Below are 52,198 nucleotides of genomic sequence, written 5' to 3' on the forward strand. Positions count from 1 at the left end.
CTGCACGGCACGCCGGCGACGACGGCTTCGATGCAGCCGCCCGCGATCACTTCGGCAGGTTGGCGATCTGGCCCAGGAAGGGGTTGGCGGTGGCGAACCACAGCGCGATGCCGGTGCCGATGATGAACGCCGCGTCGATCAGGCCGGCCAGCAGGAACATCTTGGTCTGCAGCTCACCCATCAGCTCGGGCTGGCGCGCGGCCGACTCGAGGTACTTGCTGCCCATGATGCCGATGCCGATGCAGGCACCGATAGCGCCCAGACCGATGATCAGGCCGGCGGCGAGGGCAACAAAGCTGATGACTTCCATGGTGACTCCTAGTCGAAAAGGTTGTGTTGTGGAGGAAAAAAGGAAACGGGAGACGGCGGAAAGCGTGGCTGGCGCGCTCAGTGCGAGTCGTGCGCCTGGCCGATGTAGACCAGCGTGAGCATCATGAACACGAAGGCCTGCAGGGTGATGATCAGGATGTGGAAGATCGCCCAGGCGGAGCCGGCCACGATATGGCCGATGGCCAGGCCCAGGCCGGTGCCGAAGCCCACCGAGCCGAGTGCCCCGCCCATCAGGGCGATCAGCAGGAAGATCAGCTCGCCCGCATACATGTTGCCGAACAGACGCATGCCGTGCGAGACCGTCTTGGCGACGAACTCGATGATCTGCATCAGGAAGTTGAAGGGCGCCAGGGCCCAATGGTTGCCGAATGGCGCGGCAAAGAGCTCATGCACCCAGCCGCCGAAGCCCTTGATCTTGACGTTGTAGATCAGGCAGGTGATCAACACGCCGACCGACAGGCCCATGGTCACCGACAGGTCGGCCGTGGGCACCGAGCGCAGGTAGGCGTGGTGCGGGTCGCCGCCGGTGGCGCCGACGATCTTCTCCCAGATGAAGGGCAGCAGATCCACCGGCAGCAGGTCCATCGCATTCATCAGGAAGATCCAGAGGAAGACGGTCAACGCGAGCGGCGCGACGAGCTTGCGGCTCTGGGCGTTGTGGACGATGCCCTTGGCCTGCGACTCGACCATCTCGACCAGGATCTCCACCGCGGCCTGGAACCGACCCGGCACGCCGGAGGTGGCACTGCGTGCCGCGCGCCACAGGAAGAAGCAGCCGACGACACCCAGCAAGATGGCAAAGAACATCGAGTCCCAGGCGACCACGGACAGGTCGAACGGGCCGTGCAGCTCCTTGTTGCGAGCGTGCGTCAGGTGGTGAACGATGTACTCACCCGCGGTGGGTGCGTGTTCTGCGGCTTCTGCGGCGTGACCTTCGGCTGCCATGAATTGCTCGTCCGTTCTAACTGTTCAAGGCGCTCGACTTGTCGTCTTGCGCCCGCGCCAAGCAAGCGCGACCCAATACACCTTGATGCACAGCACCAGCGCCACCAGCAGGGCCGGCCAGCTCAGATGCGGCACCAGCTTCGGCGCACCGACCAGCAGCGCGACCGAAACCCCGATCTTGACCAACTCCCACAACATGAAGCTGACGGCGGAGACGCCGGGCGCCATGCTGCTGAGTCGGCTGGTCATGCCGCGAGCCATCAGGGCCCCCGGCAGCACCACCGTGGCGGCGCCATACAGCGCCGACCAGAAATACGACGGCTCACCCATCAGCAGCCACGCGAGCGCAGCCACGATGCCCCCGACCGCAGCCTGGGCCGCGACCACCCGCCACGGTGACACGGCGGGGTTTTCCGCCGCCAGGGCCTGAGCCTCTTCCCGGGTCAGGGCCTTGAACGGCGGCTTGGCGACCTCATCATCCCAATCGTTCCATCCGGCCCAGGGATCGTCTTGATCGGATCGGCCCGGTCGCGGCGTGCCTGTTGGGGCGGGCGGCGGGGCAGAGTGGGGGCGTTTGGGGGATGCGGTCGGCAAAGCCGCGGGATTATACGGGCAAACCCCTGCCCGACTCCAATCGCCTAGCCCGGGGCGCGTAGGGATCGCATAAGGACGTGCCGAAGAGGCGCGTGCAGTTACGGCGCGGTTACGGCGCCGACCGCCATCAGCCGAGGGCGAAGTTGACCGGCAGGCCGGGCACGTCGACCCGCATGCGCAACACCAGCCCGGCCCACGGCTGGGCCGCCAGCTCGTCTGCCGGCCGCTTCTCGCGTGCCGTGGTGATGTAGAGCGTCTTCAGGTCGGCGTCGCCGAAGCAGGCCATGGTCGCGCAGCGCACCGGCAGGCGCACCTCGCGCAGCACGCGGCCGTCCGGCGCGATGCGCAGCAGGCGCTGGCCCTCGAACATCGCGCTCCAGTAAGCGCCTTCGCTGTCGACGGCCGCGCCGTCGGGCCGGCCACCGTAGGCCTCGAGCGGCAGGCCCGGCTGCTTGACCGGGAACTGCAGGAACGGCCGACGGTTCGACACCGAGCCCTCCGCGGGATCGAAATCCAGCAGATCGATCCGATGGGTCTTGGTGTCGCTCCAGTACATCGTGCGCCCATCCGAGCTCCAGGCCAGGCCGTTGCTGACCGTGACGTCGCCAGCCATGCGCTGCAGCTGGCTGCCCGACCACCGGTACAGCGCGGCCAGCGCGGGCTCGCGCGGCTCGTAGATGGTGCCGACCCAGAAGCGCCCCTGTGGGTCGGCCTTGCCGTCGTTGAAGCGCTCGTGCGCCGGGTCGTAGGGCGGCTTGGCCAGCAGCCGGCGCTCACCGGTGGCGGGATCGAAGTGCCAGAGCCCGTCGCGCATCGCCAGCAGCAGGCCGCCGCCAAGCACCGGCGCCGCGCTGCCCGGCTCGCAGTCGAAGGCCCACTCCCGGTGGGCACCGCTGGCCGGGTGCCAGCGGTGCAGGCGCTTGCCCGGGATGTCGCACCAGTACAGCGCCGCCTCGATCGGGTGCCAGAACGGCGACTCGCCGAGCAGCGACGGCGGCACCGGCAGCGGCCGGGCTTCGAACAGGGGCTCCAGCTCGGTCACGCTCATACGTGCGCGACCTCCAGCGTCATCCAGGCCTCGAAGGCCTCGCCGGGTGCGAGCTTGCGCAGGCCGTGGGCCATCGGGTCGGCCATGTGGATCGCGTTGCTGACGTGGCTGACCGGCTCGACGCAGTAGTAGGGCTTGTTCTGCGGCGTGAAGACGACCAGGTAGGGCAGCGACGAGCGCAGGTTCATGCGCAGCTTCTCGTCGCGGATCTTCGCGTCGCCCTGCCAGCCTTCGAAGCAGTGATCGAAATCAAGATGGGCGATGTCGCCGTCGATGCCGGCTTGCGGGTGCTTGCGCGTCGGCAGGCCGCTGGCGTCGGGCTCCCAGCGCTCGGTCAGTTCGATGTGCAGCCGGCTGCGCGTGCGCTTGGGAAAGTACGGGTGCCACCCCAGCCCCACCGGCTGCGGCAGCGCGGCGCGGTTGGTCAGGTGCAGCCGCACCGTCAGCGACTCGGGCGTCAGCTCGAAGCGCTGGCGCAGCGCGAAGTCGAACGGCCAATGCGCATCGCCCACGTGCTCGTAGGCCAGTTCGGCGTTCACGCCGTCGCTCGACACCACCGACCACGGGCGCTGCCAGGCCACGCCATGCACCGAATGCGGGTTGTCGTCGAAGTTTTGCTGCGTGGTGTAGTCCTGCCCCTGCCAGCGGAAGCGGCGAAAGCCCAGCCGGTTCGAATACGGCGCGAGCGGGTAGCAACCCGAGGCACGCGACGAGTCGAGCGCCGCCGGCTCGGTGCTGCGCAGCACCGGCAGGTCGCCGAGCCACAAGCCGGCCATGCAGCCGCCAAGGTCCGGCCGCAGCGCGAGGCGAAGCTCACCGGCGGTGAGTTCGAGGGAAGTCGGGTTCGAAGCGATGGCGGGGCCCTCCGCAAGGTCGATGGGCGCGCCAGCGCGTGGCGCGTGATGGGTGGCGCCATCGAGTGGCGCGTACGGCGAATGCTACGCCGCCGGCCGACCCGCGCGGCTCACTCGCGCGCAAACAGGCGCTCGACGGCGATGTCGATCACCATGCCGCAGGCGCTGTAGATCAGCGAGCCGATCAGCGCGGCGGCGAAGCCGGCGACCTCGAAGCCCTCGAGCAGCGAGGCGGCCGACCAGAACATCAGCGCGTTGATGACGAACAGGAACAGGCCCAGGGTCAGCAGCGTGACCGGCAGCGTCAGCAGCACCAGCAGCGGCCGCACCAGCGTGTTCAGCAGGCCCAGCACCAGTGCCGCAATCAGCGCCGAGGCGAAGCTCGCCACCGTCACGCCGGGGTAGATGTTGGCCACCAGCAGCAGCGCCGCCGCAAGCAGCAACCAACGAACGATCAGCTTCATCGCAGGCGACTTCCTTTCTTGGGTGATGGCCACGCGCCGTGATGACGTGGCACGACGAGCGGCATTGTGCGGCGCCGATGCCCTCGTGAAAATACGGGTCACCGTATCGATTCGCTCCCAGGTGATGCCCAGGAGCGACAAATGCGGGTCACTTCGAGGGTGCAAAGCGTGTTTTACGAGGGAAAACGGCTTCTCAGCCCCTCGTACACGCAGTACCATTCGGGGCGCTGAGGAACCTGCGAGAAATGGAAGTCCATGCGGCTTCCACCCGGGCCCGGCACATCAACACCTCACTTGATGGAGAGAATCGACATGGCAACTGCGAAGAAGGCCGCTCCGGCCAAGAAGGCCGCTCCGGCGAAGAAGGCGGCGCCTGCCAAGAAGGCAGCGCCCGCGAAGAAGGCCGCCGCTCCGGCCAAGAAGGCCGCTCCGGCGAAGAAGGCGGCGGCCAAGAAGGCGGCTCCGGCGAAGAAGGCCGCTCCGGCCAAGAAGCGCACCCCGAACGCTGCGTTCATGAAGGCGATGACGCCCAGCGCTGCGCTGGCCGCGATCATCGGCGACAAGGCCGTGCCGCGCACCGAGGTGACGAAGAAGGTCTGGGAGTACATCAAGAAGAACGGCCTGCAGGACAAGGCCAAGAAGACGATGATCAATGCCGACGCCAAGCTGAAGGAAATCTTCAAGAAGGCGCAGGTCTCGATGTTCGAGATGACCAAGCTGATCAACAGCCATCTGAGCTGATCGCGCGGCGGCCGGCGGCCGCCTGCGCATGGAGAAGCCGGCATCACGCCGGCTTTTTTCTTTCTTGGGCTTCGGGCCTGCCGGGGCCGATCAGCCCGTGCCGCGGTGGCCGTCGATCACGCGGCGCACGTTGTCGAGCAGGTGCGTGAGGTCGATCGGCTTGGTCCAGTAGTCGTCGAAACCGGCGGCCCGGGCGGCGGCGATCTGCTCGCTCATCGCATCGGCCGACAGCGCCACGCACAGCAGGTCGGCGGTGGCCGGGTCGGCACGCACGCGGCGCAGCACCTCCAGGCCGTTCATGTCGGGCAGGTTCATGTCGATCAGCGCCAGGTCGGGCCGCAGCCGCGCGGCGAGCTCGACGCCGCTGGCACCATCGTGCGCGACATGCAGCGTCCACCCGGGCTGGGTGCGGAAGACCTCTTCCATCAGCAGCACGTTCAGCGGCTCGTCTTCGATGTAGAGCACGACCCGCCCATCGGTGCCCGCGGCCTCGGCCGTGCCGGCATCGCTGCCGGGGCGGGACGCGGCACCGCCATCGCCCGGCGCCGCGGCGCCGAGAAGCAGGCTGAAGCGGCTGCCGCGGCCGGGCTCGCTCGCGGCCCGGATATCGCCGCCCATCGCGCGCGCCAGACCGCGCGCAATCACCAGGCCGAGGCCGGTGCCGCCGACGCGCCGGCGCTCTGCACCCAGCCGATTGAAGGGCTGGAACAGTTGCGCCAGCTGGTCGGGCCGCAGGCCCTCGCCGTCGTCTTGAACATGGATTGCCAGCATCGTGTCGTCGACCGCCTCGACATCGACGGCCACACGGCCGCCGACGCGGTTGTACTTGATCGCGTTGGACAACAGGTTGACCAGGGCCTGCTCGAGCGCGGCCGCGTCGCCGCGCACGCACAGGCCCGCCGGGGCCGCCAGCGCGATCTGCACCGCACGGGCCGCCGCCAGGGGCTGGACCGCGTCGATGCCGGCCCGCAGCAGTGGCGCGAGCTCGATCGCCTCGTCACACAAGGTCAGCGCTCCCTGCTCGATGCGCGACAGGTCCAGCACGTCGTCGACCAAGGCCAGCAGCGCCTGACCGGCCTGGCGCATGCCGTCCAGCCGGTGGCGCTGCGCGCCGAGCAGCGGCTGCTCGCGGTCCAGCCCCATCAGCTGCGCAAAACCGAGGATCGCGTTCAGCGGCGTGCGCAGTTCATGGCTGACGCGCGACAGGAACTCGCTCTTCGCGCGGCTGGCGCGCTCGGCGCTGTCGTGCGCCAGGCGCAGCGCCTCGTGTGCGCGCAGCGCGTCCTGGGCCTGGTGGCGTTCGGTCACGTCCCAGGTGAAACCGTGGAACACGACCCGGCCATCGGGCTGGCATTCGGGCGTCGCCCGCGTCTCGAGCCAGCGGACGACGCCGTCACCCCGCCTGAAACGGTATTCGATGCGCGTCGGCTGCAGGTTCCGCATCGCGGCGCGGACGGCCCGGACCACGGCGGCGCGGTCCTGTGGCAGCACCCTGCGCAGCGCAGGCACGCTGGCGTCCTCGCCAGCGCCCGGGCCCCCGAACAGCCCGCGCAGACCCTCGTTCACATACAGATAGTGCGGCTGCGTGCCGTCGGCCTGCAGCCGCATCTGGAACGCCGCGCCTGGCAGTTGGGCCAGCAGCTTGTGCATGCGCTGGTCGCGCTCGCGCGTCTCGCGGGCGGCGAGCACCTGGCCGGTCACGTCGCGCGCGCTGCCGCGCCAGCCGCGCAGTGCGCCGTGCTCGTCGAGCACCGGCACCGCACTGCGCGAGACATAGAGACAACCGCGCCGCGGCGTGTCCAGGCGCGTGACCACGCGCGCGAGCGCCGCGCCCTGGGCCAGTCGGCCGTGCAGCGTGGCGCCCGAGCGCAGCGGCTCGCCGACGGCGTCGACACAAGGTTCGTCGGCCAACGGCAGGCCGATCAGTGCCGACGCCGGCACGCCGGTCAGGCGCTCCGCATCGTCGGACAGCCAGCGATGGCGCAGCTGTTCGTCGAGCTCCCACAGCCAGTCGCCGGAAGCGCGGGCCAGGTCCGCCAGACGGCGGCGTTCCTGGGCCAGGGCCTGGTTCGCATGCCGGGTGGCGAGCAGTGCCTCGGCCGCATGCGCGAGCTGGCCGAGCTGCTGGCGCTGGGCCGCGTCCAGCCGGTGCGGCCGCGGGCCGGCGACGCACAGTGTGCCGACCGCGTGGCCTTGCAGGCGCAGCGGCGCGGCCGCGTAGTAACGCCAGCCCTCGCTCGACGGGTGGCGGATGGCGCCGGCAAAGCGCGCATCGAGCAGGATGTCGGGGACCTCGAGGAAGGCGTTGTCAGCCACCGCGTGAGCGCAGATCAGCTGGGCGCGCGGCGCCATGCGCAGGCGGCTCGATGCACCGTCGGCCGCGTCGTCGCCATCGAACCCATCGACGCCGACCTGGCAGCCTTGCTCCGCGCCGAGCAGCGTGACGAGGCCGACCGGGCAGCCGCACAGCCGCCTCGCCGCGTCGGCCAGCGCGCGCAGCGCACCGACCGGCGCGGCGTCGCTCAGGCCGTCGGCCTGGGGGCTGAACCAGCCCAGGTCGCGAAGCGCCGCCTGGCGCTGGGGCTCGTCAACCGGCAGAGGCGCGGGTCGCCATGCCATGGTCCTGCTCCGAGAAGTTCGAGAGAGTCCGTGTGGTCTGGCGAATACCCGCCTGCGGCAAGCGGCGGCCACGCCAGCGAAAACCCTGGATTGTGGCGCAGACGTGGGCGGGCCGAACCGCGGCAAGCGCCAGACATTGACGGATTTGCCGGAACGCGCGCCCGACCTCCGTCAGGCGACGTCGAGCAGCGCTCTGAGGAAGTGGCCGGTGTGGCTGGCCGGGCAGGCGGCCACCCGCTCCGGCGTGCCTTCGGCCACCACGGTGCCGCCGCCGGCGCCGCCTTCCGGCCCCATGTCGATCAGCCAGTCGGCGGTCTTGATCACGTCGAGGTTGTGCTCGATCACGACGATGGTGTTGCCGGCGTCGCGCAGCTGGTGCAGCACCTGCAGCAACTGCGCGGTGTCGTGGAAGTGCAGGCCGGTGGTCGGCTCGTCGAGGATGTAGAGCGTGCGGCCGGTGTCGCGCTTGCTGAGTTCCAGCGCCAGCTTCACGCGCTGCGCCTCGCCGCCCGACAGCGTGGTCGCGCTCTGGCCGAGCGTGATGTAGCCCAGGCCCACGTCGAGCAGGGTCTGCAGCTTGCGGGCGATCGTCGGCACGGCGCTGAAGAAGGTGTTGGCTTCCTCGACCGTCATGTCCAGCACCTGCGCGATGTTGCGGCCCTTGTAGAGAATCTCCAGCGTCTCGCGGTTGTAGCGCTTGCCGTGGCAGATGTCGCAAGGCACGTAGACATCGGGCAGGAAGTGCATCTCGACCTTCAGCACCCCATCGCCCTGGCAGGCCTCGCAGCGGCCGCCCGAGACATTGAACGAGAAGCGCCCGGCACCGTAGCCGCGCTCGCGTGCCGTCGGCACTTCGGCGAACAGCTCGCGGATCGGCGTGAACAAGCCCGTGTAGGTGGCCGGGTTCGAGCGCGGCGTGCGGCCGATCGGGCTCTGGTCGACGTTGATGACCTTGTCGAAGGCCTCGAGCCCCTCGATCGCGTCGTGCGGCGCGGCCTCGGCGTGGCTGTTGTAGAGCTTGCGCGCGACCGCGGCGTACAGCGTGTCGTTGACCAGCGTGCTCTTGCCCGAACCCGACACGCCGGTGACGCAGGTGAACAGCCCGACCGGGATCTCCACCGTCACGCCCTTCAGGTTGTTGCCGCGGGCGTTGACGATCTGCAGCTTGGGCGCGGCCTCGCCCGCCGGCCGCGGCGCGCGCGGCGGCGCCGCGATCTTCAGCAGGTGGCCGAGGTACTGGCCCGTCAGCGACTCGGGCGTCGCCGCCACCGCATCGGGCGTGCCGGCAGCGATGACCCGGCCGCCGTGCACGCCGGCGCCGGGGCCCATGTCGATGCACCAGTCGGCGGCACGGATCATGTCCTCGTCGTGCTCGACGACGAGCACCGAATTGCCGAGGTCGCGCAAGTGCTTCAGCGTGCCGATCAGGCGCTCGTTGTCACGCTGGTGCAGGCCGATGCTGGGCTCGTCGAGCACGTACATCACCCCCGTCAGGCCCGAGCCGATCTGGCTGGCCAGCCGGATGCGCTGGGCCTCGCCGCCGGACAGCGTGTCGGCACTGCGATCCAGGCTCAGGTAGTTCAGGCCGACGTCGTTGAGGAATTTGAGCCGCGAGCGGATCTCGCGCACGACCTTGTCGGCGATCTCGGCCTTGGCGCCTTGCAGCCGCAGGCCTTCGAACCAGGCCAGGGCGTCGGCCAGCGTCAGGTGCTCGGCCTCGTAGATCGGCTTGCCGCGCTGCGCCTCGGTGCCGGGCAGGAAGACGTGGCGCGCCTCGCTCTTCAGCCGCGTACCGTGGCAGTGCGCGCAGGGCTTGGCGCTCTGGTAGCGCGCGAGGTCCTCTCGCACCGCGACCGAATCGGTCTCGCGGTAGCGGCGCTCGAAGTTCGGCAGGATCCCCTCGAACGGGTGCGAGCGCTTGACGACCCGCGTGCGGCCGCCCTTGCCCTCGGCCTCGTAGAGGAACTCGATGTCCTCGTCGCCCGAGCCGAACAGCAGCACCCGCTGCGCCGTCTCGGGCAGCGCTTCGAAAGGCTGCTCGATGTCGAAGCCGTAGTGCGAAGCGACACTCTCCAGCAGCGAGAAGGTGTAGGCGTTGCGACGGTCCCAGCCCTTGACCGCGCCGGCGGCCATCGACAGCGTCGGGAAGGCGACGACCCGCTCGGGGTCGAACACCGTCTGCACGCCCAGCCCGTCGCAGTGCGGGCAGGCGCCAACCGGCGAGTTGAACGAGAACAGCCGCGGCTCGAGCTCGGGCAGCGAGTAGCTGCACACCGGGCAGCCGAAGCGCGACGAGAACAGGTGCTCGCGTCCGACGCCCCCAAGGCGCTCCGCGCCGGCCCCCCGCGGGGGCGCGCCCCCGTCTAGGGGCGGCCCGTCGACGGGGGCATCCATCTCGAGGGCGATCGCGCGGCCGTCGGCCACGCGCAGTGCGGCCTCGAAGCTCTCGGCCAGGCGCTGCTTGATGTCGGGCCGGGTCTTGAGCCGGTCGATCACGACGTCGATGTCGTGCTTCTCGGTCTTCTTCAGTTTCGGCAGTTCGGTCGCCTCGACGATCTGGCCGTCGACCCGGAAGCGCACGTAGCCCTGGGCTTGCCAGTCGGCGAAGGCCTCGACGAACTCGCCCTTGCGGTCGCGCACGACCGGCGCCAGCACCATCAGCCGCGTTTCCTCGGGCAGCGCGAGCACCGCGTCGACCATCTGGCTGACACTCTGCGCAGCCAGCGGCAGGTCGTGCTCGGGGCAGAACGGTGTGCCGGCGCGCGCGTACAGCAGGCGCAGGTAATCGTGGATCTCGGTCACCGTGCCGACCGTCGAGCGCGGGTTGTGGCTGGTCGCCTTCTGCTCGATGCTGATGGCCGGCGACAGGCCCTCGATCACGTCGACATCGGGCTTGTCCATCAACTGCAGGAACTGCCGCGCGTAGGCCGACAGGCTCTCGACATAGCGCCGCTGGCCTTCGGCATACAGCGTGTCAAAGGCCAGGCTGGACTTGCCCGAGCCCGACAGGCCGGTGATCACCACCAGTGCGTGCTTCGGGATGTCGAGGTCGATGTTCTTGAGGTTGTGCGTGCGGGCCCCACGCACGCGGATCGCGGGCGTGCCTTCCGGGAACGGAATGTGAATCGCGGGGCCATCTGGCCCGTGAGGGCCTTCACGGCGGTCAATGAGGCGGTTGTCGGTGTCGGGCATGGGGTGGCGAAGGGCAACCGGTCATGATACCCAGCCCGCCCCTGGCCGCGCCAGGGCGCGGATTCGCCCCCGCCCAGGCGACGGCCCGCCCGAGATTCCGCGGCTCCACGGAAGTTCACAATTTATTGCGCCCGTGCCATTTGCTTGTCATCCATGACAACCGGACGGGCGTTGACCGAGCATGCTTCAGCCCTTCCTGGGAGCTTTCCCGGCTCACATGGTCAGAACCATGCAAAAGTCAGCACTCACTAATCGACATCCGCACACGCCCGATACCAAGCGGCTGTTGCCGCCGCCGGACAAGGGGCAGAAGTTCGAGCCCTTCTGGACCGCCGCGTTCGGCAGCGACCGGCAAAGCCTCGAGCGCCAACAGAAGTCCGACCAGAAGCGCTGAGCCGCTTACGCGCTCGGGGCACCGGCACGCGCCGGCACCGGGCGGGCGCGCCAGCGCGGCGGCGGCGTCAGGCCAGCCCGTCGGAGGCGCGCATCGCCGGCATCCACGGCCGCACGGCCACCCGCAGCAGCCCGGATCGCACGGCCGGGTCATTCTCCGCAAACGCCACCAGGTCCTCCAGCAGCATGCCGGGGCGCGCGATCATCATGCCGCCACCGTCGCTGTCGAGAAACGGCCCGCCGGCGCCGAGCTGCCCGCTTTGCAGCAGCCCGCGGTAATGGTCGATGTGGCCCTGCAGTCCGGCTTGTTCGAACATCGGCCGCCCCGGCTCCCAGGCCGGCCCGGGGTGGTGGAAGACGACCAGACAGGTGGGCGGCGGGGGCATGGCGCGCTTCCTTTCGGGCAAGGCGGGATATCAGGCTTCCAGCGCTTCGAGCACGCGCAGGATCTGGCGGCCGTAGGCCTCCAGCTTCTTCGCACCGACGCCGCTGATGCCGGCCAGCGACGACATCGAATCGGGCGATTCGGCGGCCATCTGCGCCAGCGTGGCGTCATTGAACACGATGTAGGCCGGCAGGTTGTGCTCGCGCGCAACCTCGCTGCGCCAGGTCTTCAAGGCAGCGAAGCGCGCTTGGCCGGCCGCGTCCAGCGTCGCCGCGGCGCGCGGCACCTTGGGCGCGGCACCCGACTTGGCGCGTGAGCCGCGCGTGCGCGGGGTCGGCTCGCGGGGCTCGCGCAACTCGATCCGGACCTCGCCGCGCAGCACCGCGCGGGCGCTCTCGGTCAGCGCCAGCGTGTTGTACTCGCCCTCGCTGGCCAGGTGGCCGAGCGCGATCAGCTGGCGGACCACGCCGCGCCACTGGGCCTCGGACAGATCGGCGCCGATGCCGAAGGTCGTGAGTTGCTCGTGCCCGCGCTCGCGGGTCTTGTCGGTCGATTTGCCGCGCAGCACGTCGATCAGGTGGCCGGCGCCGTAGCCGATGCCCGAGTGCTGCCGGAAGCGGTAGATGCACGACAGGGCCTTGCGCGCCGCCTCGGTCGCATCCCAGCGCTGCGGCGGGTTCAGGCAGTTGTCGCAGTTGCCGCAACGGTAGCCGGCGGCCTGGTTCTCGCCGAAGTAGGCCAGCAGCCGCTGGCGCCGGCAGTCCAGGCTCTCGGCCAGCGCCAGCAGCGCATCGAGCTTGCCGACCTGCAGGCGCTTGAAATCCTCGCCGGCGGTGCTCTCGTCGATCATGCGGCGCTGGTTGACGACGTCGGCCAGGCCGTAGGCCATCCAGGCGTCCGCCGGCTCGCCGTCGCGCCCGGCGCGGCCGGTCTCCTGGTAGTAGCCCTCGATGTTCTTCGGCAGGTCCAGGTGGGCGACGAAACGCACGTCGGGCTTGTCGATGCCCATGCCGAAGGCCACCGTCGCGACCATCACGATGCCGTCCTCGCGCAGGAAGCGGTCCTGGTGGCGGCGCCGCACATCAGCTTCCAGCCCCGCGTGGTAGGGCAAGGCGGTCAGGCCTTCGGCGTTCAGCCATTCGGCCGTCTCCTCGACCTTGCGCCGGCTCTGGCAGTAGACGATGCCGGCGTCGCCCTCGTGCTCGTCGCGCAGGAAGCGCAACAGCTGGGTGCGCGCGTTGTCCTTCTCGACGATGGTGTAGCGGATGTTCGGCCGGTCGAAGCTGGCGACGAAGGCGCGCGCGCCGCCCAGCTGCAGCCGCTCGACGATGTCGGCGCGGGTGTGCTCGTCGGCCGTGGCCGTGAGCGCGATGCGCGGCACGCCCGCGAAGCGCTCGGCCAGCATGTCAAGCTGCAGGTATTCCTCGCGGAAATCGTGGCCCCACTGGCTGACGCAGTGCGCCTCGTCGATCGCGAACAGGCTCAGCCGGCCACGTTCGTGCAGCGAATCGAGCATCGCCAGGAAGCGGGGGTTCGTGATCCGTTCCGGCGCGGCATAGAGCATCACCAGCCGGCCGGACAGCAGCTCGCGCTCCACCGCCTGCGCGCCGGCGCTGTCGAGGGTCGAGTTGAGGAAGGCAGCGTGCACGCCGGCCTCCTCCAGCGCACCAACCTGGTCATGCATCAGCGCGATCAAGGGGCTGACGACGATCGTCACGCCCTTCCCCGCGCGGTGGCGCGCGATCGCCGGCACCTGGTAGCACAGGCTCTTGCCGCCGCCGGTGGGCATCAGCACCAGGGCGTCGCCGCCGGCGATCACGTGGTCGACGATGTCGCCCTGGTGCCCCCGGAAGCGGGCATAACCGAAGACCTCGTGCAGCAGCTCGGCGGGGTCGGCGACGGGTGGATTCGACAGCATGGGCCACGATGGTACCGGGCCGGCCGCGGGCGGCGCCCGGCCGGCCTGCCTAGACAAGCCGGGCAAGTAGGGGGGTCGGTGTGGCGAAAGCGCCAACTCCCGGGTTGGTCCCGACAGCTTGGCGCTTGACGGCCCCGAACAATGGCCGCCACTCGGCGCAGCGTGCCGGTGGCAGGCTTCTTGCAGCGGCCGCCGCCGTCGCCCAGCGACGTAAGGGGCGGCGGCGGCCCACGAGGCCCCGCCGTGAGAGTGAAGTTCCTTAGGAGGAAGCATGTTCCAGCGCACCAGGCTCTGTACACACTTGTTGCTGGCATTCGGCGCCATTCCGGCGTTCGCGCAGGATGCCCCGGCCCCCGTTCAGCGGGTCGAGATCACCGGCTCGTCGATCAAGCGCGTCGATTCCGAAACCGCGCTGCCGGTGACCGTGATCACGCGCGAGCAGATCGAGAAGAGCGGCGCCGTCACGGTCCAGGACCTGATCCACCACGTGGCCGCCAGCGGCGCGATGTTCGCCGACACGACGCAAGGGGCCGGCTACGCCACCGCCAACGCCAACCTGCGCGGCCTGGGCTCCAGCTCGACGCTGGTGCTGTTGAATGGCCGGCGCCTGGCCAACTTCGCATTCGGCTCGGTCGGCGGCAACGTCGCGGTCGACCTGAACAGCATCCCCTTCGCCGCGCTGGAGCGCATCGAGGTGCTGCGTGACGGCGCTTCGGCCGTGTACGGCTCCGATGCCGTCGGCGGTGTGATCAACTTCATCACGCGGAAGAACTTCAAGGGCGGCGAGATCAGCATCCGCTACGGCGACACCGAGGCCGGCATCGGCGGCACCGAATCCGGCGGCAGCATCGCCTTCGGCCTGGGCGACCCGGCGGTCGACAAGTTCAACCTGCTGATCACCGCCAACATCCAGAAGCAGACCCGCGTCAAGGCCGTCGACCAGCAGTGGTACATGCGCGGCCTGACCGAGATCCCCGGCTCGTCGCCGCCGACATCCGGCCGCGCGTTTCCGGGCCGCTTCTGGGACATGTTCGACACGATCAGCCCGGGCGCCTATGTCAACGACGGCACCACGACCAACCCGAACCTGGCCGGCTGCGACCCGACCTACACCGTGGTGCAGGAGTTCTCCAACGACGACGGCACGCCCTACCTGACGCCGGGCGGCCAGCAGGCCAAGGCCTGCCGCTTCATCTACGCCGCGGCGCTGGACAACTTCCCCGATTCGGAGCGCGGCGACATCTTCGCCCGCTTCAGCTACGACCTCGGCAACGACACCGAGCTGTACGCCGAAGGCTCGTACGCGCGCAACCACAACATCGGGCGCGTGGCGCCGGTGCCGATCTCGAACGACGCCGGCCACATCAACGCCGAGACCGGCGAGTACCCGCACTTCGCGATGCCGGTCACCAGCCCGTACTTCCCGCGCGAGCTGCTCGAGACGCTGGGCTACACCATCCCGGCCGACGGCACGATGGTCGACGTGATGCTGCGCTCGGTGCCGGTGGGCAACCGCATCAACGACAACCTCAACGAGCAGACCCGCTTCGTCGGCGGCCTGCGCGGCGTGGCCGGTGGTTGGGACTACGACACCGGCGTCGTCTGGGCCCAATCCAGCGGCCACCTCGAGTACCGCGGCTACATCAACGAGCCGAGGTTCCTGGCGGCGCTGGCCACCGGCAACATCAACCCCTTCGGCCCGATGGACGCCGCTGGGGATGCACTGCTGCGCTCGACGCTGATGGAAGGCCCGATGCGCGAGTCGACCAGCACCGTCACCAGCGTCGATGCCAAGGCTTCGCGCGACCTGATGGCGATGGCCGGCGGCCAGATGGCCGTGGCCGTCGGCGTCGACCTGCGCCGCGAGGAGGCCGACGACAAGCCGGTCAACGACGACTACCGCCAGGGCCTGCACATCGGCGGCGAAGGCTCGGTGCCGGCCACGAAGGCCTCGCGCAACGTCTACGCGGCCTACAGCGAACTGGTGATGCCTTTTGCCAAGGGCGTCGAGGCGACCGTGGCCGCGCGCTACGACCACTACTCCGATTTCGGCAACACCTTCAACCCGCGCGCCTCGATCCGCTGGCAGCCGAGCCGGGAGGTGGTGCTGCGTGCCTCGGCCGGCACGGGCTTCCGTGCACCGACGCTGTGGGACGTGCACGCGCCGCCGGCCTTCACCAACACCGCCAACTCGCTGAACGACCCCGACTGCCCCCTGGTCACGACGCCGCCGCAGGCGCGCTGCGCAACCCAGTTCACGGTGCGCAACTCGTCGTCGCTCGATCTGAAGCCCGAGAAATCGCGCCAGTGGGCCATCGGCGCGGTGCTCGACCCGATGCCCTGGCTGTCGACCACGATCGACTACTGGCACATCGAGAAGAAGGACCAGATCGGCCAGGTCACCGGCGACTCGATCATGTCCGACCCGTCGCTGTATACCCAGTACAACGACCGCATCCACCGCGGGACCGATGGCTACATCACCTTCATTGACCAGCCGGTGGAGAACCTCGGCGGGCTGCGCACCTCGGGCGTCGACCTGTCGGTGCGCACGCGCTGGAATTTCGGCGAGTGGGGCAAGTTCGGCGTCGAGTTCGACGGCACCTACCTGACCCAGTGGGAGCAGCAAAGCGGCAAGGGCCTGCCCTTTGTCAACTACCTCGACACGGCCGGCGACGGCGGCGCCGTCCAGCCCGTGCCGCGCTGGCAGCACACGCTGGCCGGCGAGTGGCAGTGGGGCACCTGGGGCGTGCGGCTGGAGAACGTGTTCGTCAAGGGCTGGACGGAATCGGCCGGCCTGGTCGAGGCCAACGTGGGCGTGGCGGTCGACCACAAGGTCGCCGATACCAGCCGCTTCAACCTGGCGGTCACCTACACCGGCTTCGACCACCTGACGCTGCGCGCCGGCGCACGCAACCTGTTCGACGCCGACCCGCCGTTCACCGCGGTCTCGTCCTACGGCTCGCACGCCGCGGGCTTCGCCGGCTCGTTCGCCGACCCGCGCGGCCGCATCTGGTACGCCGCCGCGACCTACAAGTTCTGAGACCGGCCTGCACGGCCGGCTCGCCGGCCCCGCGACCCGCGCCATGTGCGAGTTGCCCGAACGCCCCGCCCCGCGGGGCGTTTTTTCTTTGGCGCGCGCTCGCCGGTGCCGTTGCGGTTTCTCAAGTGGCGGCGCAGCGCCCGCCAGTATGTTGACCGGGTCGACTTCCTCCGGTCAATTGCATACCCTACTGGGTATGTGATAGCATACCGCCATGGGTATACAAGAAAACTCCTCTGCGCGCATCCGGCCGGCCGTGCTCGGGCGCGGCGTCGCCTGGCTGCTCGCTGCCAGCACCGCCTTCGGTGCGATGGCGGCCGCCCCGATCAACGTTCCGACCGTGGCCGTGGGGCCGGCTGCCACCGGCGGCAGCGTCGAATTCGACGCCACGCTGCAGGCGGTCCGCCAGGCGACCGTGGCGGCCCAGTCGGGCGGCAACGTGCTGGCGCTGCTCGTCAAGGCGGGCGATTCGGTGCGCGCCGGCCAGGTGCTGGCCCGGCTGGACGACCGCGATACCGCGGCCGGCCTCGCACGCAGCGACGCCGGCGTGACCCAGGCCGAGGCCGAGGCGCGCAACGCCCGCCTGGCCGCGGAGCGCTCGCGCGAGCTGCGCACGCAGGGATTCATCAGCCAGGCCGCGCTCGACAGCGCCGAGACCCAGGCCCGCGCCGCCCAGGCCGGCCTGCAGCAGGCCCAGGGCGCGCGGCGCCAGGCCGCGCTGGCCCACGGCTTCACCACCGTCACCGCGCCGTTCGACGGCATCGTGCTGGCGACCCACCTCGAAGCCGGCGACCTCGCCAGCCCGGGCCGCCCGATCCTCACGCTGTACGCCCCCGGCGCCTTGCGCGCCGTGGTGCAGGTGCCGGCCTCGCGCGCCGGCGTGCTGCGCGGCGCCAAGGCGACGCCCCAGGTCGAGTTGCCGGCCGCCGGCGAGCAGGCCGCGCGCTGGGTCGCGCCGCTGCGCAGCACCGAGTTGCCTGGCGCGGACCCGGTGGCACAGACCGTCGAGTGGCGGCTGGACCTGCCGGCCGATGCCGCCGGCCGGCCCGGCCAGAGCGTGCGGGTGCGCGCCACCGGCGCCGCACCCACTGCCGCCGCCGCGGCGGGCGGCCCGCTGACCGTGCCGGCGGGCGCACTGCTGCGCCGCGGCGAGCTGACCGCCGTCTACGTGGCGCGTGAAGGCGGCTTCACGCTGCGGGCGGTGCGTGCCGGCACGCCGACCGCCGATGGGCGCGTCGCGGTCCTGGCCGGCCTGAAGCCCGGCGAGGCGGTGGCCGCCGATGCCGAGCGTGCCGGCCTTGCCGGTGCCGTGCCGGCTCGTTGAGGCGCGCGTGATGCACGACACCGCTTCGCCCGCTCCCGCCCTCGGTATCTCGGGCCGCTTGGCCCGCGCCTTCCAGACGAATGCGCTGACGCCGCTGCTCGCGCTGGTGCTGATGCTGCTCGGCCTGTTCGCCGTGCTGGTCACGCCGCGCGAGGAAGAGCCGCAGATCAACGTCACGATGGCCAACGTGCTGATCCCCTTCCCTGGGGCCAGCAGCGCCGATGTACAGGCCATGGTCGCCCGCCCGGCCGAGCAGGTGCTCGGCCAGATCGCCGGCATCGAGCACACCTTCTCGGTCTCCCGCCCCGGGCTGGCGGTGATCACGGTGCAGTTCCAGGTCGGCGTGCCGCGCACCGAGGCGCTGGTGCGCCTGTACGACGTGCTGAACGCCAACCAGGACTGGCTGCCGCGTGACCTCGGCACGCTGACGCCGATCGTCAAGCCGACCGGGATCGACGACGTGCCCGTCGTCGCCGTCACGCTGTGGGCGAAGGACGGGCGCCCGGCGCTCGAGCTGCAGTCGGTCTCGGCCACGCTGGAGGCCGAGCTCAAGCGCGTGGCCGGCACGCGCGAGGTCAAGACCATCGGCGCGCCGGGCCGCGCGGTGCAGGTGCAGCTCGACCCGTCGCGGCTGCGCGAGCGCGGTGTCGATGTGCTGCGCCTGAAGCAGACGCTGGCCGCGGCCAACCTCGGCATGCCGGCCGGCACGGTGCTGCAGGCCGGTGGCGACCAGGCGCTGGCGGTCGAGACCGGCGAGTTCCTGCGCTCGGTCGACGAAGTCGGCGACCTCGTCGTCGGCTCCAGCAACGGCAAGCCGGTCTACCTGCGCGAGGTGGCGCGCCTCGAGGCCGGCAGCGCCCAGACCAGTCACTACGTCTGGTTCACGCCGGGCGCCGCCGCATCCGCGCCGGGCACCAGCGCCGGCGCCGCGCTGCCAGCCGTCACGCTGCAGGTCACGAAGAAGCCCGGCGTCAATGCCGTCGACGTCGCGCAGGCGGTGCGTGCGCGGCTGGCCGAGTTGCACGGCACGGTGATTCCCGACGGCATCGAGGCCACCGTCACGCGCGACTACGGCGAGACCGCGGCCGAGAAGGCCAACAAGCTGATCCAGAAGCTGGCGTTCGCCACGGGCTCGGTGATCCTGCTGGTCGGCCTGGCGCTGGGCCGGCGCGAGGCGGTGATCGTCGGCGCCGCGGTGATCCTGACGCTGACCGCCACGCTGTTCGCGTCCTGGGCCTGGGGCTTCACGCTGAACCGCGTGTCGCTGTTCGCGCTGATCTTCTCGATCGGCATCCTGGTCGACGACGCGATCGTGGTGGTCGAGAACATCCACCGCCACCAGCAGCTCGAGCCGCACAGGACCCTGGCCGAGATCATCCCGGCCGCGGTCGACGAGGTCGGCGGGCCGACGATCCTGGCCACGCTGACCGTCATCGCCGCGCTGCTGCCGATGGCCTTCGTGTCCGGCCTGATGGGGCCGTACATGAGCCCGATCCCGATCAACTCGAGCCTGGGCATGGCGCTGTCGCTGGCGATCGCGTTCACCGTCACGCCCTGGCTCGCACTGAAGCTGATGAAGCCACACGGGGCTGGGCACGGCGGCGCCGCGGCGGCACCGCGCGGCCTGGCCGCACGCCTGCCGGGCTTCTTCACCCGCGTGCTGGGCCCGCTGCTGGCCAGCGCCCGCAAGCGCTGGCTGCTGCTGGGCGGCATCTTCGCGGCGCTCGCGCTGTCGGTCGGCCTGGCGGTGGTGCAGTGGGTCGTGCTGAAGATGCTGCCCTTCGACAACAAGTCGGAGTTCCAGCTCGTCGTCGACATGCCCGCCGGCACGCCGCTGGAGGACACCGCCGCCGCGCTGCAGGCCCTGGGCTCGCACCTGGCGGCGCAGCCCGAGGTGCTGCACCTTCAGGGCTACGCCGGCACCGCCAGCCCGATCACCTTCAACGGCCTGGTGCGCCAGTACAACAACCGCGCCGATGCCGAGCAGGGCGACCTGCAGGTCAACCTGGTCGACAAGCACCACCGCGACGAGAAGAGCCACGCGATCGCGCTGCGCCTGCTGCCCGCACTGGAGAAGATCGCCGCCGCCCACCACGCCCGCATCAAGCTGGTCGAGGTGCCGCCCGGCCCGCCGGTGATGAGCCCGCTGGTGGCCGAGGTCTACGGCCCCGACGAAGCCGGCCGCCAGCAGCTCGCCGAGCGCCTGCGCCAGGCCTTCGCGGCCACGCCCGGCATCGTCGCGATCGACACCTCGCTGAAGGCCGATGCGCCGCGGGCCTTCCTGCGCGTGAACCGACAGCGTGCCGACAGCCTGGGCATCCCGGTGGCGACGATCGCACAGACCGTGCAGGGCGCGCTGTCGGGCGCCGACGCCGCCTATCTGCACGACGGCCACAGCAAGTACCCCGTGCCGCTGCGGCTGCAGCTGCCGCGCGAATCGCAGGTCGGCCTGGACGCGCTGCTCGCGCTGCCGCTGCGCGCCGCGAACGGGCAGCTGGTGCCGCTGTCGGAGCTGGTGCGCGTCGAGCGCGGCGTGATCGACAAGCCGCTCTACACCAAGGACCTGCAGGGCGTGAGTTACGTGTTCGGCGACATGGCCGGCGGCACCGACTCGCCGCTGTACGGCCTGTTCGCGATCCGCAGCCAGCTCGCAAAGGCCGCGCTGCCCGGCGCCGGCGAGATCGGCGAGTACTGGATCCGCCAGCCGAGCGACCCCTATCGCCAGTACGCGATCAAGTGGGACGGCGAATGGCAGGTCACCTACGAGACCTTCCGCGACATGGGGGCGGCCTATGCCGTGGGCCTGGTGCTGATCTACCTGCTGGTCGTCGCGCAGTTCAAGAGCTACCTGACGCCGCTGATCATCATGGCGCCCATTCCGCTGACGATGATCGGCGTGATGCCCGGCCACGCGCTGCTCGGCGCGCAGTTCACCGCGACCTCGATGATCGGGATGATCGCGCTGGCCGGCATCATCGTGCGCAACTCGATCCTGCTGGTCGACTTCATCGAGCTGCAGACCGCGCGCGGCATGGACTTCGCGCAGGCCGTGACGAGCGCTGCCGCGGTGCGCGCGCAGCCGATCGCGCTGACCGCCGTCGCGGCAATGACCGGCGGCTTCTTCATCCTCGACGACCCGATCTTCAACGGGCTCGCGGTGTCGCTGATCTTCGGCATCGGCGTGTCCACGGTGCTGACGCTCGTCGTGATCCCGGTCCTGTATTTCGCGGTGTACCGGCACCGCCACGCTTCCCCCATTGTGAACAGGCCTTAGAGCCGAGAAGGAGACAGCCATGGCCCACATCGTCATCCTCGGCGCCGGCATCGGCGGCATGCCCGCGGCCTATGAAATGCGCGACAAGCTGCCCAAGGCGCACCGCATCACGGTCGTCAGCGCGGTCGACTACTTCCAGTTCGTGCCCTCGAACCCGTGGATCGCCGTGGGCTGGCGCCAGCGCGACGACATCGTGCTGAAGGTCGGCCCGCTGCTGGCCAAGAAGGGCATCGATTTCGTCGCCCAACCAGTGACGAAGATCGACGCCCCGGCCAACCGGCTGACACTCGCCAACGGCGACGCGCTGGACTACGACATCCTCGTCATCACCACCGGCCCGAAGCTGGCCTTCGACGAGGTGCCCGGCGCCGGCCCCGCCGCGCACGGCGGCGGCGGCCACACCCACTCGGTGTGCACGGTCGACCATGCCGAGGCCTTCTGGCGCGACTACCAGGAGTTCCTGAAGTGCCCCGGCCCGATCGTGATCGGCGCGATGCCGGGCGCGAGCTGCTTCGGCCCGGCCTACGAGTTCGCCTTCATCGTCGATGCCGACCTGCGCAAGCGCAAGCTGCGCCACCAGGTGCCGATGACCTTCGTCACCAGCGAGCCCTACATCGGCCACCTCGGCCTGGGCGGCGTGGGCGACTCGAAGTCGATGATGGAGTCCGAGCTGCGCAGCCACGACATCAAGTGGATCACCAACGCCAAGACCAGCAAGGTCGAGGCCGGCAAGCTGTTCACCACCGAGCTCGACGACCAGGGCCAGCCGCGCAAGGAGCACGAGGTCGGCTTCAAGCTTGCGATGATGCTGCCGGCCTTCAAGGGCGTGGACCCGGTCGCCGCGGTGCCCGGCCTGTGCAACCCGCGCGGCTTCGTGCTGATCGACGAGCACCAGCGCAGCAAGGCCTTCCGCAACATCTACGCGGCCGGCGTCTGCGTCGCGATCCCGCCGGTCGAAGCGACCCCCGTGCCCACCGGCGCGCCCAAGACCGGCTACATGATCGAGACCATGGTCAGCGCGATCGTGCACAACATCGCGGCCGACCTGGCCGGCCAGCCGGCCGACACCAAGGCCACCTGGAACGCGATCTGTCTGGCCGACATGGGCGACACCGGGGCGGCCTTCGTCGCCCTGCCGCAGATCCCGCCGCGCAACGTGAACTGGTTCAAGAAGGGCAAGTGGGTCCACCTGGCCAAGATCGCCTTCGAGAAGTACTTCCTGTCGAAGATGAAGTCAGGCACCTCCGAGCCCGTGTACGAGAAGTACGTGCTGAAGGCGCTGGGCATCGTCCGGCTCGTCGACCACCGCTGATTCCCCCACCTATCCCGAGGATTTCATTCCATGACCATCGATCGCCTGATCCACATCTTCGCCGGCAGCTTCATCCTGCTGTCGCTCGCGCTGGGCATTCCCGGCAGCCCGCTGTTCGTCAGCCCCTGGTGGCTCGCGTTCACGGCCTTCGTCGGCGCGAACCTGCTGCAGTACGGCTTCACCGAGGTCTGCCCGCTGGGCTGGATCCTCGGCAAGCTCGGCGTGCCACGCACCTGTTCACGCTGAGTCGCTCAACCCGATTCCCCACTGCCACGCTGCGAGCAACGACAATGGCCCCTCCGATACCCCCGACGGCACCCCCTGCGACGGAGTCCTGCGCCATGGCCATGCTCACAGATGACAAGACCCGCACCGACCTGCTCAACCGACTCAAGCGCGCCGAAGGCCAGCTGCGCGGCGTGCAGCGCATGATCGAGGAGGGCCAGCCCTGCCTCGACATCGCGAGCCAGATGGCCGCCGTGCGCAAGGCGCTGGACAGCACCTACGTGCGCATGACGGTGTGTTTCATGCAGCAGGAGCTCGGCTCGCGTCTGGGCACCAGCGACAAGAACCAGAAGCAGCTCGCCGAAGTGCTCGACGAGGTCCAGGCCTTGCTTGGCAAAGTGCGCTGAGACTCCGAAAGAACCCGACCCGATGACCGCCCCGATCGAGACCGTCCGCCTGACCCAGCGCCAGGATTACCAGTTCGACGTCCATTTCGCCGACGCGCTGCCCCCGCTGCGCGCCGACGAGCCACCGCCGCTCGGCCAGGGCCAGGGCCCGTCGCCGGTGCAGCTGCTCGCGGCGGCCATCGGCAACTGCCTGTCGGATTCGCTGCTGTTCGCGCTGCGCAAGTTCAAGCAGGTGCCTGAGCCGATCACCGCCGAGGTGCGCGCCGAAGTCGGCCGCAATGCCGAAGGGCGGCTGCGGGTGCTGGCCATCCAGGCCGACCTGAAGCTCGGCGTGCCCGCCGCGTCGCTGGAGCACCTGGACCGCGTGCTCGCCACCTTCGAGGCCTACTGCACCGTGACGCAGAGCGTGCACAGCGCCATCCCGGTGACGACCCGCGTCTTCGACGCCGATGGCGTCGCGCTGAAGTAGGCCCGGGGTCGCAGCATGGCCGGCCCCTCCAGCGGCAAGCTCAGGTACCTCTACCCCGGCTGGTATGCCCCGGTGATGGGGCTGGCCGGCCTGGCGCTGGCCTGGCACCGCGCGACGCCGCTGATGGGCGAGCTGGCCACCGGCGTCGCGCTGGTCGTCGCGGCGTTGGCCGGCCTGGTCTTCGTCGCGCTGGCGGCCGCCACGCTGTGGCGCTGGCGCGCCCACCCCGAGGCCTGGGCCGAGGACCGGCGCCACCCGGTGCGCCACACCTTCGTCGCGACGCTGCCGATCTCGATGATCGTGCTGGCCACCGCCGCGGTTGCGCTGTTCGGCCCCAGCCGGCCTGCCGAGGCGCTGTGGTGGTGCGGCTCGCTGTCGCAGCTGCTGCTCACCTGGTGGGTGCTGTCGCGCTGGTGGCGCCCCGGCACCGGCGGCCTGGCCTGGGCCAGCGTGACGCCGGCGCTGCTGATGCCGGTGGTGGGCAACGTGCTGGCGCCGCTGGCCGGCGTCCCGCTCGGCCACGCCGACTGGGCCGCGGCGCAATTCGGCATCGGGCTGATGTTCTGGCCGGTGGTCGTGGTGCTGCTGGCGGTGCGCGTCGCCACGCACGGCACGCTGCCCGAGCGGCTGCTGCCGACGCTGTTCATCCTGATCGCGCCGCCGGCCGTCATCGGCCTGGCGGCATTGCAGCTCGGCGCGCCGCTGGGCATCGCCTGGGCTTGCTGGGGCATCGCGGCCTTCAGCTTCGCCTGGGTGGCCGGCACCGCGCCGCGGCTGCGCGAGCTGCCCTTCGCACTGCCGCACTGGGGCATGAGCTTTCCGCTGGCCGCGTTCGCGGCGCTGACGCTGCGGCTGGCCACGCCAGGCAGCGTGCTGGCCGTGCTCGGGCCGGCGCTGCTGGCGCTGGCGTCGCTGGTGATCCTGGGCCTGCTGGCCGGCACGCTGCGCGGCTTGCGCGACGGCACGCTGCTGGCGCCCGAGCCCGTGGCCGCGATCACGTCGGTGGCGCCCACCCCCAGCGCGAAGCCGGTGGCCGGCGGCAACTCGCAGCCCGCCTGATCAGATCGCCTGGTCAGCCGCCAGGGGCCGGCGCGCCACCGCACCGTCCGGCGCGCGGCGCGCCATCGCCCAGGCCTCGAACTGCTCGGCCGGCATCGGGCGGCCGATGTGCCAGCCCTGCGCCTCGTCGCAGCCGAGCAGCGCGAGCTGCTGGCGGATCGCCTCGTTCTCGACGCCTTCGGCCACCACGCTCAGATCCAGGTTGTGAGCCACGTCGATGATCGAGCGCACGATCATCGCGTCCTTGGGCACCTTCTCCATCGCGCGGACGAAGGACATGTCGATCTTCAGCTCGTCGACCGGCAGGTTGCGCAGCGTCGCGTACGAGCTGTAGCCGGTTCCGAAGTCGTCGATCGACAGGCGGCAGCCGAGCGCCTTGAGGGCCCGAAGCGTCTGCAGCGCGCGCTCGGGGTCGTTCATGATCGCGCTCTCGGTGATCTCCAGGCACAGCGAGGGCGGCGGCACGCCGTGGTGCTGCAGCCGCCACTGCAGGCGCTCGACCAGGTCGGCCTTCATCAGGTCGTGCACCGACAGGTTCACCGACAGCCGCGGCAGCAGCCCGCCGGCCCGCCAGTGCGCGAGCAGCCGCGCCGCCTCGTCGACCACCCACAGGCTGAGCTCGTGGATGAAGCCGGTCTCCTCGGCGAACGGAATGAACTCCAGTGGCGGCACCAGCCCGCGCTCGGGGTGCTGCCAGCGCACCAGCGCCTCGGCGCCGACCAGGGTGCCGTCGAGCAGGTGCAGCTTGGGCTGGATGAACAGGCGCAGCTCGTGCTGCTGCAGCGCACGCCGCATCTCGCCCAGCAGCGTCAGCGTGGCCGCGCTGCCGTGGTCGAAGGCCGGGTCGTAGACCAGCTGCCCGGCGCGCCGGTGCTTGGCTTCGTACATCGCGACCTCGGCACGGCTCAGCAGCGCCTCGGCGGTCGCCGCATGCTCGGGGCCGCAGGCGATGCCGATGCCGCCGGCCACGTCGACCACGCTGTCGTCCAGCCGCACCGGCAGCTCCAGCGCCGCGGTCATGGCCTGCGCGGCGGCTTCGGCCTCGGCGCGGCCGGCGCCGGGCAGCATCAGCGCGAACTCGTCGCCCGACAGCCGCGCGACCACCGCGCCGGCGCCGGCCGGCAGCGCCGCGAGCCGCTCGCCCACGCGCACCAGCAGCCGGTTGCCCATCTGGTAGCCGAGCTTGTCGTTGACCTGCTTGACGCGGTCCAGGTCGAGCATCAGCACCGCCGCCGGGCCGGCCCGCAGGGCCTGGGCGAGGCGGCGCGCGAACTGGCCGCGGTTGGGCAGGCCGGTCAGGTCGTCGAAATACAGGCGCCGGCGCGTGACTTCGCGCATGCCGTCGAAGGCCAGCGCCAGTTCGGCCAGTTCGTCGGCACGCGCAGGCGGGTCGACCGGCGTGTCGAAGTCACCCTGGCCGAGGCGGCGGCTGGCATCGACCAGCGTCTGCAGCGGCCGCGTCACACGGCGTGCGGTGACCACGCTGCCGACCGCGAACACGGCGGCGCCGACCAGCGTGATCGCCAGCAGCACGGCCCGCAGGTGGCGGTACGGCGCCACCGCCTCGTCGACCGAGCGGGCCAGCACGGCGCGCAGCTCGCCGCCGGGGGTGCGGGCCAGCGTGCTGACCTGGGCTTCCATGACCTCGTCGCCGGCCTGGAACGTGGCCAGGCCCAGCGGCGGCAGTTGCGCCGCGGCGTCGACCAGGCCGTCGGCCAGCGTGCTCTGGACGATGCGCGGCGCGGCGCCGACCGGCTGCACCAGCAGCGCCAGGTGCAGGCCCGACAGCGCGCGCAGGTCGTCGCCCAGCGTGCGGTCGACCGCGAAGCCCATCACGACCCAGCCGATCTCGCGCGGCGCCTTCATCGGCACGACGACGAACTGGTAGGGGCGATCGCCGACCAGCGCCAGCTGGCCGTGGGCCGGCTGGCGCCCGCCGGCGCCGGTGGCCAGCAGGCCGCGGCGCAGGGCCTCGAGCGCCTCGCCGCCGCGGCTGCCGGCGGCGCGCAGCGTGAAATCCAGGTCGAGCAGCGCAGTCACGCTGGCGCCGATGCGCGCGCCGTGGTTGTCGAGCACCGAGCGGATCGTCTCGGCATCGCCCGACAGCACCGCCTCGCGAAAACCGTAGTCCGCTGCCAGCAGCGTCGCGCCCTGGGCCAGCGCCAGGGCGTTCTGCTCGATCAGGCGGCCGAGCAGCCGCTCGCCCACGGCGAGCTGGTCGGCGAGCTGGGCGCGGGCATTGGCATCGATGCCGCGGCCGATTGCAAAGAAGCCGGCCAGCTGCACCGCCAGCAGCAGGCCGAGGAACAGCGTGACGATGCGCCCGGCGAGGCTGGCCCGGAAGGCGCGCGGCTTCATTTCACCGGCACCGTGGCGACGAGCTCGAGATCGGCACTGCCGACCGTCACCGCCTGCTCGCTGCCGGGCGAGCCGGCCGGCAGATCGGGGTGCCAGGTGCGCAGCAGGTAGGGGCCGGGTGGCACCTCGGCCAGCGTCGCACGGCCGCCGGCCGGCGTGGTCGCGGTCCAGGGCGTGTCGGCGACGATGACCCAGCCGACCATCGTGTCGTGGATGTTGCAGCCGAGCACGACGACGCCGGGGCGGTCGAACTCGACCGGGTTCTCCGGCCGCCCGGCATAGAGCTTCAGCTCGAACTTCTTGGCCGGCGAGAACGAGTAGACGTGGTGGCGCACCGTGTCCTGGTTCGGGAACTGCACCTTGGTGCCGACCGGCACCACCGTGACGGTCGGCACGAACCGGCGGCCCTTCTGCGCGATCTCGACGTTCGCGGCGGGCTTGAGCGCCGGCTTCGTGCCGCCCTGCGGCTCGAGCAGCAGGACCGCGTCGGCCAGCGGCTGGCCACCCGCGCCGCGCACCTGGACCTGCAGTGTCGCGGCCGCCGCGCCGCCGCCGAGCACGGCAGCGCCGGCCACGGCCACGGCGACACGGGCAAGGCAGGCAAGGCGGGCGGGACGGATCGGAAGGCGCATGGGCACGGGCAAGCGTAGAGGGTGAGGCAGGGGCGCGCGAAGGCCGGGGCCAGCGCCTCGCCGGTCCTTTCGGCAGGAATCCACGCGGCTTGAGCGCGCCCGGGGCCCCGCCGCGACCGATGGCACACTCGCCCGCATGCCCGCCACCGCTTCGCCCCCGACCAGCCACTGGCTCGTGGCCTGCCTGTGCGCCGCCTGGTGCCGAACCTGCGACGAGTACCGCACGGTGATGGCCGAGGTGGCACGGGCCCACCCCGCGATGCGCTTCGCCTGGGTCGACATCGAGGACCATGCCGACGCACTGGACGACCCGGACGGCGCGGCGCAGGACATCGAGAACTTCCCGACGCTGCTGATCGTCCACGGCCAGACGCCGCACTTCTTCGGCACCGTGCTGCCGCATGCCGGTGTGCTGGACCGGCTCGTCGCGCAGGCCGAGGCGGGGCTGCTGCCGCACCTGGCCGAGCCGACGGCGCGCCGCCTCGCCGGCGCCGTCGCCCGGCTGTGCCAGGACGCCCCGCGGGCCGTTCGGCTGGACTGACCAGGCTGGCCGGCCGGGCGCCTGCCCGCCGCGTTTCATTTGTCATCGCCGGCCATGCCGGTCGTCATCGGCGGCTCACCGCCGGGCGAGATGCTTCCTGCCGTCCCGCCCCGCGAACCCAAGGAGAGCGCCATGTCCCCCGCCCCGAACCGCGCCAACGTCCTGGCCGCCGCCTGTGCCGTCACGTCCGCTGCGCTGCTCGCCGTGTCGGCGATGCCGGCCGTGGCCGCCCCCGCCTATGTCAATGGCGGCATCGGCCAGGACGAGGCCCGCGCCATCGAGGCCCGGCGCGACGGCTATGCGCTGCACCTGGTCTTCTCGGAGGGGCCGAAGAACCACTACGTGACCAACGTCCACCTGCGCATCGCCGATGCCGGCGGCCACACGGTGCTGGCCCTGCGCGACGCGGGCCCGCTGACCGACGTGAGCCTGCCCGCCGGCCACTACACCGTCAGCGCGCAATACGGCCCGACCCGGCGCCAGCACCAGATCGAGGTGACGTCCGGCACGCCGGTGGACCTGTACCTGCACTACCCGGCCGACACGATGTCGGCCGGCCTTTGACCAACCGGGAGGATGACGATGACCATCTCTTCGATGTTCCGTGCGCGCCGCACCTTGACCGCGGTGGCCGCGGCCGCCGCGCTCGGCGCCGCCGGCGTGCAGCTCGCCCGCCACGCTGAACACTGGCTGCCTTCGGCGTCGGCCGCCTCGGTGGCCGCGGTGCCGGCGGCGATACCGGCGACCGCGCCCACCGCGCCGCCGGCGGGCCTGCCCGACTTCGCCCAGATCGCCAAGCGCTGGGGCAACGCGGTCGTCAACATCAGCGTGACCGGCTCGCGCAAGGTCGGCGGCAGCGACGACGACGCCGACGCGGCCGATGAACAGGGCCAGGACCAGGCCGACCCGTTCGCGCCATTCTTCCGCCAGTTCGGCCATTCCTTCGGCCGCCGGGGCCCGGCCGTCGAGGTGCCGATGCGCGGCGAAGGCTCCGGCTTCATCGTCAGCGCGGATGGGCTGGTGCTGACGAACGCCCACGTCGTCGACGGGGCGAAGGAGGTCGTGGTCAAGCTGACCGACCGGCGCGAGTTCATCGCCAAGGTGCTGGGCAGCGACAAGAAGACCGATGTCGCCGTGCTGAAGATCCAGGCCAGCCAACTGCCGGTCGTGCAGTTCGGCCGGCCCGATGCCCTGCAGCCGGGCGAATGGGTGCTGGCCATCGGCTCACCCTTCGGCTTCGAGAACAGCGTGACGGCCGGCGTCGTCAGCGCCACGGGGCGCGCCCTGCCGAGCGACGCCGCGGTGCCCTTCATCCAGACCGACGTGGCGGTCAACCCCGGCAACTCCGGCGGGCCGCTGTTCAATGCGCGCGGCGAGGTGGTGGGCATCAACTCGCAGATCTACAGCCGCTCAGGTGGCTACGAGGGCCTGTCCTTCGCGATCCCGATCGACCTGGCGCTGCACGTCCAGCAGCAGATCGTCGCGACCGGCCACGCGCAGCATGCCCGCCTGGGCGTGACGGTGCAGGAGGTGAACCAGAGCCTGGCCGACTCGTTCAAGCTGCCGCGGCCCGAAGGCGCGCTGGTGGCCAGCGTCGAACCCGACAGCCCGGCGTCGCGCGCGGGCCTGCAGCCCGGCGATGTGCTGCAGCGCATCGGCGATCACGCCATCGTCGGCTCGGCGGACCTGCCCGCGGCGGTCACCATGGCCAAGCCGGGCGACAAGGTCGCGCTGCAGATCTGGCGCGACGGCAAGGCGCGCAACGTCGAGGCCACGCTGGCCGATGCCGAGCGCCCGCACAAGCAGGCGCGGGCTGACGATACGGCCGCTGGCCCCGACAGCCGGGCCCGGCTGGGCCTGGCCCTGCGGCCGATGGGGCCCGACGAGCGGCGCGAAGCGGGCGAGGCCGGCCTGGTCGTCGAGCAGGTCAGCGGGGCCTCGGCCCGGGCCGGCGTGCAGCCGGGCGATCTGCTGCTGGCCGTCAACGGCCAGCCGGCGAAGTCGGTGCAGGCGGTTCGGGCCGCGGTGGCCAACTCCGACAAGGCGGTGGCGCTGCTGGTCGAGCGCCACGGCGAAAAGATCTTCGTGCCAATCCGGCTGGGTTAGTACAGCGTCTCGACCGTCGTGTCGAACAGGTAGCCGGCGCCGCGCTGGGTGACGATGAGCTTGGGGTGCGACGGGTCCTGTTCGATCTTGCGGCGCAGGCGCAGGATCTGCACGTCGATCGTGCGGTCGTAGACCTCGGCCTCGTGCAGGCGCGACATCGTCAGCAGCTGGTCGCGCGACAGCGCCCGGCCCGGCGCGGCGCACAGCGCGGCCAGCAGGCTGAACTCGCCGTTGGACAGCTCGACCGGCTCGCCCGCCGGCGAGCGCAGCCGGCGCGTGCGCAGGTTCAGCTCCCAGCCGGCGAAGCGGAAGGCGCGCCGGGTCGAATCGCGCTCGGGCAGCGTGGCCTGCACCTGGTAGCGGCGCAGCACCGCGCGCAGCCGGGCCAGCAGCTCGCGCGGCGAGAAGGGCTTGGTCACGTAGTCGTCGGCGCCGAGCTCCAGGCCCATCACGCGGTCGGCCTCCTCGTCCTGCCCGGTGAGCAGCACGATCGGCAGCGTCGCGCGCTCGCGCAGCGCACGGGCGATCTGCAGCCCGTCTTCGCCGGGCAGGCGCAGATCGAGCAGCACCAGGTCCACCGCCTCTCGCTCGAGCACCTCGTCCATCTCGCGGCCACTGGCCACCGCGGTGACGCGCAGTCCGTGGCCACCGAGGTAGTCGGTCAGCAGGGTGCGCAGGGCCGGGTCGTCATCGACCGCGAGCACATGAGTCATTGGTGCCCCTCGTCCGACGGGTACGTCGGCCGATCCCCCGAGGGGATGCCGGCCGGCTTGGGAGCGGCCCGGCGCTCGGCCGGGTGCCCCTCGCCCGACAGGTACGTCGGACGATCCCCCGAGGGGATGCCGGCCGGCTTGGGAGCGGCCCGGCGCTCGGCCGGCCCGGCGGTGATTAGAGTTGCATCCATGCTTCGATCCTACGGCCACCGCCATGCCCCCTGACACCCGCAGTGAACGACTTGCCGCCGCGCCGCGCTGGTGGGCCCACCCGGCCGTCGGCATCGCGATCGTGCTGTGGGCGATGCTGGCCGGTGCGCTGGGCCTGGGCCTGTGGCATCTGCGGCAGGACACGCTGGAGACCCAGTCGCAACTGCTGGCCAGCATCGCCAGCTCGACTGCCGACGAGCTGCAGCGCGGCGTGCAAGGCGTCGTGATCGCGCTGCAGGCCGCGCGCGAGGACCTCGACGAGGGCCTGCCCGACACCGGCGCGCGCCTGCGCCGCCGCGCCGCGCTGCTGCCGATGGTGCGCAACCTGTGGGTGCTGGGGCCCGACGGCCAGGTGCTGGCCGCGTCGACCGCGCTGCCGCCGCCCCCGATGGCCGACTACCTGCCCACGCCGTTCGGGCTGGACACCGACACCGTGGCCTTCAGCGCGCCGTTTCGCGACCCCGGCGAAGGCGACGCCTCGGTCGCGCTGGCGATGCGCTGGTCGCGCGGCGGGCTCCAGGGCTGGGTGCTGGGCACGATGCCGGCCGGCGCGATGCTGGGCGCCTTCCCGCGTGCGGTGCCGGCGGCCGACACGCGCTTGGCGGTGCTGCGCGCCGACGGCGCCGTGCTCGGCGGCACGCTGCGCCAGAACACGGTGGAGCGTGGCGCCGAGCCGCAGGCGCTGGCCGACACCACCGGCCCGGCGCCGGTGGCCTTCGACGACCACAGCCGGCGCCTGGTGCAGCGCCGCCGCGTCGAGCCGCTGGGGCTGACGGTCGTGCTGACGCGCGATGCGGGGGCGGTGCTGGCGCGCTGGGCCGACATCCGGCGCCTGGTCGGCTGGAGCCTGCTGGCGATCGCCGCGACGCTGGCGCTGCTGCTGTGGTGGCTGCTGCGCGCCGAGGCGCACTCGCGGCGGCTGCAGCGCCGGCTTGGCCGGGTGCGCGCGCTGGAGGCGCTGGGCACCCTGGCCGGCGGGGTCGCGCACGACTTCAACAACATCCTGGCCGCGGTGCTGGGTTACGGCGAGATGGCGCGCGAGGGCGCCGCCCCCGACAGTGCGCTCGCGCGCCAGCTCGATCAGGTGATCGCCGCCGCGCTGCGCGGCAAGGGGGTCGTCGAGCGCATCCTCGCCTTCAGCCGCGGCGCAAGCCGGCCGACCGCCGTGTTCGCGCTCGAGCCGATGGTCGAGCAGACGCTGGCGCTGATCGCCGCCACGCTGCCGGCCGGCGTGCGCCTCGAGCGCCGGCTCGAGGCCCCGGCGGCCTGCGTGCGCGGGGATTCGGCCGCGCTGTTCGAGGCGGTGATGAACCTGTGCACCAACGCCCGGCTCGCGATGCCCGAGCAGGGCGTGCTCGGCGTGCGGGTGCAGCAGCGCACGGTGGCCGAAGCGCGCGAGCTCTCGCACGGCAACGTCGCGCCGGGGCGCTGGCTGGTGCTGGAGATCAGCGATACCGGCGAGGGCATGTCGGCCGCCACGCTCGAACGCTTGTTCGAGCCCTTCTTCACGACGCGCGGCCACAAGGGCACCGGGCTCGGCCTGGCGCTGGTGCATGGCGTGGTGCAGGACATGGGCGGCGCGATCGACGTCTGGACCCGGCCGGGCGCCGGCAGCCGCTTCAGCCTCTGGCTGCCCGAGGTGCCGGCACCGGCAGAGGCCGGCACCGCCGAGCCGCCGGCCGCGCCCGAGGCGCCGCGCGGCCAGGGCCAGGCGGTGCTGGTGGTCGACGACGATCCGGCGCTGGTCGCGCTGGCCGAGGAGAGCCTGGCCGAGCTGGGCTACGAGCCGGTCGGCTTCGACGATGCCGAGCGGGCCCTGGCCGAGGTGCAGGCCGATCCGGCGCGCTTCGACCTCGTGCTGACCGACGAGGTCATGCCGGGCATGAACGGCACCGCGCTGGCCGCGCGGTTGCAGGCGCTGCGGCCCGAGCTGCCGGTGCTGCTGATGAGCGGCTTCGGCGGCGCGCAATTGCAGCAGCGCGCCCAGGCCGCCGGCGTGCGGCGCGTGCTCGCCAAGCCGCTGCAGCGCGACGAGCTGGCGCGCGCGATCGCCGGCTGCCTGGAGGTGCCCCTCTAAATTTCGCAGGTGCTGCCCCCAATGGACGCGGGTAGCCTGTGGCGCATCCAATCCACGCCGACTTGTAAGGATGCGCATGGAGTTCGACTATCTGGTGATCGGCGGCGGCTCGGCCGGCAGCGTGCTGGCCGGCCGTTTGAGTGAAGACCCGAACTGCCGGGTCGGGCTGATCGAGGCGGGCCCGCCCGACAAGAGCGTGCTGATCCACTGCCCGGCGGGCTTCTCGGTCATGGCCAAGCTGCGCCAGTCGATCTGGGCCTTCGAGACCGTGCCCCAACCCGGCCTCAACGGCCGACGCGGCTACCAGCCGCGCGGCAAGGCCCTGGGCGGGTCGAGCTCGGTCAACGCGATGGCCTACATCCGCGGGCAGCGCGAGGATTACGACGACTGGGCCGCGCGCGGCAACCCGGGCTGGGGCTTCGACGACGTGCTGCCCTACTTCCTGCGCGCCGAGAACAACGAGCGCGGCGCGAACGAGTGGCACCACACCGGCGGCCCGCTGAACGTGGCCGACCTGCAGCAGCCGAACCGCTATACCCCGGCCTTCGTCGAGGCCGCCCGCCAGGCCGGCCTGCCGCTGAACCCCGACTTCAACGGCGCGCAGCAGGAAGGCGTGGGCATCTACCAGGTCACGCAGAAGGACGGCGAGCGCTGCAGCGCCGCCAAGGCCTACCTGACCCCCGCGCTGCAACGCCCCAACCTGAAGGTGATCACCGACACCCAGGTGCTGCGCGTGCTGCTCGAGGGCCGGCGCGCGATCGGCGTGGAGATGCTGTGCGGCGGCCAGCGCACCACCCTGCACGCCCGGCGCGAGGTGCTGCTGTGCGCCGGCGCGCTGCAGTCACCGCAACTGCTGATGCTCTCGGGCATCGGCCCCGGCGCCGAGCTGCAGCGCCACGGCATCGGCGTGGCGCACGACCTGCCGGGCGTCGGTCGCAACCTGCACGACCACCCCGACGTGGTCCAGGTGGTCGCGACGCCCAAGCTGACCGATTTCTTCGGCATCTCGTTCACCGGCCTGGCGAACGCCTGGCGCGGTGCGAGCCAGTGGCGGCGCGAGCGGCGCGGCGTGCTGACGACCAACTTCGCCGAAGGCGGCGCCTTCCTGCGCAGCGGCCCCGACGCCGCCACGCCCGACCTGCAGCTTCACTTCGTCACGGCCAAGCTGATCGATCACGGCCGCAAGACCATCTTCGGCCACGGCTTCTCTTGCCACGTCTGCCTGCTGCGGCCCAAGAGCCGCGGCCAGGTGACGCTGGCCAGCGCGGACCCGCTGGCCGCCCCGCTGATCGACCCGAACTTTCTCGGCGACGACGACGACACCGCCCGCATGGTCCGCGGCTTCAAGCGGATGCGCGAGATCCTGCAGCAGCCGGCGCTGGCCGCGCTCGGCGGCCGCGAGGTGGCCCGCTCGGCGAATGCGCACAGCGACGCCGAGATCGAGTCCTTCGTGCGCAACTACGCCGACACGATCTACCACCCCGTGGGCACCTGCCGCATGGGGCCGGGCGGGGGCGCGGACGAGGGCGCGGTCGTCGATGCCCGGCTGCGCGTGCACGGCATCGCCGGCCTGCGCGTGGTCGATGCGTCGGTGATGCCGCGCATCGTCAGCGGCAACACCAACGCCCCGGTGATCATGATCGCCGAGAAGGCGGTCGACATGATCCGCGAGGACGCGCGCGCCGCCGCCTGACGCCACAAATTCCTCGCCTCGACCGGGCCGCGGCAGTAGCATCCATCTCCCATAACAGGGAGGCGGGGTGACATGAGTCCATCGAGGCGGCGCATCGCAGCGGCCGCGGCCATTGCCGGCCTCGCCGCCGTGCTCGCGCTGGCCCTGGCCTGGTGGCAGCAGCCCGGGCCCACCGCCGGGGCCCGCGTCGTCACCGTCGGGCTGTACGAGAACGCACCCAAGGTCTACACCGGTGCCGACGGCCAGCCCGCCGGGCTGTTCGTCGAACTGCTCGGCGCGATCGCCCGCGCCGAGGGCTGGCAGCTGCGCTACGTGCCCTGCGAGTGGTCGCAGTGCCTGGACCGGCTCGCCGCCGGCGAGCTGGCGCTGATGCCCGACGTGGCCTACACCGAGGAGCGCAGCCGCCGCTTCGATTTCCACGCGGTGTCGGTGGCCAGCAGCTGGTCGCAGATCTACTCGCGCGCCGACGTGCCGGTGCAGTCGCTTGCCGACCTGGCCGGCAAGCGGCTCGCGGTGCTGCGCGGCGGCGTGCAGGAGGCCTATGTCGCCCGCATGATGGCCGAGGCCGGGCTGCACTACGAGTCGGTGCCCGTCGGCTCGCTCGCCGAAGCCTACGAGGTCGTCGCGCGCGGCGACGCCGATGCGATGGTCACCAACAGCTTCTCGGCCGCGCGCCGCGCCGCGGACTACCGGCTGCGCGAGACGCCGCTGCTGTTCCAGGCCTCCAACCTGTACTTCGCCAGCGCCAAGGGCCGCCATGCCGAGCTGCTGGCACGCATCGATGCCCACCTCGGGGCCTGGCGGCAGAACCCGGATTCGATCTACTTCGACGCCCTGCGCCGCGCGCTGTCGGCGCCGCAGCCGGCCACCGTGCCGGCCGGCGCGCGCTGGCTGCTGCTGGGCCTGGTCGCGGCGATGCTGCTGCTGGCCGCCCACAGCGCGCTGCTGCGCTGGCGCGTGGCGCAGCGCACCGCGGCGCTGGCCAGGGCCACCCAGCGGCTGGACAGCCTGCTGGCGGCCAGCCCGGTGATGCTGTACCTGCTGCGCCGCACGGGCGGCGAGCGCGGCGAGCACGGCAGCACGATCGAGGTCGAATGGGTCAGCGACAACATCGAGCGCCTGTTCGGCGACACACCGGCGCAGGCGCGCGCGCCCGGCTGGTGGGCCACGCGGCTGCACCCCGACGACCGCGCGCTCGCACTGGCCGGGCTGGGCGGGCTGCAGGCAGGGCAGCGGCTGACGCGCGAATACCGCATCGCCGATGCGCAAGGCCAGTGGCGCTACGTGCGCGACGAACTGCGCCTGCTGCCGGGCAGCAACGGCGTGGCGCCAGGCTCGATCGTCGGCACCCGCAGCGACCTGACCGACAGCTGGGCGCAGGCCGCGCAGGCGCGCGAACGCGAGCAGCGCTTCGTCGCGATGCTGCAGAACAGCCCCGTGGGCATCGCGCTGGCCCGCGCGTCGGACCGGCACCTGGTCGACATCAACGACGCCTGGGCGCGGCTGCTGGGCTGGACGCGCGACGAGATGCTCGGCCGCAGCAGTGCCGAGCTGGGCCTGTGGGTCGACCCGGCCGCGCGCGAGGCGGTGTGGCGCCTGGTGAGCGCCGGCCAGGCGGTGCACCAGCGCGAGATCGCCTGGCGCACGCGCTCGGGCGCGGTGATCGACGTGGCGCTGTCGGCCGACCCGATCGAGTTCGGCGGCCAGGCCCATGTGCTGGTCTCGGTCAGCGACATCAGCGCGCAGAAGCGGGCCCAGCGCGCACTCGAGGGCCAGCACGCCGAGCTCGAGCACCTGGTCGCGCAGCGCACCGCCGAGCTGACGGCCGCCAACCGCGCACTGGCCACCGCGCGCGACCAGGCCGAGGCCGCGACGCAGACCAAGAGCGCCTTCCTGGCCAACATGAGCCACGAGATCCGCACGCCGATGAACGCGATCCTCGGCACCGTGCACCTGATGCGGCGCGCCGGCGTGACGCCGCGCCAGGGCGGCCAGCTCGACACCATCCTGGCCTCGGCGCAGCACCTGCTGGACATCATCGACGACATCCTCGACCTGTCGAAGATCGAGGCTGGCAAGCTCGACATGGAGCAGGCACCGCTGCTGGCCGACCAGTTGCCGGCCCGCGTGGCCGCGATGCTGGCCGACCGGGCGGCCGAGAAGGGGCTCGCGCTGATCGTCGACGCCGAACCGCTGCCCGACACGCTGCAAGGCGATGCGACGCGACTGACCCAGGCGCTGCTGAACTACGCCACCAACGCAATCAAGTTCACCGAGCGCGGCAGCGTCACGCTGCGCGTGCGCCGCGAGCATGAGGACGCCGATTCGCTGTGCGTGCGCTTCGAGGTCGCCGACACCGGCATCGGCGTGGCGCCCGAGGCGGCGGCGCGGCTGTTCGAATCCTTTGAGCAGGCCGACAGCTCGACCACGCGCAAGTACGGCGGCACCGGCCTGGGCCTGGCGATCACGCGCCGGCTGGCCCGGCTGGCCGGCGGCGAGGCAGGGCTGCACAGCGTGCCCGGCCAGGGCAGCACCTTCTGGTTCACTGCGCGCCTGAAGAAAGGGGCGGCGCGCCCGCCTCGCCGCGCCGAGCCGGGCGCCCCCGAAAGCGCCGAGCGCCGCCTGGCCGAGGACTTCGCCGGCCGGCGCATCCTGCTGGCCGAGGACGAGCCGGTCAACCGGCTGGTGGCGCTGGAGATGCTGCAGCACACCGGCCTGGCCGTCGACACGGCCGAGGACGGCGCACAGGCGATCCAGCTCGCGGCCGACACGCCTTACGCGCTGATCCTGATGGACGTGCAGATGCCCGCGGTCGACGGGCTGGAGGCGACGCGACGCATCCGCGCGCTGCCCGGCCACGCCGCGACGCCGATCATCGCGATGACCGCCAACGCCTTCGCCGAGGACCGCCAGCGTTGCCTGGCGGCCGGCATGAGCGACTTCCTGACCAAGCCGGTGCGGCCCGAGGCGCTGTACGCGCTGCTGTGGCGCGGGCTGGCCACCCGGGCCGACAGCGCGCCGGCCCGGCCCGCTCCGCTCGCGGAACTGCGCCAGGACTGAGGCTGCGTTCGTCCCGCGGTCGGATCGACCCCGGGCGCGTCAGGGGCATGCCCGGGAACTGAACGACCGCGCAGTCGCGGCTGGTTAGGTTCGCGGCCCCATCCCCCTGGAGCCCCATGCCGATGAAACCGACCTCTTCCCTGCTTGCCGCCCTGGTGGCGTGCGCCATCCCCTTGCTCGCCCACGCCGAAGGCACCACGCCGCACTGGAGCTACCAAGCCCACGGCGGCGCGGCCCACTGGGCCGAGCTGGACGCCACGTTCGAGACCTGCAAGCTCGGCAAGCACCAGTCGCCGATCGACATCGTCACGAAGAAGGTTGCGCCCGCCGGAGCCGACGCCAAGCCGCTCGCCTTCGCCTACACCGCCGGCGGCGCCGAAGTGGTCAACAACGGCCACACGATCCAGGTCAACCTGCCCGCCTCGGGCGCCATCACCCTCGACGGCACCGAGTACAAGCTGGTGCAGTTCCACTTCCACACGCCGAGCGAAGAGAAGATCGACGGCCGTGCCTACCCGCTGGTGGCGCACCTGGTGCACAAGAGCGCCGACGGCAAGCTGGCGGTCGTCGCGGTGCTGTTCAAGCAGGGCCGCGAGAACGCGGTGCTCAAGCCGGTGTTCGCGCAGCTGCCCGCCAAGGAAGGCGACAAGCGCGCACTCGACGGCACGATCGACGTCGCCGCGCTGCTGCCGGCCGACCACGCCTACTACGCCTTCCCCGGCTCGCTGACCACGCCGCCGTGCAGCGAAGAGGTGCGCTGGCAGGTGCTGAAGACGCCGGTCGAGATCTCCGGCGCCCAGCTCGCGGCTTTCCGCAAGCTCTACGCGATGAACGCGCGGCCGGTTCAGCCGCTGAACGGCCGGCCGGTGGTGCTGGTGCGGTAAAAGCTACTCTTCGCCGAGGAAACCACCGCTCTGGTGGGCCCAGAGGCGGGCGTAGAGCCCGCCTTCGGCCAGCAGGCTGCGGTGGTCGCCTTGCTCGACGATGCGGCCGCCGTCCATCACGACCAGCCGGTCCATCGCCGCGATGGTCGACAGGCGGTGGGCGATCGCCACCACCGTCTTGCCCTGCATCAGCGTGTTCAGGCTGGCCTGGATGGCTGCCTCGACCTCGCTGTCGAGCGCGCTGGTGGCCTCGTCGAGCAGCAGGATGGGCGCGTCCTTCAGCATCACCCGCGCGATCGCGATGCGCTGGCGCTGCCCGCCCGAGAGCTTGACGCCACGCTCGCCGACATGGGCGTCGTAGCCGCGCCGGCCCTTGGGGTCGGCCAGGGTCTGGATGAACTCGTGCGCCTCGGCGCGGCGCGCCGCGTCGATCATCTGCTCGTCGGTCGCCCCGGGGCGGCCGTAGACGATGTTGTCGCGCACCGAGCGGTGCAGCAGCGAGGTGTCCTGCGTCACCATGCCGACCTGCGCGCGCAGTGAGTTCTGCGTGACCTGCGCGATGTCCTGCCCATCGATCAGGATGCGGCCGGATTCGAGGTCGTAGAAGCGCAGCAGCAGGTTCACCAGCGTCGACTTGCCCGCCCCCGAGCGGCCGACCAGACCGATCTTCTCGCCCGGGCGGATCGTCAGCTCGAAGTCGTCGATCACGCGCCGGCCCGGGCCGGTCTGGCCGTAGGCGAAGTGCACGTGCTCGAAACGGATCTCGCCGCGCGTGACCTGCAGCTCGGTGGCACCGGGCCGGTCGGTCACCGCGGCGTGGCGCGTCAAGGTGTTCAGCCCGTCGGCCACCGTGCCGATCTGCTCGAACAACGACGCCATCTCCCACATGATCCAGTGCGACACGCCGTTCAGGCGCAGCGCCATCGCGGTGGCCGCCGCCACCGCGCCGATGCCGGCACCGCCTTGCAGCCACAGCCACAGCGTGGCGCCGGCCGTGGCCAGCACCAGGCCCATGCTGAGCGTGTGGATCACGATCTCCAGCCCCGAGACCAGCCGCATCTGGCGGTAGGCGATGGCCATGAAATCCTGCATCGCGCCGCGCACATAGCCCGATTCGCGGCCCGCGTGCGAGAACAGCTTGACGGTCGCGATGTTGGTGTAGGCGTCCGAGATGCGGCCCACCATCAGCGAGCGAGCATCGGCCTGCTCTCGCGCGGCGCGGCCCAGGCGCGGCACGAAGAACCACAGCGCCAGCACGTACAGCCCGAGCCAGCCGAGAAAGGGCAGCAGCAGTTGCGCGTCGATCCGGCCAACGATCGCCAGCATCGTGACGAAGTAGATGATGATGAAGACGAGGATGTCGGTCACCGTCATCACCGTGTCGCGCACCGCCAGTGCGGTTTGCATCACCTTGGTGGCCACGCGGCCGGCGAACTCGTCCTGGTAGAAGGCCAGGCTCTGGCCCAGCATCTGGCGATGGAAGTTCCAGCGCAGCCGCATCGGGAAGTTGCCGTTCAGCGTCTGGTACTTCGCCAACGCCTGGGCCGCCACCAGCAGCGGGCTGGCCAGCAGGATCGCCGCCAGCACCAGCAGGCTCGTGCGCTGCTCACCCCACCAGCGCGCCGGCTCGGTCTGCGCCAGTCCGTCGACGATCTGCCCGAGGAAGGCGAACAGCAGCGCCTCGAAGCCGCCGATCACCGCCGTCAGCAGCGTCATCACCAGCACGTAGCGGCGCACGCCCTCGGTGTTGGCCCACAGGAACGGCCACAGGCCCTTGGGCGCCGGTGGCGGCACGGCATCCGGGTAGGGGTTGATCAGGCGCTCGAAATAGGTAAACACGCAACAACGTGGGCAGCGGGTGACCGGCCAGTCTAGGTCAAGCCGGCAAATGCGCGGGGCGGATATGGATGGCCGGTTTGATTCGTTCCTTATCCGCCCTGGTGCGCCCACCATCGACGGCATGGGAACCTCCACCGCCCCTTCCGAGAGCCTGCAGCTGCCCTGCACCGGGCAGGCCCTGCGCACCGCCTTGCAGCGGCGCGACCTGCGCACGCTCGACGAGCTGACGCGCCACCTGCGGGTGGCGGGCTACCGCTTCGACGCCGAGCAGTTGGCCACCGAACTGCTGCTGCATGGCTGCGCCTCGGTGACCGACGCCTTCGGCCACCGCGTGCCGGCGTATGTGCGCGTTCCTCCGCGCGAGACGCCGCCGCAGCCGCGCGACGAAAGCTGCGGCTTCAGCGTCGCGCTGTGATCGCCCCCCTTTTCCTTGCCACCCGATAGAGAACCCGCCATGAGCATCCTCGCCGTCAACGCCCGCAACCAGTTCCGCGGCAAGATCAAGGAAATCATCGAAGGCCCGGTCGTGTCCGAAGTCGATGTCGAGACCCCTTCGGGCCTGATCGTGACCTCGGTCATCACCACCCGCTCGGTGCACGAACTGAACCTGCGCATCGGCCGCGACGTCGTGGCGCTGGTGAAGTCCACCGAGGTGTCGATCGCGACGCTGTGATGGTGCCTCCACGCACCCTGGCGCCCGACGCCCCGCTGGGTGTCCGCCTGCTGATCGTCCCCGGCCTGCACGGCAGCGGGCCGGACCACTGGCAAAGCTGGCTCGAGCGCGCGCAGCCCGGCGCGGTGCGGATCACCGTGGAAGACTGGGGCCATGCCGACCTGGACCGCTGGGCCTCGGCGATCGACGAGCTGCTGCAGCGCGAACGCGCCGCGGCCTGGGTCGCGGTGGCGCACAGCTTCGGCTGCCTGGCGCTGGCGCACCACGCGGCCCGCGGTGGCCGCGGCATCGGCGGCGCGCTGCTGGTGGCCCCGGCCAACCCCGACCGCTTCAGCCTCGACGAGCGCCAGGTGGCCCAGGCACTGCCCTTCCCGTCCACGCTGGTCGTCAGCGCCAACGACCCCTGGATGTCGCACGCCGACGCGCTGTACTTCGGCCATCGCTGGGGCAGCGCGATCGTCGAAGCCGGCGAGGCCGGCCACATCAACCCGGCGGCCGGCTACGGCCCGTGGCCGGCGGCGCGCCAGTGGGTCGGCCAGCACGCCACCCGCCTGGCCGCCACGCTGCGCCCGCGTGCCGAGGCCGCAGCGCCGGCGCTGGGCTTCGCCGTGTGAAGCGCGATTCGGCGAGCGCATAAGCAGCGGCGTTTTGATTCGTTCCTCGTTCGATGCAGGGTTCCTAGGATGACCCTGCCCATCAACCAAGGAATGCCATCATCATGCTGCCCCGCTTGCTGACGACTGCTGTTGCCGCCAGCCTTCTTGCGCTCGGCGCCCTGGCCGCCCAGGCCAAGGACGTGACCCTGCTCAACGTCTCATACGACCCGACACGCGAGCTCTACCAGGACTTCAACAAGTCCTTCGCCACCTACTGGAAGGCCAAGACCGGCGACACGGTGACCGTCAAACAGTCGCACGGCGGCTCGGGCAAACAGGCCCGCTCGGTGATCGACGGCCTGGAGGCCGACGTGGTCACGCTCGCCCTGGCCTACGACATCGACGAGCTCGCGGCCAAGGGCAAGCTGATCCCGGCCGATTGGCAGAAGCGACTGGCCCACAACTCCAGTCCCTACACCTCGACCATCGTGTTCCTGGTGCGCAAGGGCAACCCCAAGGGCATCAAGGACTGGAACGACCTGGTCAAGCCGGGCGTCGAGGTCATCACCCCGAACCCCAAGACCAGCGGCGGCGCACGCTGGAACTACCTCGCGGCCTGGGGCTATGCCCTGAAGGCACCGGGCGGCAACGAAGCCAAGGCGAAGGACTTCGTCACCGCGCTGTTCAAGAACGTGCCGGTGCTCGATTCGGGCGCGCGCGGCTCGACCACCACCTTCGTCGAGCGTGGCATCGGCGACGTCTTCATCAGCTGGGAGAACGAGGCCTTCCTGGCCGTCAAGGAGCTGGGCCCCGACAAGTTCCAGATCGTCGTGCCGTCGGTCAGCATCCTGGCCGAGCCGCCGGTGACGGTGGTCGACAAGGTGGTCGACAAGCGCGGCACGCGCGACGTCGCCAAGGCCTACCTCGAATACCTGTATTCGCCCGAGGGCCAGAAGATCGCCGGCGACAACTACTACCGCCCGATCGACCCGAAGGTGGCTTCGCAGTTCGACAAGCTGTTCCCGAAGATCCACCTCTTCACGATCGACGAGGTCTTCGGCGGCTGGGCCAAGGCGCAGAAGACCCACTTCGCCGACGGCGGCGTGTTCGACGAGATCTACGCGAAGAAGTAGAGCGCCCGGCCCACTGCCCCCGCTCCCCGCGTCCGAAGGACGGAACCTTCGCAGCGCGCCGGCGTTTCGTCGCCGGCGCGCTCGTGCTGACCGCATAAGCAAGCACGTTTTGCTTCGTTCCCCGTCGCAACACGCATGCCTAGCATCGGTTCTCGCATGAACATCCTGTCCCGCACCCTTCTCAAACGCCACAGCGTGCTGCCCGGCTTCGATCTGGCGCTCGGCTTCGCGCTGCTGTACCTGGGCCTGGTGGTCCTGGTGCCGCTGTCGGCGGTGTTCCTGAAGACCTTCACGCTGACCTGGGGCGCGTTCTGGGACACGGTCACCGCGCCACGCGTCATGGCCTCGTACCGCCTGACCTTCGGCACCTCGTTCGCCGCGGCGCTGATCAACGCGGTGTTCGGCCTGCTGGTGGCCTGGGTGCTGGTGCGCTACCGCTTCCCGTTCAAGCGCGTGGTCGACGCGCTGGTCGACCTGCCCTTCGCCCTGCCCACCGCGGTGGCCGGCATCGCGCTCACCGCGCTGTATGCGGGCAACGGCTGGATCGGCCAGTTCCTGCCGTTCAAGGTCGCCTTCAAGCCGCTGGGCGTGTTCGTCGCGCTGACCTTCATCGGCCTGCCCTTCGTCGTGCGCACGGTGCAGCCGGTGCTGGAGGATCTTCAGAAGGAGCTCGAGGAAGCGGCCGCGACGCTGGGCGCCACGCGGCTGCAGACCTTCCGCCACGTGATCCTGCCGACGCTGACGCCGGCGCTGCTGACCGGCTTCGCGCTGGCCTTCGCGCGGGCGCTGGGCGAGTATGGCTCGGTGATCTTCATCGCCGGCAACATGCCGATGGTCAGCGAAATCACGCCGCTGCTGATCATCACCAAGCTCGAGCAGTACGACTACGCCGGCGCCACCGCGATCGCGGTGGTGATGCTGGTGACGGCCTTCATGCTGTTGCTCGCGATCAACCTCGTGCAAGCCTGGGCCAGGAAGCGCCAAGGCAGAGCATGAAACCCCCACGCCCCCTCCGGTCGCTGCCCCCCAGGGGGGCTCGCGCTGCGGCCCGGCCCAGCCGGATCCGCGCACGCCACTTGGTCAAGTCATGAATACCGTTGTACTACCGCTGCCCGTGCACGCCCGCGCCCGATCGGCACTGGCCGCCACCCACGAACCCGCCTGGGTGCGCGCGCTGCTGATCGGCATCGCGCTGACCTTCCTGTCGCTGTTCCTCTTCGTGCCGCTGGCCGCCGTGTTCACCGAGGCGCTGAAGAAGGGGCTCGATGTCTACCTGGCGGCGATCGTCGAGCCCGATGCGCTGGCGGCCGTCAAGCTGACCCTGCTCGCGGCCATCGTCTCGGTGCCGCTGAACCTGGTGTTCGGTGTGGCCGCGGCCTGGGCCATCGCGAAGTTCGATTTCCGCGGCAAGAACCTGCTGCTGACGCTGATCGACCTGCCGTTCTCGGTCAGCCCGGTGATCGCCGGCCTGATCTACGTGCTGGTGTTCGGTCTGCAGGGCTGGTGGGGCGAGTGGCTGCGCGACCATGACCTGAAGATCATCTTCGCGGTGCCGGGCATCGTGCTGGCCACCGTCTTCGTCACCTTTCCGTTCATCGCCCGCGAGCTGATCCCCCTGATGCAGGCCCAGGGCCAGGAGCAGGAAGAGGCCGCGCGCGTGCTCGGTGCCTCGGGCTGGCAGATCTTCTGGCGCGTCACGCTGCCGAACGTGAAGTGGGCGCTGCTATACGGCGTGATCCTGTGCAACGCACGGGCCATGGGCGAGTTCGGCGCGGTGTCGGTCGTCTCGGGCCACATCCGCGGCGCGACCAACACGATGCCGCTGCACATCGAGATCCTCTACAACGAGTACCAGTTCGCGGCCGCCTTCGCGGTGGCCTCGCTGCTGGCCGGGCTGGCGCTGGTGACCCTGGTGCTGAAGTACATCGTCGAACAGCGCGTCAAGCACGAGAAGACCGCTGCGCTGGCCGACGCGAGCGAGTAACCCATCATGAGCATCGAAGTCCGCAACCTCGTCAAGCATTTCGGCCCGCTGGCCGTGTGCGACCACCTGAACCTCGACATCCCGTCGGGTGAGCTGGTGGCGCTGCTGGGGCCCTCGGGCTCGGGCAAGACCACGCTGCTGCGCATGATCGCAGGGCTGGAGCAGCCCGATTCGGGCTCGGTGCTGTTCCACGGCGAGGACGCCACCTTCGCCGACGTGCGCGAGCGCCAGGTCGGCTTCGTCTTCCAGCATTACGCGCTGTTCGGCCACATGACGATCTTCGAGAACATCGCGTTCGGGCTGCGGGTGCGGCCGCGCGCCTCGCGCCCCAGCGACGAAGCGATCCGCCAGAAGGTGATGGAGCTGCTCGAGCTCGTGCAGCTCGACCCGCTGGCCCAGCGCTACCCGCACCAGCTCTCCGGCGGCCAGCGCCAGCGCGTGGCGCTGGCCCGCGCGCTGGCCGTCGAACCCAAGGTGCTGCTGCTCGACGAGCCCTTCGGCGCGCTCGATGCCAAGGTGCGCAAGGAGCTGCGCCGCTGGCTGCGCCGGCTGCACGACGAGATGCACGTGACCAGCGTCTTCGTTACGCACGACCAGGAAGAGGCGATGGAGGTCGCCGACCGCATCGTCGTGATGAACGAGGGCCGCATCGAGCAGGTCGGCGCGCCGGACGAGGTCTACGACCACCCGGCCACACCCTTCGTGCTGAAGTTCCTCGGCGACGTGAACCTGTTCCATGGCCGCGCCGGCCTGGCGCCGGGGCACGACGAGGGCGTGAGCTACGTGCGGCCGCACGAGCTCGACGTGGTGGCCGAGGCCGGCGAAGGCACCTGGGCCGTGACGCTGGCGCAGACGCTGACCGTCGGCCCGAACACCCGGCTGGAGTTCCGCCGCGACGAGGACGGCTCGTACGTCGACGTGGAGCTGTCGCGCGAGTCCTTCGTGCAACTTCGCGAGACGCTGGCGCTCGCCCCCGGCCGCCAGGTCTTCCTGCGGCCCCGGCGCATCACAAGGTTTTCGGTGCCGGCATAAGCTCGCGGGCTCTCGACATCACAGCGAGCCCACGAGCCCCGCCGGTACCCCATGACCCCCTGGACCCTCTACCTCGCGCCGGGCACCTGCGCCCAGGCCGTTCACATCGCCCTGCTCGATGCCGATGCGCCGCACCGGCTGCAGCTGCTCGACTTCGCGAAGACCGAGCAACGCAGCCCCGCCTACCTGGCGGTCAACCCGCGCGGCCGCGTGCCGGCCCTCGTCACCGGGCAAGGCACGCTGACCGAGGTGCCGGCGCTGCTGCTGTTCGTTGCCCAGTCCTTTCCCGCCGCGAAGCTCGCGCCGCTGGACGACCCGTTCCGCCTGGCGCAGCTGCAGAGCTTCAACAACTACCTGTGCTCGACGGTGCACGTGGCCCACGCGCACCGGCGCCGTGGCGCCCGCTGGGTGGACGACGAAGCGGCCATCGCCGCGATGCAGCGCAAGGTGCCCGCCAACATGAGCGACTGCTTCAGCCACATCGAGGCCGACTGGCTGCGCGGCCCCTGGGTCTTCGGCGAGGACTACAGCATTGCCGATCCCTACCTCTTCACGGTGGCCGAATGGCTCGAAGCCGACGGCGTCGACGTGTCGCGCTTCCCGAAGGTGCTCGCGCACCGCGCACGCATGCAGGCCCGCGAGTCGGTGCAGCGGGCGAAGGCGGCGGTGGCGGGCTGACGCCCACCCACCGTCAAAGCGGCGCCGAGGGTGTGCCGGCCGGCGCGGCCTGCGCCTGTTGCACGATTTCGCGCGTCAGGTGCGGCGCGAAGGTCTGGATGAAGTCGTAGGCGAAGCCGCGCAGCAGGCCGCCGCGGCGCACCGCGACGCTCGTCGTGTTGATCGAGAACAGGTGCCGAGCGTCGATCGCGCGCAGGTGGCTGTCACGCTGGTCGTCGAAGGCGATCGAGGCCATGATGCCCACGCCGAGCCCGAGCTCGACGTAGGTCTTGATGACGTCGGCATCCATCGCCGTCAGCACGACACGCGGCTTCAGGCCGGCACGCTCGAAGGCGTTGTCGATGCTGCCGCGGCCGGTCAGGCCGACGTCGTAGGTGATCACCGGGTGCTCGGCCAGGCGCTCGAGCGTCAAGGGGCCGTCGAGCAGCGGGTGGCCGGCCGGCACCACCACCGCGTGCGTCCAGCGGTAGCACGGCAGCGCGACCAGCTCCGGGTTGTCGGCCAGCACGTGCGAGGCGATGCCGATGTCGGCCGTGCCGGTCAGCAGCATCTGCGCGATCTGCGACGGCGAGCCCTGGTGCATCTGCAATTGCACCTTTGGGTGCAGCCCGCGGAATTCGTGCACGGTCTGCGGCAGCGCGTAGCGGGCCTGCGAGTGCGTGGCGGCCACGCTGAGCACGCCGCTGTCGCCCAGGCGGAAGTCGTCGCTGGCGCGGTGCAGGTTCTCCACGTCCAGCAGCGTGCGCTCGACCCACGGCAGCACGCGCTCGCCGGCCGGCGTCAGGCCCGTCAGGCGCTTGCCGGCCCGCACGAAGATCTCGACGCCGAGCTCGTCTTCCAGCTCGCGGATCTGGCGGCTGATGCCGGGCTGCGAGGTGTGCAGCGCGTCGGCCACCGTGGTCAGGTTGAAGCCCTGGCGCACCGCTTCGCGGACGGAGCGCAGTTGCTGGAAGTTCATGTGCTTGTCACCGCGGCGCGGCGGCCTTTCATCGTTTTTCGCATTATCGAAAGCCGCCACACCCCCGCCAACGACGATTGTGGTCCTTGCTTGTGCGCGAGCCGCATAAGGGCGCCGACATCGGCGCCGACGTAACATCCCCGCGCCCGGCCCACCGGCCGGCTCCACCGCTTCGGCCACCCTAGGGAGATCCCCATGCCGTTTCGTGAACTTTCGCTGGCCGCCATGCTCTGGGCCAGCAGCCTGGTCGCCCTCGCGGGCCCCCCGGCCGCACCGATCCGCGACGTGACGCAAACCCTGCACGGCGTCACCGTGCACGACCCCTACCGCGACCTCGAGGACCTGAAGAGCCCGGCCACGCAGGCCTGGCTCAAGGCCCAGGGCGAGCACGCCGAGGCGGCGCTGGCCGCGTTGCCCGAGCGCGAGAAGCTTGCCGAGCGCATCGAGGCGCTGTCGCGCACCACCGGCGATCTCGTGCGCGAGGTCGTGCACCTGCCCGGCGATCGGCTGTTCTACCTGAAGCGCGAAGCCGGTCACGCGCAGTTCAAGCTGATCACGCGCACCGGCCTGGCCGGCCCCGAGCGCGTGCTGGTCGACCCCGAGGAAATGACCCGGCGCGCCAAGGGCGTGCCGCATGCCATCAACTACTTCGTGCCCTCGTGGGACGGCCAGCGCGTGGCCTACGGCCTGTCGGCCGGCGGCTCGGAAGACGCCTCGCTGTACGTGATGGACGTGGCCAGCGGCAAGGCGCTGGGCGAGCCGATCCCGCGCGTGCCCGATCCCTCGGGCTACGGCACCGTCGGCTGGTCGCCCGACAGCCGCCACGTCACCTTCAACCAGATCCGCGCGCTGCCGCCGGGCAGCCCGGCCACGGAGACCTACCTCGACACGACGGTCTTCGTCTTGCGCGCCGGCGCCCCGGCCAGGCAGGCGCGGCCGCTGTTCGGCCCGCTGGTCAACAAGGACCTGAAGCTCGACCGGCTCGACGTGGCCGGCGTGATCTTCGACCCGACCAGCCGCTTCATGCTCGCGCGCACCACCGACACCACGGTGCCCGAGGGCAAGCTCTTCGTCGCCCGCGTGGCCGACCTGGGCAAGCCCAAGGTCGCATGGCGCCCCGTCTCGGTCTTCGACGACCGCATCACCGACCTGCGCCTGTACCGCGACACGCTGTACCTGCGCACGACGAAGGACGCGCCGCGCGGCCGCTGGCTGGCGCTGGACCTGGCCGCCGGTGGCGGCCTCGCCTCGGCCAAGGTCGCCATCGACGAGCCGGCGCGCGGCGTGCTGAAGACCCTGGTGGTCGGCCGCGGCGGCACGCTCTATGCCGAGGTCAGCGAGGGCTTCACGACCCGCACGCTGCGTTTCGGCGGCGCCGTCGGCCAGGCGCCGGTCGACATGGCGCCGGCCACCGCCGGCAACACCTTCGCGATCGACGACCCGGCGCATGCCCACGACGACCTGTGGCTGCTCGCCAGCGCCTGGACCGAGCCGCCGAAGATCCTGCGCAGCGCCGGCCCCGAACGCCCCGCCACCGACACCGCCCTGCTGCGCCGCCGCGCGCCCGAGGGCATGCCGGCCCTGACCGTCAGCGAGGTGCTCGCCCCCAGCCACGACGGCGCGCAGGTGCCGCTGGCGATCATCCACCGCGCCGACCTGAAGCGCAGCGAGCCGCACCCGACGCTGCTGGTGGGCTACGGCGCCTACGGCTTCTCGTTCGAGGCCTTCTTCGATCCGCGCAGCGTGGCCTGGCTCGAGCGCGGCGGCGTGCTGGCCTACGCCAACGTGCGCGGCAGTGGCGCCTTCGGCGACACCTGGCACCGCGCCGGCTTCAAGACCACCAAGGCCAACACCTGGAAGGACGGCATCGCCTGCGCGAAGTACCTGATCGACAAGGGTTACGCCAGCCCCGCGACGCTGGGCATCCTGGGCGGCAGCGCGGGAGGCATCTTCGTCGGCCGCGCGGTCACCGAGGCGCCCGAGCTCTTCGCCGCCGCGATCTTCGACGTCGGCATGATGGACACGATCCGCTCGGAGGAGTCCGCCAACGGCATCACCAACATCAGCGAGTTCGGCACCGTGAAGGACCCGGCCGAGTTCAAGGCGCTGCTGGAGATGAGCACCTACCACCAGATCAAGGACGGCGTAGCCTACCCCGCGGTGCTGCTGATCCACGGCATCAACGACCCGCGCGTCGACGTCTGGCAGAGCGCGAAGGCCGCGGCGCGCCTCCAGGCCGCCAGCACGAGCGGCAAGCCGGTGCTGCTGCGGCTGGACGGCCAGGCCGGCCACGGCGTCGGCAGCACCGCCAGCCAGCAGGCGCGCAAGCTGGCGGACACCTACGCCTTCCTGCTGTCGCAGTTCAAGCCGTGATGTGAAAAGGGCCACCGCGAGGTGGCCCTTTCGTCACGGCATGAGTGGGGTCACACCGCCAGGTGCGTCTCCATGCGCGCCTTGGCATCTTTCAATGCCTGCGGCAGGTGGTAGGCGAGCTGGTCGAACAGCTGCTGGTGCAGCTTGAGCTCCTCGCGCCAGGCCTCGGGCGCGGCGTCGATGATGGTCGCGAACTTGTCGGCGCCGAAATCGAGGCCGGCCCACTCGAGATCCTCGTAGCGCGGGCTGATGCCGAAGAAGTGCTCTTCGCCGCCGGCCTGGCCTTCGAGGCGGTCGATCATCCACTTCAGCACGCGCATGTTGTCGCCGTAGCCGGGCCAGACGAACTTGCCGTCGGCGCCCTTGCGGAACCAGTTGACGCAGTAGATCTTCGGCAGCGTGCGGCCCTGCAGCTCGAGCTTGTGCTCCATGTCGAGCCAGTGCTGGAAGTAGTCGCTCATGTTGTAGCCGCAGAAGGGCAGCATCGCGAACGGGTCGCGCCGCACCACGCCCTGCGCGCCGGCCGCGGCGGCGGTCGTCTCGGAGCCCATGGTGGCGGCCATGTACACGCCTTCCATCCAGTTGCGCGCCTCGGTCACCAGCGGCACGGTCGTCGAGCGGCGGCCGCCGAAGATGAAGGCGTCGATCGCCACGCCCGAAGCGTCGTCCCAGGCCGGGTCCAGCGCGGGGTTGTTGGTCGCGGCGACCGTGAAGCGCGAGTTCGGGTGCGCTGCCTTGCGGCCGGTTTCCTTGGCGATCGCAGGCGTCCAGTCCTGGCCCTGCCAGTCGATGCAGTGCGCGGGTGGCTCGCCCATGCCCTCCCACCAGACGTCGCCATCGTCGGTCAGCGCGACGTTGGTGAAGATCACATCGCGGTCCAGGCTCTTCATGCAATTCAGGTTCGTGTGGCTGTTGGTGCCCGGCGCCACACCGAAGTAGCCCGCCTCGGGGTTGATCGCGTACATCCGGCCGTCGGCATGCGGCTTGATCCAGGCGATGTCATCGCCGATGGTCGTGACCTTCCAGTCGCCCAGGGCCTCGGGCGGGATCAGCATCGAGAAGTTGGTCTTGCCGCACGCGCTGGGGAAGGCGGCGGCGATGTGGTATTTCTTGCCGGCCGGCGAGGTGACGCCGAGGATCAGCATGTGCTCGGCCAGCCAGCCCTGGTCGCGCCCCATGGTGGAGGCGATGCGCAGCGCGAAGCACTTCTTGCCCAGCAGCGCGTTGCCGCCGTAGCCCGAGCCGTAGCTCCAGATCTCGCGCGTCTCGGGGTACTGGACGATGTACTTGGTCTGGTTGCAGGGCCAGGCCACATCCTTCTGGCCCGGCTCGAGCGGTGCGCCGACGGTGTGCACGGCGGGCACGAAGTTGCCGTCGGTGCCGAGCAGCTCGATCACGGCCTTGCCCATGCGGGTCATCACGCGCATGTTGACGGCCACGTAGGCCGAATCGGACAGCTCGACGCCGATGTGGGCGATCGGCGAGCCCAGCGGGCCCATCGAGAACGGCACCACGAACAGCGTGCGGCCGCGCATGCAGCCCTTGAACAGGGCCTGGTCGCCCGTCTGCAGCAGGGCGCGCATCTCGGCCGGGTCCATCCAGTTGTTGGTCGGGCCGGCCTGTTCCTTGGTGGCCGAGCAGATGAAGGTACGGTCTTCCACGCGCGCCACGTCCGACGGGTCGGAGCAGGCCAGGTAGGAATTCGGGCGCTTCTCCGGGTTCAGTTTCTTCATCGTGCCCGCTTCGACCATCTGCGCGCACAGGCGGTCGTACTCCTCGTCCGAACCATCGGCCCAGTAGATGGCGTCCGGCTTGGTCAGGGCGGCGATCTCCGCGACCCAATTGATGAGCTTTTGGTGTTTGATGTAATCTGGGGCGTTCAGTGCAGCGACGCCGCCCATGACGGGTTGGTTCATAGGGTGTACCTCCAATGCCAATTGAAAAATTCTGTATCGCCCCGGACGGCAGGATCGTCGTCGGGCCGGGCGCTTGGCTTGCGCTGGGAGTCCATCGTCGGATGGCGTTCGGCGGATACGGCGGTCGTGTCGGCAGCGGCGCAACG

At 70.9% G+C, this 52,198-nt stretch carries 43 protein-coding genes; 26 read left to right on the forward strand and 17 right to left on the reverse strand.

The genetic code is table 11. The features are described 5' to 3' along the window. Positions 1 to 46: 46 nt before the first annotated feature. From atpE to VJ693_RS03440, 6 genes are all read right to left on the reverse strand, one after another. The gene (atpE, locus tag VJ693_RS03415; RefSeq protein WP_128198652.1) at positions 47 to 310 is read right to left on the reverse strand and encodes a F0F1 ATP synthase subunit C; all 264 of its coding nucleotides are present in this window, start codon (positions 308 to 310) and stop codon (positions 47 to 49) included. A gap of 77 nt (positions 311 to 387) precedes the next feature. Next, on the reverse strand, positions 388 to 1,275 hold the full coding sequence (gene atpB / locus VJ693_RS03420) for a F0F1 ATP synthase subunit A (protein WP_324152064.1): 888 nt from the start codon (positions 1,273 to 1,275) through the stop codon (positions 388 to 390). A gap of 24 nt (positions 1,276 to 1,299) precedes the next feature. Next, positions 1,300 to 1,869: an ATP synthase subunit I gene (locus tag VJ693_RS03425; protein ID WP_324152065.1), complete on the reverse strand. Its 570-nt coding sequence runs from the start codon at positions 1,867 to 1,869 to the stop codon at positions 1,300 to 1,302. A 127-nt stretch (positions 1,870 to 1,996) separates the two neighbouring features. Continuing rightward, complete coding sequence (locus VJ693_RS03430; protein WP_324152066.1) at positions 1,997 to 2,917, reverse strand: SMP-30/gluconolactonase/LRE family protein; 921 nt, start codon at positions 2,915 to 2,917, stop codon at positions 1,997 to 1,999. Then, positions 2,914 to 3,795 (reverse strand): aldose 1-epimerase, encoded by an 882-nt coding sequence (locus VJ693_RS03435; protein WP_324152104.1) that lies wholly within the window; start codon positions 3,793 to 3,795, stop codon positions 2,914 to 2,916. The genes VJ693_RS03430 and VJ693_RS03435 overlap by 4 nt, the downstream gene beginning before the upstream one ends. 86 nt (positions 3,796 to 3,881) lie before the next feature. Beyond that, positions 3,882 to 4,235, reverse strand: coding sequence for a phage holin family protein (locus VJ693_RS03440; RefSeq protein WP_324152067.1), 354 nt, complete (start codon positions 4,233 to 4,235; stop codon positions 3,882 to 3,884). A 312-nt stretch (positions 4,236 to 4,547) separates the two neighbouring features. Here VJ693_RS03440 and VJ693_RS03445 point away from each other — a divergent pair, with 312 nt between their 5' ends. Further along, entirely contained in the window at positions 4,548 to 4,976 is a 429-nt protein-coding gene (locus VJ693_RS03445) for an SWIB/MDM2 domain-containing protein (protein WP_324152068.1), read from the forward strand. A 90-nt stretch (positions 4,977 to 5,066) separates the two neighbouring features. On the opposite strand, the gene VJ693_RS03450 is transcribed toward VJ693_RS03445, so the two are convergent. Together VJ693_RS03450 and uvrA are read right to left on the reverse strand one after the other, a co-directional pair. Beyond that, positions 5,067 to 7,595, reverse strand: coding sequence for an ATP-binding protein (locus VJ693_RS03450; protein WP_324152069.1), 2,529 nt, complete (start codon positions 7,593 to 7,595; stop codon positions 5,067 to 5,069). Between the two features lie 171 nt (positions 7,596 to 7,766). Beyond that, the gene (gene uvrA, locus VJ693_RS03455) at positions 7,767 to 10,688 is read right to left on the reverse strand and encodes an excinuclease ABC subunit UvrA (RefSeq protein WP_324152105.1); all 2,922 of its coding nucleotides are present in this window, start codon (positions 10,686 to 10,688) and stop codon (positions 7,767 to 7,769) included. 328 nt (positions 10,689 to 11,016) lie between these two features. Here uvrA and VJ693_RS03460 point away from each other — a divergent pair, with 328 nt between their 5' ends. Further along, complete coding sequence (locus VJ693_RS03460) at positions 11,017 to 11,181, forward strand: hypothetical protein (RefSeq protein ID WP_324152070.1); 165 nt, start codon at positions 11,017 to 11,019, stop codon at positions 11,179 to 11,181. 67 nt (positions 11,182 to 11,248) lie between these two features. On the opposite strand, the gene VJ693_RS03465 is transcribed toward VJ693_RS03460, so the two are convergent. Together VJ693_RS03465 and recQ are read right to left on the reverse strand one after the other, a co-directional pair. Beyond that, positions 11,249 to 11,566 carry a YciI family protein gene (locus VJ693_RS03465; protein WP_324152071.1) on the reverse strand — a complete coding sequence of 106 codons (318 nt, stop codon included), beginning with the start codon at positions 11,564 to 11,566 and terminating at the stop codon, positions 11,249 to 11,251. Positions 11,567 to 11,596: 30 nt separating this feature from the next. Beyond that, complete coding sequence (recQ, locus tag VJ693_RS03470; protein WP_324152072.1) at positions 11,597 to 13,483, reverse strand: DNA helicase RecQ; 1,887 nt, start codon at positions 13,481 to 13,483, stop codon at positions 11,597 to 11,599. A 271-nt stretch (positions 13,484 to 13,754) separates the two neighbouring features. On the opposite strand from recQ, the gene VJ693_RS03475 reads away from it, so the two are divergent. From VJ693_RS03475 to VJ693_RS03510, 8 genes are all read left to right on the forward strand, one after another. Next, a complete protein-coding gene (locus VJ693_RS03475) occupies positions 13,755 to 16,526 on the forward strand; it encodes a TonB-dependent receptor (RefSeq protein ID WP_324152073.1) in 2,772 nt (923 codons plus the stop codon). A gap of 214 nt (positions 16,527 to 16,740) precedes the next feature. Continuing rightward, entirely contained in the window at positions 16,741 to 17,850 is a 1,110-nt protein-coding gene (locus VJ693_RS03480; protein WP_324152074.1) for an efflux RND transporter periplasmic adaptor subunit, read from the forward strand. A gap of 10 nt (positions 17,851 to 17,860) precedes the next feature. Next, a complete protein-coding gene (locus VJ693_RS03485; RefSeq protein ID WP_324152075.1) occupies positions 17,861 to 21,124 on the forward strand; it encodes an efflux RND transporter permease subunit in 3,264 nt (1,087 codons plus the stop codon). A 19-nt stretch (positions 21,125 to 21,143) separates the two neighbouring features. Continuing rightward, positions 21,144 to 22,436, forward strand: coding sequence for an FAD/NAD(P)-binding oxidoreductase (locus VJ693_RS03490; protein WP_324152076.1), 1,293 nt, complete (start codon positions 21,144 to 21,146; stop codon positions 22,434 to 22,436). Between the two features lie 30 nt (positions 22,437 to 22,466). Further along, the gene (locus VJ693_RS03495; RefSeq protein ID WP_324152077.1) at positions 22,467 to 22,682 is read left to right on the forward strand and encodes a DUF2892 domain-containing protein; all 216 of its coding nucleotides are present in this window, start codon (positions 22,467 to 22,469) and stop codon (positions 22,680 to 22,682) included. A gap of 95 nt (positions 22,683 to 22,777) precedes the next feature. Further along, positions 22,778 to 23,068 carry a metal-sensing transcriptional repressor gene (locus VJ693_RS03500; protein WP_324152078.1) on the forward strand — a complete coding sequence of 97 codons (291 nt, stop codon included), beginning with the start codon at positions 22,778 to 22,780 and terminating at the stop codon, positions 23,066 to 23,068. 22 nt (positions 23,069 to 23,090) lie between these two features. Continuing rightward, the gene (locus VJ693_RS03505; protein WP_324152079.1) at positions 23,091 to 23,537 is read left to right on the forward strand and encodes an OsmC family protein; all 447 of its coding nucleotides are present in this window, start codon (positions 23,091 to 23,093) and stop codon (positions 23,535 to 23,537) included. 15 nt (positions 23,538 to 23,552) lie between these two features. Continuing rightward, positions 23,553 to 24,596, forward strand: coding sequence for an SLAC1 anion channel family protein (locus tag VJ693_RS03510; protein ID WP_324152080.1), 1,044 nt, complete (start codon positions 23,553 to 23,555; stop codon positions 24,594 to 24,596). Here VJ693_RS03510 and VJ693_RS03515 read toward each other — a convergent pair whose 3' ends face one another. Then, positions 24,597 to 26,954, reverse strand: coding sequence for a putative bifunctional diguanylate cyclase/phosphodiesterase (locus VJ693_RS03515; protein WP_324152081.1), 2,358 nt, complete (start codon positions 26,952 to 26,954; stop codon positions 24,597 to 24,599). Then, complete coding sequence (locus VJ693_RS03520; protein WP_324152082.1) at positions 26,951 to 27,586, reverse strand: methylamine utilization protein; 636 nt, start codon at positions 27,584 to 27,586, stop codon at positions 26,951 to 26,953. The genes VJ693_RS03515 and VJ693_RS03520 overlap by 4 nt, the downstream gene beginning before the upstream one ends. 136 nt (positions 27,587 to 27,722) lie before the next feature. On the opposite strand from VJ693_RS03520, the gene VJ693_RS03525 reads away from it, so the two are divergent. From VJ693_RS03525 to VJ693_RS03535, 3 genes are all read left to right on the forward strand, one after another. Beyond that, on the forward strand, positions 27,723 to 28,127 hold the full coding sequence (locus tag VJ693_RS03525) for a thioredoxin family protein (RefSeq protein ID WP_324152083.1): 405 nt from the start codon (positions 27,723 to 27,725) through the stop codon (positions 28,125 to 28,127). 132 nt (positions 28,128 to 28,259) lie between these two features. Then, a complete protein-coding gene (locus VJ693_RS03530) occupies positions 28,260 to 28,691 on the forward strand; it encodes a hypothetical protein (protein ID WP_324152084.1) in 432 nt (143 codons plus the stop codon). A gap of 12 nt (positions 28,692 to 28,703) precedes the next feature. Next, positions 28,704 to 30,233, forward strand: coding sequence for a Do family serine endopeptidase (locus VJ693_RS03535; RefSeq protein ID WP_414652219.1), 1,530 nt, complete (start codon positions 28,704 to 28,706; stop codon positions 30,231 to 30,233). Here VJ693_RS03535 and VJ693_RS03540 read toward each other — a convergent pair. Together VJ693_RS03540 and VJ693_RS03545 are read right to left on the reverse strand one after the other, a co-directional pair. Next, positions 30,230 to 30,946 carry a response regulator gene (locus VJ693_RS03540; protein ID WP_324152086.1) on the reverse strand — a complete coding sequence of 239 codons (717 nt, stop codon included), beginning with the start codon at positions 30,944 to 30,946 and terminating at the stop codon, positions 30,230 to 30,232. The genes VJ693_RS03535 and VJ693_RS03540 overlap by 4 nt on opposite strands. Further along, positions 30,943 to 31,137, reverse strand: coding sequence for a hypothetical protein (locus tag VJ693_RS03545; protein WP_324152087.1), 195 nt, complete (start codon positions 31,135 to 31,137; stop codon positions 30,943 to 30,945). The genes VJ693_RS03540 and VJ693_RS03545 overlap by 4 nt, the downstream gene beginning before the upstream one ends. Positions 31,138 to 31,160: 23 nt before the next feature. On the opposite strand from VJ693_RS03545, the gene VJ693_RS03550 reads away from it, so the two are divergent. From VJ693_RS03550 to VJ693_RS03565, 4 genes are all read left to right on the forward strand, one after another. Further along, positions 31,161 to 33,233, forward strand: a complete 2,073-nt coding sequence (locus VJ693_RS03550) for an ATP-binding protein (protein ID WP_324152088.1) — start codon at positions 31,161 to 31,163, stop codon at positions 33,231 to 33,233. A gap of 76 nt (positions 33,234 to 33,309) precedes the next feature. After that, positions 33,310 to 34,926, forward strand: a complete 1,617-nt coding sequence (locus VJ693_RS03555; RefSeq protein ID WP_414652220.1) for a GMC family oxidoreductase — start codon at positions 33,310 to 33,312, stop codon at positions 34,924 to 34,926. A 72-nt stretch (positions 34,927 to 34,998) separates the two neighbouring features. Further along, complete coding sequence (locus VJ693_RS03560; RefSeq protein WP_324152090.1) at positions 34,999 to 37,986, forward strand: response regulator; 2,988 nt, start codon at positions 34,999 to 35,001, stop codon at positions 37,984 to 37,986. Positions 37,987 to 38,108: 122 nt separating this feature from the next. Then, on the forward strand, positions 38,109 to 38,870 hold the full coding sequence (locus tag VJ693_RS03565; protein ID WP_324152091.1) for a carbonic anhydrase family protein: 762 nt from the start codon (positions 38,109 to 38,111) through the stop codon (positions 38,868 to 38,870). Between the two features lie 3 nt (positions 38,871 to 38,873). Here the strand turns inward: VJ693_RS03565 and VJ693_RS03570 are convergent, their stop codons facing one another. Further along, complete coding sequence (locus tag VJ693_RS03570; RefSeq protein WP_324152092.1) at positions 38,874 to 40,709, reverse strand: ABC transporter ATP-binding protein; 1,836 nt, start codon at positions 40,707 to 40,709, stop codon at positions 38,874 to 38,876. A 121-nt stretch (positions 40,710 to 40,830) separates the two neighbouring features. On the opposite strand from VJ693_RS03570, the gene VJ693_RS03575 reads away from it, so the two are divergent. The 8 genes from VJ693_RS03575 to VJ693_RS03610 all read left to right on the forward strand — a co-directional run bounded on the left by VJ693_RS03575 (position 40,831) and on the right by VJ693_RS03610 (position 46,805). After that, entirely contained in the window at positions 40,831 to 41,124 is a 294-nt protein-coding gene (locus VJ693_RS03575) for a hypothetical protein (protein WP_324152093.1), read from the forward strand. A gap of 39 nt (positions 41,125 to 41,163) precedes the next feature. Next, complete coding sequence (locus tag VJ693_RS03580; RefSeq protein ID WP_324152094.1) at positions 41,164 to 41,382, forward strand: molybdopterin-binding protein; 219 nt, start codon at positions 41,164 to 41,166, stop codon at positions 41,380 to 41,382. Between the two features lie 2 nt (positions 41,383 to 41,384). Next, positions 41,385 to 41,996, forward strand: a complete 612-nt coding sequence (locus VJ693_RS03585; protein ID WP_324152095.1) for an RBBP9/YdeN family alpha/beta hydrolase — start codon at positions 41,385 to 41,387, stop codon at positions 41,994 to 41,996. Positions 41,997 to 42,100: 104 nt separating this feature from the next. Next, positions 42,101 to 43,111: a sulfate ABC transporter substrate-binding protein gene (locus tag VJ693_RS03590; RefSeq protein WP_324152096.1), complete on the forward strand. Its 1,011-nt coding sequence runs from the start codon at positions 42,101 to 42,103 to the stop codon at positions 43,109 to 43,111. 156 nt (positions 43,112 to 43,267) lie between these two features. Next, positions 43,268 to 44,107 carry a sulfate ABC transporter permease subunit CysT gene (gene cysT, locus VJ693_RS03595; protein ID WP_324152097.1) on the forward strand — a complete coding sequence of 280 codons (840 nt, stop codon included), beginning with the start codon at positions 43,268 to 43,270 and terminating at the stop codon, positions 44,105 to 44,107. Between the two features lie 91 nt (positions 44,108 to 44,198). Next, the gene (gene cysW / locus VJ693_RS03600) at positions 44,199 to 45,095 is read left to right on the forward strand and encodes a sulfate ABC transporter permease subunit CysW (RefSeq protein WP_324152098.1); all 897 of its coding nucleotides are present in this window, start codon (positions 44,199 to 44,201) and stop codon (positions 45,093 to 45,095) included. A gap of 6 nt (positions 45,096 to 45,101) precedes the next feature. Beyond that, complete coding sequence (locus VJ693_RS03605) at positions 45,102 to 46,127, forward strand: sulfate ABC transporter ATP-binding protein (RefSeq protein WP_324152099.1); 1,026 nt, start codon at positions 45,102 to 45,104, stop codon at positions 46,125 to 46,127. A gap of 51 nt (positions 46,128 to 46,178) precedes the next feature. Next, complete coding sequence (locus VJ693_RS03610) at positions 46,179 to 46,805, forward strand: glutathione S-transferase family protein (protein WP_324152100.1); 627 nt, start codon at positions 46,179 to 46,181, stop codon at positions 46,803 to 46,805. Positions 46,806 to 46,818: 13 nt separating this feature from the next. On the opposite strand, the gene VJ693_RS03615 is transcribed toward VJ693_RS03610, so the two are convergent. Beyond that, entirely contained in the window at positions 46,819 to 47,763 is a 945-nt protein-coding gene (locus VJ693_RS03615; RefSeq protein WP_324152101.1) for a CysB family HTH-type transcriptional regulator, read from the reverse strand. A 195-nt stretch (positions 47,764 to 47,958) separates the two neighbouring features. Here VJ693_RS03615 and VJ693_RS03620 point away from each other — a divergent pair, with 195 nt between their 5' ends. Further along, on the forward strand, positions 47,959 to 50,136 hold the full coding sequence (locus VJ693_RS03620; RefSeq protein WP_324152102.1) for a prolyl oligopeptidase family serine peptidase: 2,178 nt from the start codon (positions 47,959 to 47,961) through the stop codon (positions 50,134 to 50,136). Between the two features lie 50 nt (positions 50,137 to 50,186). Here VJ693_RS03620 and VJ693_RS03625 read toward each other — a convergent pair whose 3' ends face one another. Beyond that, the gene (locus tag VJ693_RS03625; RefSeq protein ID WP_324152103.1) at positions 50,187 to 52,052 is read right to left on the reverse strand and encodes a phosphoenolpyruvate carboxykinase (GTP); all 1,866 of its coding nucleotides are present in this window, start codon (positions 52,050 to 52,052) and stop codon (positions 50,187 to 50,189) included. Positions 52,053 to 52,198 lie beyond the last annotated feature (146 nt).

The organism is Ideonella sp. (genome assembly GCF_035254525.1).
Lineage (GTDB): Bacteria > Pseudomonadota > Gammaproteobacteria > Burkholderiales > Burkholderiaceae_C > Ideonella.

What these genes read in the sequence shown, in the direction of transcription:
- VJ693_RS03620 (WP_324152102.1), top strand. Translation starts at nt 47,959, where the DNA reads ATGCCGTTTCGTGAACTTTCGCTGGCCGCCATGCTCTGGGCCAGCAGC.
- VJ693_RS03540 (WP_324152086.1), bottom strand. Translation starts at nt 30,946, where the DNA reads ATGACTCATGTGCTCGCGGTCGATGACGACCCGGCCCTGCGCACCCTG.
- VJ693_RS03500 (WP_324152078.1), top strand. Translation starts at nt 22,778, where the DNA reads ATGGCCATGCTCACAGATGACAAGACCCGCACCGACCTGCTCAACCGA.
- VJ693_RS03450 (WP_324152069.1), bottom strand. Translation starts at nt 7,595, where the DNA reads ATGGCATGGCGACCCGCGCCTCTGCCGGTTGACGAGCCCCAGCGCCAG.
- VJ693_RS03555 (WP_414652220.1), top strand. Translation starts at nt 33,310, where the DNA reads ATGGAGTTCGACTATCTGGTGATCGGCGGCGGCTCGGCCGGCAGCGTG.
- VJ693_RS03580 (WP_324152094.1), top strand. Translation starts at nt 41,164, where the DNA reads ATGAGCATCCTCGCCGTCAACGCCCGCAACCAGTTCCGCGGCAAGATC.
- VJ693_RS03445 (WP_324152068.1), top strand. Translation starts at nt 4,548, where the DNA reads ATGGCAACTGCGAAGAAGGCCGCTCCGGCCAAGAAGGCCGCTCCGGCG.
- VJ693_RS03565 (WP_324152091.1), top strand. Translation starts at nt 38,109, where the DNA reads ATGAAACCGACCTCTTCCCTGCTTGCCGCCCTGGTGGCGTGCGCCATC.
- VJ693_RS03475 (WP_324152073.1), top strand. Translation starts at nt 13,755, where the DNA reads ATGTTCCAGCGCACCAGGCTCTGTACACACTTGTTGCTGGCATTCGGC.
- VJ693_RS03510 (WP_324152080.1), top strand. Translation starts at nt 23,553, where the DNA reads ATGGCCGGCCCCTCCAGCGGCAAGCTCAGGTACCTCTACCCCGGCTGG.
- VJ693_RS03465 (WP_324152071.1), bottom strand. Translation starts at nt 11,566, where the DNA reads ATGCCCCCGCCGCCCACCTGTCTGGTCGTCTTCCACCACCCCGGGCCG.
- VJ693_RS03490 (WP_324152076.1), top strand. Translation starts at nt 21,144, where the DNA reads ATGGCCCACATCGTCATCCTCGGCGCCGGCATCGGCGGCATGCCCGCG.
- VJ693_RS03530 (WP_324152084.1), top strand. Translation starts at nt 28,260, where the DNA reads ATGTCCCCCGCCCCGAACCGCGCCAACGTCCTGGCCGCCGCCTGTGCC.
- cysW (WP_324152098.1), top strand. Translation starts at nt 44,199, where the DNA reads ATGAATACCGTTGTACTACCGCTGCCCGTGCACGCCCGCGCCCGATCG.
- VJ693_RS03480 (WP_324152074.1), top strand. Translation starts at nt 16,741, where the DNA reads ATGGGTATACAAGAAAACTCCTCTGCGCGCATCCGGCCGGCCGTGCTC.
- cysT (WP_324152097.1), top strand. Translation starts at nt 43,268, where the DNA reads ATGAACATCCTGTCCCGCACCCTTCTCAAACGCCACAGCGTGCTGCCC.
- atpE (WP_128198652.1), bottom strand. Translation starts at nt 310, where the DNA reads ATGGAAGTCATCAGCTTTGTTGCCCTCGCCGCCGGCCTGATCATCGGT.
- VJ693_RS03550 (WP_324152088.1), top strand. Translation starts at nt 31,161, where the DNA reads ATGCCCCCTGACACCCGCAGTGAACGACTTGCCGCCGCGCCGCGCTGG.
- atpB (WP_324152064.1), bottom strand. Translation starts at nt 1,275, where the DNA reads ATGGCAGCCGAAGGTCACGCCGCAGAAGCCGCAGAACACGCACCCACC.
- VJ693_RS03625 (WP_324152103.1), bottom strand. Translation starts at nt 52,052, where the DNA reads ATGAACCAACCCGTCATGGGCGGCGTCGCTGCACTGAACGCCCCAGAT.
- VJ693_RS03545 (WP_324152087.1), bottom strand. Translation starts at nt 31,137, where the DNA reads ATGGATGCAACTCTAATCACCGCCGGGCCGGCCGAGCGCCGGGCCGCT.
- VJ693_RS03535 (WP_414652219.1), top strand. Translation starts at nt 28,704, where the DNA reads ATGACGATGACCATCTCTTCGATGTTCCGTGCGCGCCGCACCTTGACC.
- VJ693_RS03505 (WP_324152079.1), top strand. Translation starts at nt 23,091, where the DNA reads ATGACCGCCCCGATCGAGACCGTCCGCCTGACCCAGCGCCAGGATTAC.
- VJ693_RS03515 (WP_324152081.1), bottom strand. Translation starts at nt 26,954, where the DNA reads ATGAAGCCGCGCGCCTTCCGGGCCAGCCTCGCCGGGCGCATCGTCACG.
- VJ693_RS03560 (WP_324152090.1), top strand. Translation starts at nt 34,999, where the DNA reads ATGAGTCCATCGAGGCGGCGCATCGCAGCGGCCGCGGCCATTGCCGGC.
- VJ693_RS03520 (WP_324152082.1), bottom strand. Translation starts at nt 27,586, where the DNA reads ATGCGCCTTCCGATCCGTCCCGCCCGCCTTGCCTGCCTTGCCCGTGTC.
- VJ693_RS03590 (WP_324152096.1), top strand. Translation starts at nt 42,101, where the DNA reads ATGCTGCCCCGCTTGCTGACGACTGCTGTTGCCGCCAGCCTTCTTGCG.
- VJ693_RS03610 (WP_324152100.1), top strand. Translation starts at nt 46,179, where the DNA reads ATGACCCCCTGGACCCTCTACCTCGCGCCGGGCACCTGCGCCCAGGCC.
- VJ693_RS03430 (WP_324152066.1), bottom strand. Translation starts at nt 2,917, where the DNA reads ATGAGCGTGACCGAGCTGGAGCCCCTGTTCGAAGCCCGGCCGCTGCCG.
- VJ693_RS03615 (WP_324152101.1), bottom strand. Translation starts at nt 47,763, where the DNA reads ATGAACTTCCAGCAACTGCGCTCCGTCCGCGAAGCGGTGCGCCAGGGC.
- VJ693_RS03575 (WP_324152093.1), top strand. Translation starts at nt 40,831, where the DNA reads ATGGGAACCTCCACCGCCCCTTCCGAGAGCCTGCAGCTGCCCTGCACC.
- VJ693_RS03525 (WP_324152083.1), top strand. Translation starts at nt 27,723, where the DNA reads ATGCCCGCCACCGCTTCGCCCCCGACCAGCCACTGGCTCGTGGCCTGC.
- VJ693_RS03460 (WP_324152070.1), top strand. Translation starts at nt 11,017, where the DNA reads ATGCAAAAGTCAGCACTCACTAATCGACATCCGCACACGCCCGATACC.
- recQ (WP_324152072.1), bottom strand. Translation starts at nt 13,483, where the DNA reads ATGCTGTCGAATCCACCCGTCGCCGACCCCGCCGAGCTGCTGCACGAG.
- VJ693_RS03495 (WP_324152077.1), top strand. Translation starts at nt 22,467, where the DNA reads ATGACCATCGATCGCCTGATCCACATCTTCGCCGGCAGCTTCATCCTG.
- VJ693_RS03605 (WP_324152099.1), top strand. Translation starts at nt 45,102, where the DNA reads ATGAGCATCGAAGTCCGCAACCTCGTCAAGCATTTCGGCCCGCTGGCC.
- VJ693_RS03440 (WP_324152067.1), bottom strand. Translation starts at nt 4,235, where the DNA reads ATGAAGCTGATCGTTCGTTGGTTGCTGCTTGCGGCGGCGCTGCTGCTG.
- VJ693_RS03485 (WP_324152075.1), top strand. Translation starts at nt 17,861, where the DNA reads ATGCACGACACCGCTTCGCCCGCTCCCGCCCTCGGTATCTCGGGCCGC.